Origin of the sequence: Shewanella profunda (genome assembly GCF_023283765.1) — a bacterium.
Taxonomy (GTDB): Bacteria; Pseudomonadota; Gammaproteobacteria; order Enterobacterales; family Shewanellaceae; genus Shewanella; species Shewanella profunda.
On sequence record NZ_JAKILG010000033.1, the window covers coordinates 1 to 52,711 of the forward strand.

Consider the following 52,711-nt stretch of genomic DNA (forward strand, 5'->3'; position numbering starts at 1 on the left):
TTGTGAGACATTGTTGGGTTGCAAAGCGTGGAAATTACTGTGGCTGAAAGTTGAACAATGCAAACCACCCAAGCAAGCACCCAGTGTGCATTGGGCTTACCTAAGTTTAGGAAAATTAGCGGGTTGGCACGATAGTAAAGGAACGGGTGTAGTAGGTTGGGAGCGGTTATGGGAAGGATGGTTCAAACTGCAAACCATCCTTGAAGGCTACGAATTGGCACTATCTCTTGAGCACGAGATGTGATCAAGAGATAGGCACTGGGCGCCTTTTGATAGCTTAGTTCAAGATTATTGTGCTAATTGATTTTCAAGTTTACGTAGCGCAATTTTGAGCTTACGGGTGTTTTCTGGCCCCATGCGGATCAGCAATTTTTGTGCACTGGGTAGTGCTTCTAAATTAGGGTCAACAAATTGGTAATTAACACTGATTGAGCTCAGTTCAATAGGATCTTCAACGATAGGTGCTGCGAGTAGTACTTTAATTGCCTGCAGCATTCTGTCATTAAATTTCGCATTACTGTAACCCAACTCATTAAATGCTTCTTCTAACAGGGGGGTCAGTTGCTTATAGGTGGTTATTAAGCTCTGTTCGTCCATTTTGGCTATCGAGTCAACATAGGCATCGTATCTGTGGTAACTATCTGGATTTAAATAGACTTTATTAGTGATCTCAGACACTGTGAACAGTTTTTCAGGCCCTTTAATTGGGCTGACTTTACGGGTTAATTCACCCTGAGCTAGGTTATCCACAAACACCACGAATTGACGCGCGAGATCTTGTTGCACTAAGGAAGAACTAAGCACATTGTTATTGATAATGGCGAGGGCTTTCTGCTGAACGAATGTATCACTTTCAGCCAGCGGAGGTACGGGTTCAGCGACCACTTCAGGCTCAGTCCCCGCAGGGGTTTCTGTGCTATTGGTGTTCGTTTCAGGGCTGGCTGGTGTCGTCTCTGTTGCTTCTGGCTCTGGCGTACTTTCGAGCGTCATTGGCTCAGATGGTGGTGTTTCAGGCAATACAATTGGGGCGTTAGGGATGAGTTTGGGTGAGTCTGAATCACTGCTGTAGTAATAATATCCTCCGGCAGAAAGTAGCACGACGAGCACTATCGCAAAAAGGGCAAAGCGATTGCTGCTAGAAGAAGTCTCTTGAGGGTTTATTCTATCGTCTTGATTAACTTGCATTTTACATCCTTCGCTTGAGTGTCAAGGTAACGTGGTGAATACATGCAGCTAACATTAAAGTGCAATAACGGACTTATTCGAGGGCCGCAGGTTTATTGTGCAAGTTTCCATGCGCTTGTCTATAGCACTGAGCTGAACATACATGATTTATTTTACTGTGAAGGGGTTAGCTCCACCATTTAAGCCTGCACATAGTGCTGCCTGTGCCCGAGCCAACGTAAGATAATCGCATCGACCTTTTCAGGTGCCTGCGTCATCACATGATTTGCCAGCTTCTGAATGTGTGGGATCAAAGCTTGATCGCGCACCAGATCGGCAATTTTGAGCTCAGCCAGTCCCGTTTGCTTAGTGCCAAGCACTTCACCCGGGCCACGAATTTCTAAATCCTTTTGCGCTATGATGAAACCATCATTGCTTTGTCTGAGTATACTCAGTCTTTGGGTGGCGGTATGGCTCAACGGCGCCTTGTAGAGTAACACACAATGGCTTGCGATGGCGCCTCGACCGACTCGTCCGCGTAGTTGATGTAGTTGCGCTAGACCTAAACGTTCGGGGTTTTCAATGATCATCAGGCTGGCATTGGGCACGTCGACACCCACTTCAATCACGGTCGTCGCCACCAGTAGATGAATAATGCCCGCCTTAAAGTCGGCCATAATTTGCTGTTTCTCTGCGCTCTTTAATCTGCCATGCACTAGGCCGATATTGAGTTCGGGTAGGGCGAGGCGCAGTTCCTCGGCTGTATCTTCCGCGGCTTGGCATTCGAGTACTTCGGATTCTTCAATCAGAGTACACACCCAATAGGCTTGACGTTGGTCGGTGATGACGGCGTTGCGCACCCGTTCAAGCACTTCGGTACGGCGGGAATCGGCAATTGCCACTGTGGTTACGGGTGTACGCCCCGGTGGGAGCTCATCAATAATGGAGGTGTCGAGATCCGCATAGGCTGTCATCGCCAATGTGCGTGGAATGGGGGTTGCAGTCATGATTAACTGATGTGGATGGAAGCCTTGGCTCATGCCTTTTTCCCGCAGACCTAAGCGTTGGTGAACACCGAATCTGTGTTGCTCATCGATAATAATTAACGCGAGTTTGCTAAAGACCACATGCTGCTGGAATATGGCATGGGTGCCAATTACCATCTGGGCTGCGCCAGATTCAATGTCCGCAAGGGATTGGGTTCTGGCCTTGCCTTTAAGTTTCCCCGCCAGCCAACCTACCTTAAGTCCGAGTGGTTCGAACCAAGCGGTAAAGTTAGTTGCATGTTGCTCGGCCAATAACTCGGTTGGTGCCATCATGGCAACTTGATAACCGTTTTCAATCGCTTGCAATGCCGCCATAGCCGCGACCAAGGTTTTGCCCGAGCCAACATCCCCTTGCACTAGGCGCATCATAGGGTGCGGTTTTTCTAAATCTTTTCCTATATCAGCCACGACTCTTTGCTGGGCGCCAGTCGGCTTAAAGGGTAAAGCGGCAAGGAAGGGATTGAGCAACTGCCCCGTGGCCTGCATGGTGACAGCGGCATCTAAATTACTGCGCTGCCGTAGGCGCAACATACTGAGATTGTGAGCGAGTAATTCTTCTTGCACGAGTCGTTGCTGGGCAGGGTGTTGACCTAGCTCTAAATCGAACTGAGAGATCCCCGCAGGAGGGCGATGTAGCGTCTGCAGCGCCTGTTTAAGGCTGATGTTGTTAGGTTGCAATTGCGGTGGCAGAAGCTCAGTTAAGCCACCATCTTCCAGCAGTACCAAAGCTTGCTCCGTCAGTTTTATCCAACTCGCCTGTTTTAAGCCCTCAGTCGTGGGGTAAATCGGCGTTAGGGTATCACTCAGGTGAACATCTTCACCGGGATACACCACTTTATATTCTGGATGTACTATCTCAGCTTGATGACTACCACGGCGCACTTCACCGTAGGCGCGGATTATCAAACCATTTTGCATGGCATTACGCTGAGCGACGGAAAAGTTAAAGAAGCGCAGGCTTAAGCTGCCAGTATCGTCGCGCACATTGCAGACCAGCATGCGCTTGCGGCCTTGGATGATTTGTGTCGATTGGATTTCGGCTTCTATAGTGCCGTAACCGCCTAGGCTTAGGGCGGCAATCGGATAGATTTGGGTTCTGTCTTCGTAGCGCAGGGGTAAGTGAAACAGTAGATCTTGTACTGTTGTGATGCCGAGCTTTGCGAGTTTCTCCGCGACCTTTTTGGCGACGCCTTTGAGGTCGGTGATCGGAACAAGATCCAATTGCTGCAAGTCGTTAGCACTCAATCACTGTGAATTTATACATATATTAACAGAGAATAAGCGTAAGGCAATCTTAGGGCGTAATACGATAAAAATGCAGGTGGATATCAGGCTATGAACTTTCAAGCGGTGGAGATGCCTAGGCCACAGCCCCAATAGCTTTTGCTATTTGCTAAAGATGATTGGCTTGTTTAGATTTTTTAAGATTAACATCTGATAACCAAACTCATTGAAATAGCGGTTATAACTACCAATTTCTTTATTGATATTCTGTAGCACGAGGACTTTGGTATATCCGACCATAGCGAGCAACTACTCCCTAATCAATTACTCATTACTACCCAACCTCCATGGATAAATAATGAAGGCTGCGGTAGTTAATTAAAGCTTTTAAGCAGTTAGTCGCCTAATGGAAACTATTCCACGTTCTGGATCTGCTCGCGCATTTGCTCGATGAGCACTTTAAGTTCCACTGCGGCTGAGGTGATTTCAGTGCTGATGGATTTAGAGGCGAGCGTGTTCGATTCGCGGTTGAATTCCTGCATCATAAAATCGAGACGGCGACCTTCGCTGCCGCCTTTTTTGAGGATGCGGCGAGCTTCGGCTACATGGGCTTCGAGGCGATCCATTTCTTCGGCGACATCTTGTTTCTGAGCCAGAAGCACCATTTCTTGCTCGATGCGGGCTGGGTCGAGTTCACCTTTGATTTCCGCAAGGCGGTTGGTGAGCTTTTCGCGTTGATACAGCATCACCGTTGGCATGTGCTCGCGTACCACGGCGATTTGCTCGCTGACTCCGTCTAAGCGGCTTAACAGCATGTCTTTGATGGCTTCGCCTTCGCGGCCACGGGCTTCGATGAATTGATCTATGGCAGAATCGAAGGCTGTCATTAAGTCTGCACCGATTGCATCCATATCTTGTTCACCGCTCGCTAGCACGCCCGGCCAGCGCAGGATGTCGGTCAGATTGACATCGCCTTGTCCCGCTTCTTGCTTGAGCCAAGTGGCGGCATCTAATAGCTGTTTTGCCAGTGCTTGATTCAATTGCAGTTCGTTGTTGCTGTTGTCGGCAAGTTCATAGCGCAGATTCACTTCCACTTTACCACGGCTTAAGCGTTTGCGTAGGCGGTCGCGAAGTACGGGTTCAAAGCTGCGAAATTGCTCGGGTAAACGTAGATAGGTTTCGAGATAACGTTGATTGACTGAGCGAATTTCCCAGGAGGCAGTGCCCCATTGTGCTTTGTGCTCGATGCGAGCGTAGGCTGTCATGCTTTGGATCATGGGTTGTCCTAATGGTGTAATCGTCATAATGAGAGGCGATTATAGAGTCAATGGCTTTAGGATTAAAGGCATACAGTAAATATACCCAAGCTACCTGAAGATACGAGTTTCAGAGCGCCTAGGGTGCTTCAATTCAAGGCGCAGCAATGACAGAATGTCGGCTACCTTTTGAATTGATGCAACACGGAAGTGAAGTGCCCTAGGCGTTCCGTCCCGGCGGGTTTTAACGCACTTTATGCTGCGTTGGTTATTTTTAACTTAGTCCACTAGGTCCGCAAATAACCGCCTTGCCTAAAGTGCGTTAAACTCCCGCTGAATTCTGCATCTTCAGGTTGTTTGGGTATAAGGACACGGATTAGGCGATTGAGTGTGATGAGTTTGCCAGAGAATCACCCTAAGCATGGCATCCTAAGGCACAAGCCCCTATAATATGCAGCCAAAATCGGTCAATGACTCAGAATACAGGAATCTCGCATGCGTCCAAGTAACAGAACGCCAGCACAAACGCGCCCCATCACTATCACTCGCCAGTTTACGGCCCATGCCGAAGGTTCTGTGTTAGTGGAATTTGGCGAAACGAAAGTGCTTTGTACCGCCAGTTTTACTGAAGGTGTGCCACGTTTCCTTAAAGGTCAGGGTCAAGGTTGGGTGACGGCGGAATACGGCATGTTGCCACGTTCGACCCATAGCCGTATGGATCGTGAAGCCGCTCGCGGTAAGCAATCTGGCCGTACTCAAGAAATTCAACGTCTTATCGGTCGTGCTCTGCGCGCCTGTGTGGATATGAAAGCCCTAGGCGAAAACACTATCGTTATCGATTGTGATGTGATCCAAGCCGATGGTGGCACGCGCACAGCCTCTATCACTGGTGCTTGTGTGGCCTTAGTGGATGCGCTGAACTGGGCCCGAGGTAAAGGCATCATTAAATCTAACCCTTTGAAATTCCTTATCGCTGCCGTTAGCGTAGGTATTTACAAGGGTGAAGCGATAAGCGATCTAGAATATATCGAAGACAGCGCCGCTGAAACTGACATGAATGTGGTGATGACAGAAACGGGCAAGATCATTGAAATTCAAGGCACTGCTGAAGGCGAGCCATTCAGCCATGAAGAACTGATTGAGCTTTTAGGCTTAGCGAAGAACAGCATTCGTGAAATTGTCGATGTGCAGAAAACTGCATTGAACTAATATTGTGGTGATGAAAAGGCCCCGTCATGTTATAGAGTGCGGGGCTTTTTATTAGCTGCAACTTTTTATCTGCAGCAAGATGCTAGTGTAAAGTAAGCCCTGTACCGAATAAAAAATTCCCCATAATAAAAGACCAATAAAATACAAAGTCGTTAAGGAGATATTGTGAAAGCCTATCAACGTGAGTTTATTGAATTTGCCTTAGAACGTCAGGTGTTGCGATTTGGCGAATTTACCCTTAAATCGGGCCGTATCAGTCCTTATTTCTTCAATGCGGGTTTGTTCAATACTGGCCGTGATTTAGCGCGTCTGGGCCGTTTCTATGCCGCTGCGTTAGTGGATTCTGGCATTGAGTACGACTTGCTGTTTGGCCCAGCTTACAAAGGCATTCCGATTGCGACGACTACGGCGGTTGCCCTGTGTGAACACCACGATATCGACATTCCTTACTGCTTTAACCGCAAAGAGAAAAAAGACCACGGCGAAGGTGGCAGTTTAGTCGGTAGCGAACTCAAAGGTCGTGTGATGTTGGTGGATGATGTGATCACCGCTGGTACGGCGATTCGTGAGTCGATGGAAATCATTGAGGCCCATAAAGCGCAATTAGCCGGCGTGTTGATTGCCTTAGACAGGCAAGAGAAAGGTAAGGGCGAGTTATCGGCTATCCAAGAGGTTGAGCGTGATTTTGGCTGCGGCATTGTGGCTATCATTAAATTAGCCGACTTAATTAGTTATCTGTCTGAAAAACCAGGGATGGAAGCGCAACTTGCCGCTGTGAGTCAGTATCGCGAGCAATACGGAATTTAAGCCTAGCGCTTGGCCGTTTGATTCATCAGGCGGACATCATTGCTTTGCGAAATCATTTAATCACTCGGTAATGAAATTGGTTAGGCTGAGAATGGTTTGATTTGGCAAGGTATGAAAACAAAAACGCTGCGTTTCTTTATAGAAGAAATCGCAGCGTTTTTATTGGTGTGCATGTGGGCAATGTTTATATGCTGGATTTACGGGCTGTGTTTATAAAGCTGTGCTTATAGTCTTAGCCGCTACAGCGCGGCTAAGCATTCACTCACAATGACGTAGCCGATCTACAAACCGAGGTTATTTAGATTGATGCAAAAACTCGGCGCGAGTTGCTGGGTTAGATTTAAAAATACCGCCCAGTGCTGTGGTGGTGGTTGAACTAGTGGAGTCCATCACGCCGCGGGATTTTACGCAGTAATGCACCGCATCCATTTTTACCGCAACATCTTTAGTTTCAAGCAAGGTTTGCAACGCGACTAACACTTGTTGAGTCAAACGCTCTTGCACCTGTGGACGTTGGGCAAAAAAACGCACGATACGATTAATCTTTGATAAACCGATGATTTTTTTTCGTGGCAGATAAGCAATTGTTGCAGTGCCATCAATCGTCACTAAATGATGCTCGCAGGTGCTGGTAAGGCTTATGTCTTGCACGCGCACCATTTCATCGAAGCCCATCTTATTATCGATCACCGTGATTTTAGGGAAGTTTTCATAGTCTAAGCCTGAGAATATTTCATCGACGTACATTTTAGCGATACGGCGCGGTGTATCGGCAAGGCTATCATCTGAAAGATCCAATGACATTAATGTCAGAATTTCTTTCATATGATGTTCAATCTTGTCTTTACGTTCTTCACTACTGTAAACGCTTGGGAGCATTGGGGTTTCAAGTCCACGTTCTAATAACGCGGCTTGCACTTTTACTGCTGCTTCACTTAATGCCATCTTATCCTCCACTACGTCGTAGCGGCTATAACAGAAAATCTATGCTGATCGTTGAGTGGTACTTTGGCTGTTCAGCATCAGATACAAATTATTGTTATTCTCGCTCGGGCAAGAATAGGGGGAGGAGGATAGCGCGAATTGCGGATAATTCATACCGAAAAACGCTCATCGGCCACATGAAAAAGCCGATAGTCCTTATCGGATATCGGCTTTAAACCAGATACTGCTAATCGAGTTTAGACCCGCAGTATCGGCAAGTTTGAGTAAATTCTAAAGTTTTAGGTTGGTTTTTAAGAAACCGAGCATTTGTTCATAGTATTTCGCCCTATGCTCATCGTTATAAAAACCGTGGCCTTCATTATCCATCACCAGTTTTTGGTAAGGATACTTGTGCGCTTTTAAAGCTTTCTCGAGGGATTCGAGTTGCTCAATTGGTGCACGCTCATCTTCTCCCCCATGTGCTAATAGTATGTTTGCTTTGAGTTTATCGACGTTTTCAGAGGGAGACATTGCTTTGAGCACGGCTTTATCTTGGCCTAGTACTTCCTTGAGGTAGCTAGTTCCTGAATTTCTGCGGGCAACGTCGCCTTTATCAAACATCAACTCGAGATTGTATACCCCCGCCATACCTATGGCGCATTTAAACATATCCGGTGCAAGCACTGCACTCTGTAGGGCGCTGTAACCACCGAAGCTACCACCAGAGATACAGATGCGTTCTTTATCGGCAACACCTTGGTCAATGACATATTGAGTTGCATCTATAATGTCATGTTGGATGTCGGAACCCCATTTTTGGTAGCCAGCACGTTCAAATTGATCACCATAGCCACCAGAGCCTCGAAAGTTGACCTGTAAAACCGCAATACCTTGGCTTGCCAAATATTGGTTTTGTGAATCAAACCCCCACCAGTCACGGACACCATGCGGACCGCCGTGGGGGTTGACTACTAGAGGCAGGTTTTTAGCTTCTTTACCAAAGGGTAGCGTTAAGTAACCATGGAGTGTTTTACCGTCGCGACTCGTAAAACTGATGGGTTTAACTTCAGCCATTTGCTCTGGGTCGAGCCATTTTTTAGCTGCAGCAAGGTATTCAAGTTTAAGCTTTTTGGTATCAAACACATAGTAATCGCCAGGGTTGCGATCATTAAATGCAAGCACAACTAACTTTTCCGCATCACGGGTTTCACTGACAATGCGCACTTGATGGCCGGGTAGGGCACCTATGAGATCTTTTAGTAATTTTGCATGGGAATCTTCACTATCGACGAAGGCATAGCTAGGATAGCCATTTTCAAATTCAACGGCATAGAGCTGTTTATTGGTACCGTTAATCCAAAAGTTGCTGGGATCGACATTTTCATCCTGAATAATCTCTTTTTTATCACCCGTTTCAATGTTGATTTTATAGACGCATAAGGTTTCACCTTGGGAGCGACCAGCGGCATAAATAGTATTTTTATCATCGGCGAAGGAGAGTGGTTGAAAGTCGGTTAGGCCTATGTTGAGCTTGTCGGTATTTATCCAGTCACCGTCCTTGCGATAAAATACTTTGGTAGTATTTTTACCATCTTCACCCGTGGCAAAACGAACCTCCCCATCATGATCTGTCATAAAGCGGGCTTGACCTATTGGGGCTCCTGTTATGCGCTTACGAACTCCAGTAAACAGGTCCACTCGATAGACATCTTGCTTTAACTCAATATTTAGGCTGCTCTCATTATTCCAAGGAATAGCGTTAACCAGCATATAGCGCTCATCATCGGGTAGAGGGTCGAGAATAAATGCTGTGGCATTTATTGCTGTGTTTTTCTTAATATTTGAACCCGTTTGTTGTTCGCCACTGTTATAACCAAATAGATAAGCAGGACGCGAGCCGTCGGCATTGACTGCCATTAACTCTCCGTAATATTGAGGAACATCAGTCCAGCCTTTCAGATATTCTTTTGCCAATACAATCCGCTCACTATTGGCCCACTCATAATCGCCGACTTGAGCATTGCTCGGGAAGCGTATGGCATTAAGGAGTTTTTTAGTTTGTGCATCTAATACAAGGAGTACTTTTTTGCCATCAACACTGGTAATAGCACTTAAGTATTTGCCTGTTGGAGATATCTTTACGTTTGAGTATTCACTACCTTTACTAAACAATTGTGCCTGTGACAAGGCGTTAGGGTTTGCAATATCTGCGGCAAATGTTGAGATTGGCAGCATTGGTAAGCAAAGCGCAGCCAAAGTCGCTAATTGGACGAGTTTCATTAGACATCCTTGTAAAAACATTGTGATTTTTGGGTTTTTAAAATGTTTTTCGAGGATAAAACAAAAGTGCTAGTGAGACAAGAAGGGAACGCTAAATATAAAGGACGGTGTTACCGTCCTTTATATTGAAAAATCATTAGCTTTGGAGTAATTGGTGCTGGATAAAGCACCATTGCTCATCGAAGTGTGTAGTCGGTTTGAGTTTGAATTCACTTCGCACAAATTGGGCGATTCTGCCTTCGGCAAAGGCTAATAGTAAATTGGCCAATATGGCTTCATCTAGGTTAAAGCCTTTACCTTCCCGTAGGGTTTTTTCCCGTAATATTTGCTTTAGTTGAGTTTCAATTTTGGCAAATAAGCTGCTGACACGGCTGCGCAGACGTTCATTTTCCCCTAACAGAGCATCGCCATTGAGGACGCGGGAAATGCCTGGGTTACGTTCAGCAAAAATGAGTAGCAGTTGTAGCATGAGCTGGCAGCGCTTCATGGTGTCTTTCTCATCATCCATGATGATGTTGATGCGTGAGAGTAACGACTCTTCGATAAACTCGATTAGTCCCTCAAACATCCGCGCCTTACTTGGAAAGTGGCGATAAAGCGCGGCCTCCGAAACACCTACTTCCGAGGCAAGTTTTGCTGTGGTGATCCTTTGTCCTGGACTGGTTTCTAGCATTTGCGCTAGGCATTGCAAGATATGTTCACGACGATTAATTTTTGGGCTTACAGCCATTGCAGTATCCTTCGCTCAATAACGACTGGGTAGTTATTTCGTGCCTGAATGGCCAAATCCACCGTCACCCCGATCTGAGCTGTCAAACTCATCAACGAGTTTGAATTGTGCTTGTACCACAGGGACAAACACCAGTTGTGCGAGACGATCGCCAATTTCTAACGTGAATGGATTATTGCTTCTATTCCAGCAAGATACCATCAATGGCCCTTGGTAGTCGGAATCGATAAGCCCGACTAAATTCCCAAGTACAATACCGTGCTTATGACCTAGGCCTGAGCGCGGTAAAATCACAGCAGCGAGTCCGGGGTCGGCAACATGGATGGCAATACCCGTAGGGATAAGCTGGGTTTCACCGGGTGCTATCGTCATTGTGGTATCTATCATGGCGCGTAAATCCATGCCTGCACTGCCAGTGGTGGCATAGGCGGGCAAGGGAAATTCAGAACCAATACGAGAATCGAGGATCTTTAATTCAATGGGCGTTTTCATGTATTTGTTTTTTCTTTCACTATCAACGAAAGTAATTGCCGAGCCAAAGAGAGTTTGTCAGTCGCTGGCAAATCTTGATTGCCTTGCGGCCAGAATACGCGCAGGGCATTGGCATCGGCATTAAAGCCTAGACCAGCAACGGAAACGTCATTTGCAGCGATCATATTCAAGTTTTTACGCTTGAGTTTATCGCGGGCATAGGTTTCAACATCATGGGTTTCGGCGGCAAATCCTACCACAAAAGGACGATTAGGTAAGCTTGCAACCGTGGCTAAGATATCAGGATTCCTTACCAGCGCAAGTTGCATTTCTTCAGTCGATTTTTTGATCTTACAGGTGGCAACATCATTAATTCGATAGTCAGCAACGGCAGCACAGCCGATAAAAATATCTTTATTATCAACATTATTCATTACTGCATCGAGCATATTTTGCGCTGATTCAACATCGATACGTACCACTCCTTTAGGAGTGCTTAAACTCACCGGGCCAGAGACTAAAGTCACTGTTGCGCCCATCTCTGCCGCGGCTTTGGCGAGCGCAAAGCCCATTTTCCCTGAGCTGTGATTCGAAATGTATCTAACGGGGTCGATCGCTTCACGGGTCGGCCCTGCGGTGATCAGTATCGACTGTCCTGCGAGAGGCTTAAGTTGAACGGCATCACTACTCGCAAAAAATTGAATTGCCAGCTCGGCGATGTCTACTGGTTCTAACATGCGACCAAGGCCCACTTCTCCACAGGCTTGACTACCGCTTGCAGGGCCCCACAGTGTATAACCCCGTGAAGCTAGGCTAGTCAAATTAGCTTGAGTTGCCAGATTACGGTACATCTGTTGGTTCATTGCGGGACACAGAGCGATTGGCGCTTCAGTAGCAAGGCAGGTGGTGGTGATTAGCTCGTCGGCCATACCCGCATTGATGCGTGCCAATAAATTTGCCGTTGCAGGGGCGATAATGACTAAATCCGCCCAACGAGCGAGCTCTATGTGGCCCATGGCGGCTTCTGCTGCTGGGTCGAGTAAGCTCGATGCGACGGGATGTCCAGATAACGCTTGCAGCGTAAGCGGCGTGATAAACTCCATCGCACTTTGGCTCATCACGACGCGCACATCAAAACCACGCTCTTTTAAGCGCCGCACTAAATCTGCACTTTTATAGGCGGCAATGCCACCACCAATGCCCAGTAGGACGTTTTTATTTGTCAGACTCACAGACATCATCCGAGATTGAAATAATGCCGCCAACGATACCACAACGCGGTGAATTTTAGTGACTATCCCAGTTCAAAAAATCTCGTCCATACTCAGTAAAGTGAAAATATGTGAGATGACAAGGAGGTCGTATGGGGATTAAGGATTGGCCAGAGGGAGAAGGCCCTAGAGATAAATTACTACAAAAAGGGGCGGCGCATTTATCTGACGCAGAATTACTGGCGGTATTGCTGCGCAATGGCCTAGTGGGGCTCAACGCAGTTGACCTCGCCAGATCGCTTATCAGTGAGTTTGGTGGGTTAAGAAACCTGCTTTGTGCCCCTAAAAGTCAGGTGTGTCGACTTCCAGGCGTAGGGCCTGTAAAATACGCTCAGCTTCAGGCCGCGGCTGAATTAGCGAGGCGTGTAGCACAAGAAAATCTGCAAAGGGGTCAGGTTTTGACAAATCCCGATTTAACTCGGGACTATTTAATGAGACAATTAGCTGACCGCTCCTATGAAGTGTTCGCAATTTTGCTGCTAGATAGCCAGCATAGAGTGATTCAGTTTGTCGAATTATTCCGCGGAACAATAGATTCAGCCTCAGTGTATCCACGTGAAGTGGTGAGCTTAGTGCTTGAAAAAAAGGCAGCTGCCGTTATAGTGTGTCACAATCATCCGTCTGGTATTGCCGAGCCCAGTCAGGCTGACAGACGAATAACTGAGCGATTAAAAAATGCGTTAGCAACCATAGATGTATCCTTATTGGATCATATGGTTGTAGGTGATCGAGAGATAGTTTCTTTTGCGGAACGAGGCTGGATTAATTAATCTAACACTTGATCTTCACTCTGTGATCGTGTATAAAATGCGCCCTCTTTGTGCCTCGGGCGACGGCCATACGAGGCACATTAATGCTCGAGCGTTAAAATTGTTTTTGGAGAAGATTGACATGTCAAGAGTATGCCAAGTTACTGGCAAGAAGCCGATGGTTGGTAACAACCGTTCGCACGCAAAAAACGCGACCCGTCGTCGTTTTTTACCTAACCTACAAAACCACCGTTTTTGGTTAGAAGAAGAAAAGCGTTTCGTACAGTTACGTGTATCTACTAAAGGTATCCGTCTGATCGATAAGAAAGGTATTGAAGTTGTTGTTGCTGAACTTCGTGCCCGTGGCGAGAAGGTATAATAGATCATGGCTAAAGCTAAAGGTAATCGTGAGAAGATCAAATTAGTTTCAAGCGCTAAGACTGGTCACTTCTACACAACTGAAAAAAACAAGCGTAACATGCCTGAAAAAATGGAAATCAAAAAATTTGATCCAGTTATTCGCCAGCACGTTATCTACAAAGAAGCCAAAATCAAGTAATCCTTGGTTAGTGTTTCGAGAAAAGCCCCTTATTTAAGGGGCTTTTTTTTTGCTTACTTTTACAAATAATCAGCAAATTTAGTGCATTGAATTTTATCTATATGAGTTAAAAAAATGTGAATGTTTGCTGAAAGTGCAATATTTTGCAGATATAAGCACTTTAATGTATTAAAACTGCATTTTAGTGAGAATAAATTCTTTATATGTGAATTAAAATGCAATACTATACGCGGGTTTTAGTTATTCATTCCTGGTGTGTCCTACAGACATTGCCAGCTCAAAAATGAGGTGTAAATAACGCGTGCGTACCACTGAACTGGTTGATGGATTTCGTCACTCTGCCCCCTATGTTAATGCTCACAGAGGTAAAACTTTTGTGGTCATGCTTGGCGGTGAAGCTTTGGCTCAAAATCAATTCCGCGCCATCTTAAATGATGTCGCCCTGTTGCACAGTTTAGGGATCAAAGTGGTGTTGGTATATGGCGCTAGGCCGCAGATTGATGCTGCGTTAGCCGCCAATGGTATTGCGCCTGCCTACCACGAAGGCGTGCGTATTACGGATGAAGATTCACTTAAAGTGATCAAGCAAGTGGCGGGTGCGCTGCAATTTGATATCACTGCGCGTTTATCCATGAGTTTAAGCAATACACCGATGCAAGGTGCGCAAATTAACTTAGTGAGTGGCAACTTTGTGATTGCCCAACCACTGGGTGTGGATAATGGTATCGATTTTTGCCTGAGTGGCAGAGTGCGTCGTATCGATGTGCAAGGCTTAAAGCGCCAGCTCGATAATCATTGTATCGTCTTGATGGGGCCGATAGCAGCTTCTGTAACAGGCGAAAGTTTTAATTTAACCGCAGAAGAAATTGCGACGCAGGTAGCGATAAAACTTAAAGCGGACAAGATGATCGGATTTAGTTCGCAGAACGGTATTCTCGATCGCAATGGCGATGTGATTGCTGAGTTGATGCCGAATGACGCGCAAAACATCATGAATAAGCTGGCCGAACAGGGTTCTGCCTGTATTGGTACTATGGCGTTTCTCAAGGCAAGTATCGACGCCTGTCGTAATGGTGTGCCACGTTGTCATTTAGTGAGTTACCTTGAAGATGGCGCCTTACTGCAAGAGTTGTTCTCCCGTGAAGGGATTGGCACGCAGATAGTGACTGAGAGTGCCGAGCGTCTGCGCCGAGCCTCGATTGCCGATATTGGTGGTGTATTGAACCTTATTCGCCCATTGGAAGAGCAAGGCATTCTGGTGCGTCGTAGCCGTGAACAGCTCGAGATTGAAATCGAACAGTTTATGTTGATTGAGCGTGATGGTTTAGTGATTGGTTGCGCTGCGCTCTATCCTTTTGAAGAGGATAATGCGGGTGAGTTTGCCTGTTTGGTGGTACATCCCGATTACCGCGATGCCGACAGAGGTAGCTTACTGCTGAAGAACATTATCAATCAGGCCAGAAACCGCGGTTATTCACGTTTGTTTGCGCTGACGACTCGGAGCATTCACTGGTTCTTAGAGCATGGTTTTGTGATTGAAGATGTTGAAGCGCTGCCACAGAAGAAGAAGCAGTTGTATAACTATCAACGCCGCTCAAAAATTCTTGCCCTCGATCTGTAATAGAGGGCTTGGGGATAAAGAATGCCAGCCAAGTGCTGGCATTTTTGTCTTTATCTTTAACGATGTAGCTAGAGTGTGTCGCCTAAAGTCTCACATTCTTTTACGCCTGTACCTTCTTGCGTTTATAGGCCATATCTAAGGTAAAGACTAACAGCGCACTCCAGATAAAGCCGAAGGTCACGCCTTTTTCTGCGTCAAAGGGCTCATTAAACAGACTCACCGCTAAGATAAACATAATACTCGGGCCGATATATTGGAAAAAACCGAGCATAGACAGTGGAATACGCACCGCGGCCCCCGCAAAACACAACAAGGGAATGGTGGTCACTATACCCGCAGCCATCAGCATCAGATTTAATTGCCAATCGTTAGTCAGCATGCTCGCTGTGGCTGTATCTAAGGTTGCGACGAGGTAAATCAGCGCAACCGGTAGCAGTACCGCTGTTTCGACCAATAAGCCAGCTTTGGCATCTACATTGACCTTTTTTCGCAGCAGTGCATAGAAGCCAAAGGTGCCCGCGAGTGCCAGTGAGACGATGGGAATGGAGCCGAAGGAAACTAATTGGATCAACACGCCAGCGCTTGCGAGTGCGACCGCAAACCATTGCAGCTTACGCAACCTTTCGCCTAGAAATAACATACCGAGTAAGACGTTAAGCAAAGGATTGATAAAGTAGCCTAAGCTGGCATCGAGCATATGATCGTTATTCACCGCCCAAATAAATAATAGCCAGTTTCCGGCGATCAGAATGGAGGTGATGATGAGTACTATAAGCTGCTTAGGCTGTTTAAACAGTAAACGTAAGCGAGAGAATCCGCCAATAAACTGCATGATGATCAACATAAATACAAATGACCAAATCACACGGTGGAGCAAAATTTCGGTTGCGGAAACCTGGTTAAGTAATTTGAAATATAAAGGCGCAAAACCCCACATACAGTAAGCACTGATGGCGAGTAGGATCCCTTTACGGTATTCACGATCGGACATAGGAAATCTTAGAAGGACAACAGGACGGCCGATTGTAGGCGCGTCCGTGAATGGACTCAAGTTACGGTGGGGATTTTTTGGTTACAGAATGTCTCAACGATAGGAGTTGAGAAACAACATATAAATCAATTAATTTGTAATTTTTAGTCGATGTGCTTGCTCTAGCCAACCATATAAGTCCCTGTTCCAAAAGCAATATGTGTACCTTGCTCGTTATGTAATTCCATGCGGCATACTGAAACACGGTTACCAGCTCGGATAACGCTGCCCGTGCCAGTGAAGGTGAGGCCGCGGCCCGGACGTAGATAATCGACGCGCATATCAATCGTCCCCAGAGTTTGCAGGCGTTGTTGTAATTCTTCGATAGTCCAATCTTCTCGGCTGGCAACGAGTCCTGCAAAGGCGGTGAGCCCGCCGACCACATCCAGTACCGTCGCCGTGACACCACCGTGGAGGATCTGTTGATGGATATTGCCAATAAGTTCAGGTTTCATATTAATCACCACTTCGACGCCGTCGATATCGTAGCGTTTAATATCGAGCCCGAGCAGATTATGAAAAGGAACATGTTGATCAAATACTTCTGCAACTCGGCTTAATATTTCGGCTTGGATTGGGTTTGTCATGGTTTCTCGTCCTTGTCACTGAGTGACTGCATTAGGCGTAATTGGCGTTGTTATCAACACTTAGATTCGGAAAGTGCGGCTTAGAGCAATTAATCTACAGTGAAGCTAACGGCGAATGCAACTCTGCCATTCAAACGAAGTAACTTTGCCTAAGTGGCTCTTGTTAAAAGACTCGGACAGATGATCTCACATTGGCGCAAGACAGGAGCGATACAGTCCTTTAGAATAGGCCCCCTCACTTTTGACATAGAAGATCCATGGAAAAGCTCGTACTCGATACGCATGATGATCCGCTCTCGCAATGCCTAGCGCAGGTGTTTGGTTACCGCGACTTTAGGGACGGTCAGCGGGAGGTGATAGAACGCGCCTGCGGCGGGCAAGATTGCCTAGTGATCATGCCGACGGGTGGGGGTAAGAGTCTGTGTTATCAGTTACCCGCCCTGATGATGAACGGCATCACCATTGTCGTTTCTCCATTGATTTCTTTGATGAAAGATCAAGTTGATAGCTTATTGCAAACCGGTGTTGCCGCGGCTTATCTCAATTCTTCTTTGCCGCGCGAGCAGAGTGCTGAAGTATTAAGGCAGTTGCGCCACGGTGAGTTAAAACTGCTTTATGTGTCGCCTGAGCGCTTATTAACCACAGATTTTATTGAGCGCATGCAGTCGCTCCAGCTGGCGATGTTTGCCATCGATGAGGCGCACTGTATCAGTCAATGGGGCCATGATTTTCGCCCTGAATATGCGGCGCTCGGCCAGTTAAAACAACTCTTCCCCTATGTGCCCATGATGGCTTTAACCGCTACTGCGGATCAGGCGACTCGTCAGAGTATTTGTGAGCGACTCGGCATTGACCCATTCCGTTTACTTTCAAGTTTCGACCGGCCCAATATTCGCTATACAGTGGCCGAAAAACTCAATGCAGCTAATCAGTTACGACACTTTTTAACGCAGCAGAATGGTACTAACGGCATTATTTATTGCAGCAGTCGCCGTCGTGTCGATGAAGTGGCAGACCGTTTATGCCTGCAGGGTTTTAATGCCAAGGCCTATCATGCGGGAATGACGCAGGAAGACCGTGGTGCAGTGCAGGATAGTTTCCTTAAAGATCAAATCGATATCGTGGTCGCCACTGTGGCCTTCGGTATGGGGATCAATAAGTCGAATGTGCGTTTTGTGGTGCATTACGATATCCCGAAAAGTATCGAAGCCTATTATCAGGAAACCGGCCGAGCTGGGCGTGATGGGCTCGATGCTGAAGCTTTTATGCTATTCGATCCCGCCGATATTGGCCGGGTGCGACACTTGATTGAACAGTCCGAGCCTGGGCCACAGCAACAGGTCGAATTCCATAAACTTAATACTATGGCCGCCTTTGCCGAGGCGCAAACCTGTCGCCGCCAAGTGCTGCTGCATTACTTTGATGAGAGTGCATTAGAGCCCTGTGGTAACTGTGATATTTGCCTCGATCCGCCTAAGCGTTATAACGGCACCGAAGATGCGCAGAAGGTGTTGTCATGTATTTTCCGTTTAGGGCAACGTTTTGGGATCAATCACTTAATTGAAGTGTTGCGTGGTTCTAAAGCAGCGCCGATAGTCGATCGAGGGCATGACAAACTCACGACCTGGGGAATTGGTAAAGATAAAAGCCATGAGTATTGGCTGAGTGTGATCCGCCAATTGATCCATCTGGGTTTAGCGAGTCAAGATGTGACTCGAGGCTCGTCTATTACTTTAAACCCTTCTGCACGACCCATTCTCAGAGGTGAAGTTGCTTTGATGTTAGCTGAACCTCGCATTCAGTTGACATCCACTAAGCGCAAAACGAGCCAGTCGAAGGTGCCACTCAATTACGATCGTAAGTTATTTGCGCGGCTTAAGTTATTGCGTAGAACCATTGCTGAGCAGCAGGACGTGCCACCGTATTTAGTCTTTAACGATGCGACCCTCGCGGAAATGGCGGCCATGATGCCAACGAGTCCAGGGGAAATGCTCGCCGTTAACGGTGTTGGCGAACGTAAACTCAGTCGTTTTGGCGGCGATTTCCTCGATGAGATTGCGGCTTATTTAGCTGGAGAGTGATAGGCCTGACTATTTTCATTGACCTTAATCTTACCTAACTGATTGATCCCCGCCCGCTTAATTAGAGATTCTAAGGTGTCAAATTGTTGCAGTGCTGCAATACCAATATTGACTCTGCTCGACCCCTGCCAAGGCTGAATCGCCGCCGTTAACTGATTGACAACACGCTGTGCTCCCGTGACAGAGGTGTGGGGTAAGACAATCACTATTTCATCCATGGAATAGCGGATTAGTTTATCGTGCTCGCGTAATTTATGTTGTAGCTCATCTTGTAGTGGCGGCAGATCAACTTGACGGATCTGGCTGGCATTAAAGAGCAATAATGCCAGAGGGTAGTTCCCTTGTTTAGCACTGTTTAGTACCGACTCCAATTGTTGTAAAGGGGATAATAGCTGGCTGTCATTGTCAGTTACTGGAGCAAGATTATTTTGTTTATCAATAAAATACCAAATAGTGCCACCTAGTATCGCCATCGCAAGCAAGAAAAGTGTGCTATATGCCCAATCAAGGTTGAGTTCATCAAGAATGGTAGGATCTTTTAGCGTGTTAGTCGCGTGTTCCTGTTGTAAATCTTGCTGATTGATGCGAGCTTTGAACTGCAAGATACGGGTATTGTTCATTGCCTGATTTGCAAATTCTGAAGCCTGATAGCGTTTCAGTAAAAAGTCATAGGCCTGTGTAAAATCTCCTTTATCTACGTAATAGTCACTTAAAATTCGGTAGAATTCTTTGAGATCTGAGTATTGCTTTAAACTTTCTCCCTGTTCAATAGCGGATCGCATTAGGGTTAATGCGGCCTCATCTTGAGATTGGGCGAAACGGATCTGTGCCAATAGTCGAGTCGAACGCATCATTGCGACTAGTTGGTTTTGCTTTTGAAAGCTATTGATACTAATTGAAATATATTCTTCAGCCGTATCTATGCGGCCTTTATCTAAGGAGATTGAGGCCAAAATTGCGTAGCTGTACGCGAGTTCTAAGGGGGAGCCTATTTCAGGAAGTAAGGCTTTTGCTTGTTTTTCGAGTTGGTCACTGTAGTCAAATTCTTGGTTATCAAACGCAATGCGAGAGGCGTTGCGAAGAATCACATGCTGTACTTTTCCCTTTGCATCCGAACTTTGCAGCGCTAAATTGGTGTAATACATGGCTTGGGGAAAGTCATGGGTTGCATAGAGCAAATTGCCCATAGCGGCATATATGTAAGCTTGCGGTGGCCAAATCCAGTTTTGTGCTTGAGTATGAATGTCAGGATAAATATCGATAGCAAGCCGTAAATCTTCGATGGCGGATGAGAAGTTATCTGTATCTGTATCGAGTTGCCCTCGTAATCTTAAGCTATCAATTAAGGATTGAGGCTGTTGGTAGCGTCTAGCGAGTGTAATGGCTGAGTCGAGTAACGGCAGAGCATTCTGGATATTATTGTTATTAAGATTTGCTTCGGCTTGGCAAGTCAAAAAATAGGGTCGTGCCTGATCGAGCTTGAGCCGCTTTGCTTTTGCCTCACCTAACTGGGCGAGATTAATCGCGGCTTTATTTTCTCCTAATTGCAACAGGTTTTGGCACTTCAAAATACTTAGACGAAGCTTATCAATATCTGATGTTTTTTCAGCTACTTGTTGTTTTTCACGTGTCGTTATTTGAGTAAGAGCTTTAGTGGGATATTGGTAGACGATTTCTGTCAGTTCATCGAGTTGATTGTTAGCACTGGCACTAAAAGAAAAGAGCCATAAGAGCATGCTCAGTGCCAAGATGCGAAAATCCATTTTTTGCTCCATAAAATGCGTTGATTCAATATCCGTAATAGCAGGGAAGGATTATAACTTTGTTAAATATTTTTTGCATAAAAACTATTTTTTCTAAGAAGGAATAAGTTAACACATCTCGATAATTTCCGAATCCAAACAGCGGCTTAATTTTGTGGTTTTGATCACTTATCTAATGATAAAACTTCGAGTCATTTGCCCTGTGGGCACCTTATATGTGATCAACATGAAAAAATTGGGGTTGACACTATCGGCTAGGCAAGTTAAATATTAACCGTCCTCAATAATTCAAACAGAATAAATATACAGATTAAATGAATATTATTAGCCGCAAACTCGACCTCCTCCTTCTCTCTCTCGCGGTTTATACGCGGAGGTCTTAGTGTTGCACGCTCGATAAAGAGGCAAAGCATTCACAAACCCCGCACCGATGTTGCGGGGTTTTTTGTATCTGAATACGGCAAAAATTAACTAACGAACGGTGACGTTCCATGGAGAAGCGAGATGTCTAACAGAGTCATAATATTTGATACTACCTTGCGTGATGGTGAGCAGGCGTTAGCCGCAAGTTTGTCGGTCAAAGAAAAGCTACAGATCGCCATGGCGCTGGAACGTCTCGGTGTGGATGTGATGGAAGTGGGTTTTCCGGTTTCTTCACCCGGTGATTTTGAGTCAGTGCAGACCATAGCACGCACCATCAAAAATAGCCGCGTTTGTGCCTTATCCCGTGCATTGGAAAAGGACATCGATGCCGCGGCACAGGCTTTGTCCGTTGCTGACCAATTCCGTATCCATACCTTTATATCGACCTCGACTATTCACGTTGAGAGCAAGTTGAAGCGTTCTTTCGATCAAGTGTTAGAGATGGCCGTAGGCGCGGTGAAGTATGCCCGCCGTTTTACCGACGATGTGGAATTTTCCTGTGAGGATGCGGGGCGTACGCCCATCGATAATCTATGCCGCATGGTGGAAGCCGCCATTCGTGCGGGCGCACGCACCATTAATATTCCCGATACGGTCGGTTACACAGTACCAAGCGAGTTTGGCAATATCATTCAGACTTTGTTTAATCGGGTGCCGAATATCGACCAAGCGGTGATCTCAGTGCATTGCCACGATGACTTAGGTTTATCTGTGGCTAACTCGATTACCGCTGTACAGCACGGTGCGCGTCAAATTGAATGTACGATTAATGGCATAGGTGAGCGTGCGGGTAACTGTTCACTGGAAGAGATCGCTATGATTTTAGCGACGCGTAAGGGGATGTTGGAATTAGAAACGGGCATTAATGCCAAGGAAATTCATCGTACTTCTAATTTAGTCAGCCAGTTATGCAATATGCCAGTGCAGGCGAACAAGGCGATTGTCGGTGCCAATGCCTTTACCCATTCGTCGGGCATCCATCAGGATGGCATGTTAAAAGCACAAAATACCTATGAAATCATGACGCCAGAAAGCATAGGTTTGAATCGCAACAACTTGAATATGACCTCGCGCTCGGGTCGCCATGTGATCAAGCATCGCATGGAGGAAATGGGCTATCGCGAGCACGATTACAATATGGATACTCTGTATGAAGAGTTTCTAAAATTGGCAGATAAAAAAGGCCAAGTATTTGATTATGATTTAGAAGCCTTAGCCTTTATGGAAGCACAGGCCGAAGAAGACAATCACTATCAATTGCAGCAATTAGTGGTGCAGTCCGACTCAACTGAAGGCGTTGCTACGGCGACTGTGCGTATCGAAGTGGGCGGCGAAATTAAAACCGAAGCCGCAACGGGTAATGGTCCGGTCGATGCTGCCTATAACGCGATTGCCCGCGCAACCGATCGTCGAATCGATATCATCAGCTATAAGTTGGGTGCTAAGGGCGTCGGTCAAAATGCCTTAGGCCAAGTGGATATTACCGCGGTTTACCACGAGCAAAACTTCCATGGCGTAGGTTTAGCGACCGATGTGGTCGAAGCCTCGGCGCGCGCTTTAGTGCATGTGATGAACTTAACGTGCCGCGCAGACAAGGTCGCCGATTACAAACAAAGCATGCAAAAAAATCGAGAGCTAGGCGGCGTCTAGTCGCTAAAAGCATCCAAAGAATAGCAAGGTCGAGCATAAAGCATTCACATTTAAAGGAGTTGGCTGGCGTATGAGTTATCAAATAGCAGTATTAGCAGGGGATGGGATCGGTCCTGAAGTGATGGCAGAGGCGCGTAAAGTGCTGCGTGAGGTTGAAGCGCGTTTCGATTTGAATATCGAATACACTGAATTCGATGTTGGCGGTATTGCCATTGATAACCACGGTTGCCCACTACCCGATCCCACGCTAAAGGGCTGTGAAGCGGCCGATGCGATCCTATTTGGCTCGGTAGGCGGTCCTAAGTGGGAAAAGTTACCGCCAAATGAGCAACCTGAGCGCGGCGCGCTACTACCTCTGCGTGGTCACTTCGAATTGTTTTGCAATCTGCGCCCAGCAAAATTGCATGATGGCTTAGAACATATGTCACCGCTGCGTAGCGATATTTCCGCCCGTGGATTTGATGTCTTATGTGTACGCGAGTTAACCGGCGGCATTTATTTTGGTAAGCCAAAGGGTCGTCAAGGCGAAGGCGAAAATGAAGAAGCCTTCGATACCATGCGTTATAGCCGCCGCGAAATTAGCCGTATCGCCCGCATCGCCTTCGAAGCCGCCCGTGGTCGTCGTAAAAAAGTGACCTCAGTGGATAAAGCCAATGTGCTCGCCTGTTCAGTGTTATGGCGCCAAGTGGTTGAAGAAGTGGCGGTGGATTTCCCTGATGTCGAGCTTGAACACATCTATATCGATAATGCGACCATGCAACTGCTGCGTCGCCCCGATGAGTTCGATGTGATGCTATGTTCTAACCTGTTCGGCGACATTTTATCCGACGAAATTGCTATGTTAACGGGCTCTATGGGCTTGTTGTCATCGGCGAGCATGAACAGCACTGGCTTTGGTTTATTCGAACCTGCGGGTGGCAGTGCGCCAGATATCGCGGGCAAAGGCATTGCAAATCCTATCGCCCAAATTCTGTCGGCGGCATTAATGTTGCGCCACAGCTTAAAGCAAGAAGAAGCCGCCTGTGCGATTGAGCGCGCCGTCAGTAAAGCGTTAAATTCTGGCTATTTAACCGGTGAACTATTAAGCAGCGACAAGCGTAGCCAAGCTAAATCCACTCGCGAGATGGGTGACTTTATCGCCAATGCTATAAAGGAAGGTGTGTAATGACGACTGTGCCAAAAAACGCGGTGGCAAAAACGCTGTATCAAAAAGTATGGGATGCGCATATTGTTGCCTCTCCTGAGGGCGAAGCGCCGATCATTTATGTCGACAGACATTTAGTCCATGAAGTGACTTCTCCTCAAGCATTCAGTGGTTTAAAGGTAGCGGGCCGCAAACTGCGTGCGCCGGGAAAAACCTTTGCCACTATGGATCATAATACTTCGACCCGTAGCGCCAGCTTAGATGCCTTAAGCCCGATGGCACGCACTCAGGTTGAAACCCTAGCGCAAAACTGTAAAGACTTTGGCGTGCGTTTATACGACATTCACCATCCTAATCAAGGGATTGTGCATGTAATGGGCCCTGAATTGGGTATCACCTTGCCGGGCACTGTGATTGTCTGTGGTGATTCCCATACCGCGACCCATGGCGCCTTTGGGGCGCTGGCGTTTGGTATTGGTACTTCCGAGGTTGAGCACGTTTTAGCGACGCAAACTCTGCGTCAGCTAAAAGCTAAGACCATGAAGATTGAAGTGCGTGGTCATGTCACCGATGGCGTGACCGCCAAAGATATCGTACTCGCTATTATTGGTAAAATCGGCATGGATGGCGGCACGGGTTATGTGGTGGAGTTCTGTGGTGAGGCGATTGAAGCCCTGTCGATGGAAGGCCGCATGACAGTGTGCAATATGGCGATTGAGATGGGTGCTAAGGCGGGCATGGTCGCGCCGGATCAAACCACTTTTGACTATTTAGCAGGTCGCGAGTTTGCGCCTAAGGGCGAAGATTGGGCAGAGGCTGTCGCTTACTGGCAAGCCATAAAGACCGATGATGGCGCCGTGTTTGATGCTGTAGTTGAGTTAGATGCCGCCGATATTGCGCCGCAATTGACTTGGGGCACTAACCCAGGCCAAGTCGTAGCGATCGATGGCAAAGTGCCTAATCCTCTTGATGAAGCCAACCCAAGTACCCGAGCTAGTATGGAAAAGGCCCTAGAATATATTGGCCTGAGTGCGGGTACGCCTATGACAGACATCAGTATCAACAAAGTATTTATCGGCTCTTGCACTAACTCACGTATTGAAGATTTACGTAGCGCTGCCGTACATGCCAAAGGCCGTAAAGTCGCGAGTGGCGTCACCGCGATTGTTGTACCTGGTTCTGGCCAAGTGAAAGCCCAAGCCGAAGCCGAAGGTTTAGATAAAATCTTTATCGAAGCCGGGTTTGAGTGGCGTTTACCGGGTTGCTCTATGTGTTTAGCGATGAACGATGACAGATTAGAGGCGGGCGATCGCTGTGCCTCGACCAGTAACCGTAACTTTGAAGGTCGCCAAGGCCGTGGCAGTCGCACCCATTTAGTGAGCCCGGCAATGGCCGCCGCTGCTGCGGTGGCTGGGCATTTTGTCGATATTCGTAAACCTTACTAATTACCGTAAACCCAAGAGGAGAAGTTAATGCAACCTTTTACTACCCATACCGGGCTTGCGGTCATGATCGACAGCACCAATATCGATACGGATCAGATCATTCCGAAGCAGTTTTTATCTAAGGTGACGCGCGATGGTTTTGGGGTGCACTTATTCCATGACTGGCGTTATTTAGATGAGGCGGGCGATGTGCCCAATCCTGAGTTTTCATTGAACCAGCCTCGTTATAAAGGCGCTTCAATTCTTTTGTCGCAGGAAAACTTTGGTTGTGGTTCAAGCCGCGAGCATGCGCCTTGGGCGCTGGCAGACTTCGGTTTGCGCGCCATTATAGCACCGAGTTTTGCCGACATTTTTTACGGCAACTCAATCAATAACGGCCTATTGCCTGTGGCGTTAACCCACGCTGAGGTACGTCAGTTGATGGACGAAGTGGCGGCGCAAGAAGGCGCGCAAATCACGGTTGATCTCACCGCCTGTAAAGTGATTTCACCGTCCGGCGCCGAGTTTAGTTTTACGCTGGCAGAGTCGGCGAAACATAAGCTACTCAATGGTTTAGATGCTATTGGGCTGACCTTGTCCCATGAGGCACAAATCAGTCAGTACGAGTTGCAGATCTCTGGTTGGCGTTGTTAGTTTTTCAGCGAACACTTGTACCTGTGATGATGTAATAACAAAACGCCTTGACGAAAGTCTAGGCGTTTTTGTTAGGTGTACTCATGCCGTTTATTTTTAATTTATTGTATTTAAAGTATATTTTTTGTGTTGTCAGTAGCGACTGTCAAATTCTTTGAACTGGTAGTGATTTATGCTGCTGTTGGCAGCGATAAAACATAAACACTTGTATGGTTGTTATTTTTGTTTAACTTATTATTTATATTGTGTTTTACTGTCTAAATTTCATTTTTTTAGATGTATTAAGCGAATCTTGTTGGCGGATTTTCTAGTTTGTTTTGATATGAAAAGTGATTTAAATCACTAAACACCTTTAAAATGTCTATTTTTCTAGTTCTTTTATCTGTTTTATCTCCTTTGGTTGCAAACATCTTCTGCATCAGTAAACTGCCCCCGCATTCAATGTGGAGTGTTTACTCTATTTTGTGTGAACCCTGAGTACTGAGCTGAATAGTACAGAGAGCAATAATATTTTAGAGAATCACAATGGAAAAACGTCTTTTGACTTTGGCTGTTACTGCGGCCTTATTAAACATAACAACTCAAGTTCATGCCGCGGGTTTTCAACTTGCTGAATACTCTTCTACTGGGTTAGGTCGCGCCTTTGCGGGTGAAGCTGCCATGGCGGATAACGCATCTGCCCAAGGCCGAAATCCTGCAATGCTCACTTATTTAGAAGGTCGCCAGTTATCTGCGGGTGGCATTTATGTGATGCCAAATGTCGATGTGACGGGTGAAGTTAGCTTAAGCTCGTCACTCATTGGTCCAGACCCTGTAGTGATGCAAGGTGGTGATGCGCTGGATGTCGCCGATGATGCACTAGTGCCTAATTTTTATTATTCAAATCAACTAAATGAACAATGGACTTGGGGCCTAGCGATTAACTCTAACTATGGTCTAGCTACTGAGTTACCTGCGACCCACGCAGCGGCTATTTTTGGTAACAATACATCGGTGACAATCGTTGAATTTAACCCCAATATCGCCTATCGCATCAGTGATGCAGTCAGCGTCGGTGGTGGCGTTCGCATCGTTTATGGTGAGGGCGAAATTGGTGCCTCATTACCGGGGTGGGTTGATGGTATAAAGCCGGCCCTTCCAGAACAAGTCGCGAGTAAGTTGCCTGTGGGTGGCACTGAGCTTAAGAGCTTGAAGGGGGATGATATTGGCTATGGCTGGCAGTTGGGTGCGAGCTGGCAGATTAATCCTGCGCACCGTTTGGGTTTTGCTTACCATAGCGGTGTTAAGCTAGATCTTGATGGTCATGCTTCAGGGGTAATTTATACGGGTGGGGAAGATGTATCTATCGAAGGTTATATACCATTAGAGCTACCAGCTTTTGCTGAATTGGCATCACACCATCAACTGACCGATAACTGGGCCATACATTCTAGTGTAAATTGGACAGATTGGAGTGTGTTTGACCAGTTAGTGACATACTTCCCTGGGGAAGTTAAACCAAAGGGTGACTTAGAGTCAGACCTAGTGAAAGAAGAACACTTCAAAGATAACTGGCGTTTTGCACTGGGCACCACTTACCAACTCAATAATGACTGGTTAGTGCGCACTGGTATTGCTTTAGATAAAACAGCTGCGAATGATGAGTGGCGTACGACCACTATTCCGGATACAGACCGTTTGTGGTTCTCTTTGGGCGCAGGTTATCAAGCAACTAAAAACCTCAATGTCGATTTTGCGGTGACTTATATTAAAGCCACTGGTGATGCACCCATTAACGAACAGCAAAACCTACAGGGTATCGCGACAGTTAATTTTAATGGTGAAGCGACCGGTAATGTGTGGCTTGCGGGTATTCAAATGAGCTATAGGATGTAAGCTCTTCGTAGATTTTAAAAAGCCCTGAATTTTCAGGGCTTTTTTGTTGGTGTTCTGCTATTTTTCTATACTTCCACAATGCAAGCTTACTGGTCAAGGGGACAAAATCTGAATATATTCAGATTATAATCTCTGAGTCTGGTAGATGTTTTTCACATGCAGAATGGCGATCAGAGCATAAAGGCAGGATAGCAACGTGCAGAAAAAATACGTAGTGGCTTTAGATCAGGGCACGACAAGCTCAAGGGCAATAGTGTTCGATCACGACGCAAACATTGTCAGCGTGTCCCAGCGAGAATTTACCCAGTTGTACCCTAATCCCGGTTGGGTCGAGCATGATCCCATGGAGATTTGGGCAACTCAGAGCTCGGTATTGGTTGAAGTGCTGGCCAGAGCCGGTATTCACAGTGATGAAGTGGCCGCGATTGGGATTACCAATCAGCGGGAAACCACCGTTATTTGGGAGAAGGCCACTGGTAAACCTATCTACAACGCGATTGTATGGCAGTGTCGTCGTAGCGTTGAGATTTGTGAGCAACTCAAAGCTCAATGGTTAGAAGAATATGTGCGTGAGAATACCGGTTTATTACTCGACCCTTATTTTTCAGGCACTAAGATCAAATGGATTCTAGATAATGTGCCCAACGCCCGTGCGCAAGCTGAGCGTGGCGAGTTGTTATTCGGCACTATCGATACTTGGCTCGTGTGGAAATTAACCGAGGGCAAAGTGCATGTCACCGATCCCACTAATGCTGCCCGTACACTGTTATTTAATATCCACAGTTTGACTTGGGATACTAAGTTACTCCAAGCCTTAGATATTCCGGCGTCTATGCTGCCCGAAGTCAAACCGTCCTGCAGCGTCTATGGCAGCACACGGATTGCGGGCGAAGGCAGTGAGATTCAAGTTGCGGGAATGGCGGGCGATCAGCAGGCGGCCCTTTTCGGTCAATTATGTGTCGAGCCAGGTATGGCGAAGAATACCTATGGCACAGGCTGTTTCTTGTTGATGAATACGGGGACAAAGGCGGTGCGTTCCCGCCATGGTTTACTGACCACAGTTGCCGTGGGGCCAAAGGGGGAGGTGAATTACGCCCTCGAAGGCTCAGTATTTATGGGCGGTGCGACCATTCAATGGTTGCGGGATGAGCTCGGGCTCATTCGTGATGCTAGCGATACCGAGTATTTTGCTTCTAAGGTCGCCGATACCAATGGCGTGTATTTGGTGCCCGCCTTTGTGGGACTCGGTGCGCCATATTGGGACCCGAATGCCCGCGGTGCACTATTTGGATTGACCCGTGGTGCGAACCGTAATCACATTATCCGTGCGGCGCTGGAGTCGGTCGCTTACCAGAGTAAAGATTTACTCGATGCCATGATCAAAGACAGTGGTGTAAGCCTTAAGCGTTTAAAGGTGGATGGCGGCGCGGTCGCTAATGATTTCCTCATGCAGTTTCAAGCCGATATTACCGATGTAGAAGTGTTAAGGCCGAGTGTCTGTGAGACTACGGCTTTAGGTGCGGCATTTTTAGCGGGTCTTGCGGTCGGTTTTTGGATCAGCGTGACGGAACTTGAGCACAAGGCTGGTATTGATAAACACTTTTTACCCAATATTGATACCAATACTCGTATGCAATTGTATGCGGGATGGCAGGATGCCGTCGCAAGAACCCGTTCTTAAACTATAGGAATAAAAACAGCAAAGGCATTTATCCGTTAGGAAAAGTGCCTTTGTTATTACACTTAAACGCATATCTGTAAATTATTTATACTTCAACATCAATAATATGTCGACTCGGTGGTTTTTTGATTTCTGCACTATCGTCAGTCACCTCAAGCACTGCGCCTTCTTTTAACTCTTCAGCTTGATCTGATGCACGACGTTTTTTATTCCGGCTGGTTTCTGATTCTTTACGCCTATCTCTCACTTTTGCATCACGGCGTTCCAGCGTTGGGGGTAATTGCGACTGTGGTGCTTCATGGCTGTCAGGGGCATTTGCTGTGGGACTATGCACTTGGTCGACGACCCGCTTGGGGTGCAATACGGCTTTTACTGGTTGTGCCAGCATGGCATAAATACTATCTAGTCCACTCATAACGCCTCCTTAGTTTTATCCATCTTAACCTTATATCGGCAGAAGTTGGTTAATATTTAGACTATATGTGATTTTGTGCTCCGGAGCGACATTGATTGGTTTCAGTATTTACTCCAAGTTTATCCTCCCTAGGAGATAACGATTTGTTGTTTTTAGTGATTGGAGCTCATTTTATCATCGGTTATTTTTGGTCTTTACCTTAGCCATAAAATTAATATTCAACAAATGAATAGAAATGATCGTCTTTAGTTTGAGTGAAATGAAAGTATTCATGCTAAGTTTCACTCTTTTTTAGCCCTCAAACAGGGTTAGATCCCGGCATAATTCTGTTGAATTTTTAATATTCAGTGTTATTTATCACCCGATTGCCTTATCAAAAAATAGAAATTATTACTCAATTTTGTCTTTCAACTACCTGAAAGCTAAAGGTTGCTGCTTTTTTCAACTCTATTTATCCCTATGCTTTCCATCGTTTAGCTGATTCTAGGCTGATATTTTGTCAAAACTTTGTCACTAAGCCATAGGCCTGACATGCTGCTAACCCGCTTGCTGACTGGCTTTATAAAAGGATTCCATCCCTTGACAATGCTTGTCTACTGTCCCTAAACTTAGCAGTTGTGGGAAATAGTGGATATTTGTGGATCAAAAATCACAGGATGGGATGAATTAGCGTGTTTCGTGGAGCCAGTGCTATCAACTTAGATACAAAGGGACGGATCGCTATTCCAGTGCGATACCGCGAACCTTTGCAGCTTGAGCACCAAGGCCGCATCGTGATTACCGTTGATATTCAATCCGCCTGTTTACTCTTGTATCCAATCCATGAATGGGAATTGATTGAAGCTAAGTTATTGAAGCTTTCCGATACCGATAAGACCCAAAGATCCTTAAAACGTATGTTGCTGGGTTACGCCCACGAAGTGGAGCTTGACGGCAACGGGCGAATATTACTGCCACCACCACTGAGGCAATACGCCAATTTAGATAAGCGCATTATGCTGGTGGGACAACTGAATAAGTTTGAGCTGTGGGATGAGCAAGCTTGGCTGCAGCAAATTGATGAATGTCAGGAAACTATTCGAAGTGAGGAGCTTGCTAATAACGAGCGCCTGGCAGATTTTTCACTCTAACGAGTCGCAATAATTATATTAAGAAGAGAGTATGAGTCAGGAATTTGCCCATTTATCCGTTCTGTTAGCAGAAACGGTTGGCGGTTTAAACATCAAAGACGATGGCATCTATATCGATGGCACGTTTGGCCGCGGTGGTCATTCAAGACAGATATTGCAACGACTCGGTGACAATGGTCGATTGATTGCAATTGATCGCGATCCCCAAGCGATTGAGGCGGCAAAACAATTTAGTGATGATCCGCGTTTTCAAATTGTTCACGGTGGTTTTGGTCAATTAGCTGATTATGTTGAAGAACTTGGACTAGTTGGCAAAATCGATGGCGTGTTACTCGATTTAGGTGTGTCTTCACCTCAACTTGATGATGCCGAGCGCGGTTTTAGTTTTCTACGTGATGGCCCACTCGATATGCGTATGGACAACAGCCAAGGCCAAACAGCCGCACAATGGTTGGCCCGCGCCGAAATTGAAGATATGGCGTGGGTATTTAAAACCTATGGCGAAGAGAAAAATGCCCGCCATATTGCGCGTTGTATTGTGGCAGATCGTGAGAAAACACCATTCTTACGCACTAAGGATTTAGCCGACTTAATTGCGCGTATTACTAAGCATAAAGAACGCAATAAGCATCCCGCGACTCGGGTGTTTCAGGCAATTCGCATTTATATCAATAGTGAATTAGATCAAATTGATCAGGCGCTTGAAGGCTCGTTAGCCGTGCTTGCCCCCCAAGGGCGATTATCGATAATCAGCTTCCATTCCTTAGAAGACCGAATTGTTAAGCGCTTTATTCGCCGCCATAGTCAAGGCGAAAGTGTGCCTCACGGTTTTCCGGTCACTGAAGACCAAATTAATAAGTCGCGTAAGCTACGAGCTATTGGTAAGGCGATTATGCCGTCCGATGAGGAAATTGAACGCAATGCCAGAGCCCGTAGCTCAGTGTTACGCATTGCCGAGCGTTTAGATTACTAAGGGGCGTACTGTGAGTAAGCCCTCATTAAATTTACCACGAGTGGTACTGCATGACCTGTGGTCACACAAATGGATTTTGCTACTGGCTTTACTCGTGCTCAGTAACGCGGTTGTTGTTGTCTATATCAGCCACGCTAGCCGTAATCTCACAACACAGTGGGATCAGCTGTTGCAGGAACGGGATAGGCTAGATATTGAATGGCGCAATTTATTGTTGGAAGAACAAACGCAAACAGAGCATAGCCGTATTACGCGCATTGCATCGAAAGAACTCAACATGAGTCGCCCGTTACCCAGCGAAGAGATTGTGGTAAAGGTGCCGTGAGTATAGGGAAGATATGATTAGGCAAGCAAAAACCAAACAGGCGAGCAAAAAGCAAAAACCGCAACTTATCCATTGGCGTTTATACGTGGTGGTTGGGTTTGTGTTTGCGCTATTTTCGAGCTTAGTGGGGCGAGCTGCTTATATTCAAATTATCGAGCCCGATAAATTACGCCATGAAAGCGATATGCGTACTTTGCGTACCACGAGCCGTGAAGTTCAGCGGGGTCTAATCACAGATCGAAATGGTGACATGCTAGCTGTGAGTGTTCCTGTTCGTGCAGTTTGGGCTGATCCAAAGCAAGTTAATGATAACAATGGTTTTGCCGATATGCGTCGCTGGCAAGCCTTAGCCGATGTGTTACATGAACCAATTGAAGATGTGTTAGATAGGGTTCGTAGTAACCCAACTAAACGCTTTACCTATCTTAAACGCCAAATCACTCCCGCAGTGGCCGATTACATTACTCAGTTGAAGTTACCTGGGGTGTTTTTAAAATCAGAATCCCGCCGTTACTATCCTGGCGGTGAAATTACCGCTCAGCTTATCGGCATCACTAACATAGATGATGTTGGTATTGAAGGCGTTGAAAATGCTTACAATAGCTGGTTGACAGGGACACCATCCAAACAAAAAGTGCGTAAGTCGCGCGACGGCCATGTAGTCGAGCACCTAGATATAGTACAAGAAGGCGAGAGTCCAAATGATCTTGTACTGAGTATTGATCATCGTATTCAGCAGCTAGCCTACCGTGAGCTTAAACGTACTACAGAGATGAACCAAGCCACCTCGGGCTCGATTGTGGTACTTGATATTCATACGGGTGAAGTGCTTGCCATGGTAAACACCCCTTCTTACAACCCAAATTCCCGCGATAATCTGCAAACCTTCAGAATGCGCAATCGCGCTATGACAGATACTTTCGAACCGGGTTCGACCATTAAACCTTTTGTGGTGGCGGCGGCACTTGAGGCTGGCACAGTTAAATCGACCGATATTATTGCTACATCTCCAGGCTGGATGCGTTTAGGTGGCCGCCAAGTTCGTGATCCCAATAATTATGGTGATATGAGCCTTGCACGCATTTTGGCTAAATCTAGCAACGTTGGGATCAGTAAGTTAGCGCTGTCTATTCCGGTACAACAACTGCTTGGTACTTATCAATCCATGGGACTAGGCAGTTTTTCGGGGATTAATCTCACGGGTGAAAGCGCTGGCGTGATTCAGGATCGTCACCGTTGGTCTGACTTTGAGCGTGCAACGCTATCTTTTGGTTATGGTTTAACGGCAACGACGCTACAACTTGCGCGTATGTACGCCACTTTAGGTAATGGTGGCACTCTGTATCCAGTTTCGATTTTAAAATTGAAAAAGCCACCCGAAGGTGAGCGTGTTATTTCAGCTAATGTTGCCCGCGATGTATTACAGATGATGGTGACTGTCACAGAAAAAGGCGGCACAGGCACTCTAGCCCATATCGATGGTTATCCTGTTGCGGGTAAATCAGGCACGAGTCGTAAAGCCGTTGCTGGTGGCTATGGTGATGATTATGTTGCTTTATTTGCTGGCGTTGCGCCAGCGAATAATCCTAAGTTAGCCATAGTCGTTGTGGTCAACGAGCCTAAGGGTGATCTCTATTATGGTGGTTCAGTGGCAGGGCCGGCATTTGCTAAGGTCATGTCTGGCGCACTGCAAATGTTAAATGTTGAACCTATTTCCGATAAAGAACAGGTGCAATTGGCGGGAATTGCCGGGAGAGCAGAATAATGTTGTTACGGGATCTGTTAGCGCCTTGGTTCAACTATTCGGGTAATCAGTCCTTCAATGAGTTGACCTTAGATAGCCGCGCAATACGTCGCGGCGATGTGTTTTTGGCGTTGCCAGGACACAAGGTAGATGGCAGACAGTTTATTGAAAAAGCGTTGGCCTTAGGTGCCGCAGCCGTATTAGTCCACACGGATGATACTGAGCAACATGGTAAAGTGTTGTTGGACGATAATGCCGAACACGGCGTGCAGATTTATTTCTTCCAACTAAGTCGTCAGGTATCTGCGATAGCCGCTCAGCGTTATCCCTTAGTGCATAAGTCCGCCGCCGTTACGCCCTCCCTTGGCGTTATCGGTATTACCGGCACCAATGGCAAAACCTCGACCAGTCAATTGATTGCACAGCTGATGACTTCACTGGGGCGAAAAGCTGCAGTCATGGGCACGTTGGGAAATGGCCTGTGGGGTGAGTTAGTTGATAGCGGTAATACCACTGCCGATGCGATTACCCTAATGCGTCAGTTGCATGAATTTGAAGCCCAAGGCGCGAGCATTTGTGCTATGGAAGTGTCGAGCCACGGGCTAGTGCAAGGTCGCGTCGATGCAGTGCCATTCGATGTCGCCGTGTTCACTAACCTGACGCGGGATCACCTCGATTACCACGGGGACATGGAAAACTATGCTGCCGCTAAGCAGAGCATATTTCGTTTCAGTACCTTAGGTCACGGTCTATTGAATCTCGACGACCCTGTTGGCGAAGCTTGGTTGATTGAGCTTAAAGGCACACTGGCACAGATCTGGGGCTTTAGTATCGAAGGTCATCAAGCCGCGGCTTTTTATACCCAAGATGCTAAGTTTGACGATCAAGGCGTAAGTGCAACATTAGTGTGGCCCGAGGGCAAAACTCATATCCACTCGCCACTTCTTGGTGCTTTTAACCTATCAAATTTGCTTGCGGCGTTATCGGCCTTGTATCTGCAAGGTTTTGATATGAAAGCCTTAGCCGAGCAGGTGCAATATTTAACGCCCGTCGCAGGTCGTATGGAGCGTTTCACCACTGCAGATAACATCACCTTAGTGGTCGATTATGCCCACACGCCCGATGCAATTGAGCAGGCCTTAAACGCGCTGCGTCGCCATTGTGCGGGTGACTTATGGTGCGTGTTTGGCTGTGGTGGCGACCGCGATAAGGGTAAGCGCCCTTTAATGGGCCAAGCTGCAGAGCAGTTTGCCGACCGTATTATGGTGACTAGCGACAATGCGCGTAGTGAAGATCCCGCACAAATTATTACCGATATTATCCAAGGACTCGCAACCCCAGAGCGCGCATTGACTCAGGTTGACCGTATCACAGCGATTAAAGAGGTTGTGGCATTGGCTAAAGCTGGCGATCTGATCTTACTTGCGGGCAAAGGCCACGAAACTTACCAAGAGGCGGCAGGTGTGCGTCATGACTATGATGAACGCGCCTTGGCACGCCAGTTATCGGAGCAATCAAAATGATCCCTCTTTCTCGTCAACACTATGATGAACGCGCCTTAGCACGCCGATTATTGGAGCAGTCAAAATGATCCCTCTTTCACTCGAGGTGCTAAGTCAACACTTAGGCGCGCATCGAGTCGGTGGCGACGTCACCATCCAAGATTTAAGCAGTGATAGCCGTAAAGTCGGTGCTGCAACCCTGTTTGTTGCCTTAAAGGGTGAGCGTTTCGACGGCCATGATTTCGCTGCTACAGCCATTGAGAACGGCGCCGCGGCGTTAATGGTTGAGCGTGAGTTAGCCTTCGATATTCCCCAGCTGATAGTGTCAGATTGTCAAAAGGCCATGGGGGCTATAGGTGCCTATGTTCGAGACCAAATCAATCCTATTTGTGTGGCTTTAACTGGCTCAAACGGCAAAACCAGTGTAAAGGAAATGATCGCGACGATTCTGTCGGCAAAGCATCAAGTTTTGTACACCGCTGGCAACTTCAACAATGAAATCGGCGTACCACTCACTTTATTGCGGTTAACACCAGAGGATGAATTTGGGGTGTTTGAGCTTGGCGCTAACCATAAAGGTGAGATTGATTACACCTCTGGGCTGGTGCGTCCGAATGTGGCATTAGTTAACAACGTCGGCAGTGCGCATTTAGAAGGATTTGGATCGCAAGCCGGTGTCGCCCAGGCTAAATCGGAAATATTTAACCATCTGCAGGCCGATGGTACTGCCATCATCAACGCCGATGATGCCTTCGCCGATGTGATGAGTGTTAAAGCAAGACCTTACAAACAATTGCGTTTCTCCCAACAAGAGGGCGCGGCAAAACGCCATATTGACGTGATCGCAACGGGCCATAAAGCCAATGCAGATGGCTGTTATCGTTTTATCCTTAACTACTTAGGTGAGTCTTGCAAAGTCAAGTTACCGCTTGCAGGGCGCCATCAGGTCAGTAACGCTTTAGCCGCAGCAAGCGTATGTATTGCATTGGGATTAAGTTTGACTGACATCGCCCACGGCTTAAGCCAATTAACGCCAGTAAAGGGACGTATGCAGCCGAGTCAATTAGGGCGAATTCGTCTAATCGACGACAGCTATAATGCAAATCCTGTATCCGTTGGGGCTGCAATCACTTGGTTAAAGGAAATTTCTGAAAATCGTTGTTTGGTACTGGGAGATTTGGGCGAATTAGGCGACAATGCGCCCCTTTTACACGCCGAACTCGGACAACTGGCAAAACAGCAGGGGATTGATGCGCTGTTTTGTACCGGAACGTTGAGTCAGCATACGAGCCAAGCTTTCGGGGCGGAGCACCATGAGAGCGTGGGCATATTAGTCGAAAAACTTATAAAGCATATTAACCAGTTGCCGGGACAGGTGACGGTTTTAGTCAAAGGTTCACGTAGCGCCGCCATGGAGCGGGTCGTGGATGGCCTAACAGTAGCCTTCGGGCGTGGGGAGTTAGTGTAAATGCTGGTATATCTGGCTGAGTATTTAACCCGTTTTTATACTGGGTTTAACGTGTTTTCCTATGTGACATTTCGAGCCATTTTAGGCTTATTAACCGCATTGATTTTTAGTTTATGGTGGGGACCAAAACTGATTGAACGTTTGCAATTGCTGCAAATTGGTCAAGTTGTGCGCAACGATGGCCCAGAGTCGCATTTTAGTAAACGTGGCACACCGACTATGGGTGGCTTGCTGATATTGGCGGCTATCTTTATTAGCGTATTGCTGTGGGGTGACCTCGGTAGCCGCTATGTTTGGGTGATGTTGTTTGTGCTTGGCAGTTTCGGTTTGATCGGTTTTATCGACGATTATCGCAAAGTGGTGCGTAAAGATACTAAGGGTTTGATTGCCCGCTGGAAGTACATTCTCCAATCCTTGGCTGCGCTGTTAATCGCCTTCTTTTTATATGCAACAGCATCCAATCCTGGTGAAACTCAGCTAGTGGTGCCTTTCTTTAAAGACGTGATGCCACAGCTTGGCGGCGTATTTATTGTGCTGGCGTACTTCACCATTGTGGGTTCGAGCAACGCAGTAAACTTAACCGATGGGTTGGATGGTTTGGCGATTATGCCGACTGTGATGGTGGCTGCGGCATTTGCGCTGATTGCTTACCTATCGGGTCACGCTCAGTTTGCCAATTATTTGCACATTCCACATCTGCCGGGTTCGGGTGAGCTAGTGATTGTGTGTACTGCCATTGTTGGCGCTGGCTTAGGGTTTCTGTGGTTTAACACTTACCCTGCACAAGTCTTTATGGGCGATGTTGGCTCATTATCGCTAGGTGCTGCCTTAGGTGCTATCGCAGTGCTTGTGCGCCAAGAGATCCTGCTTGTGATTATGGGCGGCGTGTTTGTGATGGAGACTGTGTCTGTGATCCTACAGGTTGGTTCCTATAAATTACGCGGTCAACGGATCTTCCGTATGGCACCTATCCATCACCATTATGAATTGAAAGGCTGGCCTGAACCTCGAGTAATAGTACGCTTTTGGATTATCTCGATATTCTTGGTCTTACTCGGCTTAGCCACATTGAAGTTAAGGTAATAGGTTATGCAAAATCAGTATTCACACATAGTGTTAGGTTTGGGGGCAACAGGTTTGTCCGTAGTGCGCTATTTGTGTGGAAAGGGCATTACGCCACTGGTGATGGATAGCCGTAGACAACCTCCGGGGAAAGATACACTCGCAGCATCTTTCCCCGAAGTGCAGTTAATTGCGGGTGGATTTGATTGTCGTTATTTAGTACAAGCCACCCAAATTATTATTAGCCCAGGTATTGCCATCGACACGCCAGAAGTGCGCGCGGCGGTAGATATGGGGATTGAGGTCATTGGTGACGTTGAACTCTTTGCCCGTGAAATAGCTGACCGTAAACCCTGCGTGATTGGCATTACTGGCTCAAATGGTAAATCGACCGTTACGACCCTAGTGGGCGAAATGGCAAAAGAAGCAGGTATTGCCGTAGCTGTGGGTGGCAATATTGGCGTTCCAGCTTTGGATTTGCTGATTGAAAATGCCGACTTGTTTGTGCTTGAACTCTCTAGTTTTCAGCTAGAAACAACCCATAGCCTGAATTGTGTCGTTGCCACCTGTTTAAACGTAACTGAAGACCATATGGACAGATATAGCGATCTCGATGCCTATCGCAACGCCAAATTGCGTCTGTATCATCAGAGCCGCGCAGTACTGTTTAATCGTGACGACGCATTAACTAAGCCCAATGAACCTATGAACCAAAACAGTTTTGGTTTAGCGCCACCAGAGGGTGATGAATGGGGCATTGGCGATAGTAAGATTTATCACGGTCGCAGTGAAATTATGCCTATCACCGAAGTGTCGCTGATAGGCAGCCACAACCATGCCAACTTACTGGCCGCAATGGCACTTGTCGATGCTGTGGGCGTGGATAAATATGCCATGGCAAAAGTTGCGCGTACTTTTACTGGCCTGTCCCATCGCTGTGAAGTTGTTGGTGTCAAAGCGGGCGTGACCTATGTAAACGACTCTAAGGCGACTAACGTAGGTGCCACAGTTGCGGCACTTGATGGATTAAGTGATCACTTAGGTGACATTATTTTAATTGCTGGTGGTGATGGTAAAGGCGCCGATTTTTCCCCTCTAGCGGTGGCTTTAACCAAGGTGACACACCTTATCACCCTAGGTCGCGATGGCAAAAAGATCGCTGCGTTAAAAGAGGGGGCGATTAGAGTCGACACTATGGCGGCGGCAGTGGCGAAAGCTGCTGAATTGGCAACCTCCGGCGATATCGTTTTATTATCACCCGCCTGTGCGAGTTTAGATATGTACAGTAACTTTATGGCGCGGGGTGACGATTTCCGCAACCTTGTGGGGCAACTCGATGGCGAGTGATGCAAGACAACTCAGCCTGTTTGGTCGCTTGCTATCAGCAATGCCAAACTGGCAACGTGATACTGAAGTGCCGGGCGTGCAATTGTACGACCGCGCTTTGTTCACTGCTGTGTTGTCTTTAATCGGTTTTGGTTTTGTGATGGTGATGTCGGCATCTATGCCTGAGGCTCAGACACTAACCGGAAACCCGTTTCATTTTATGACCCGCCATATGGGTTATTTGATTGGTTGTTTTGTCATTGCGGCTTTCGTGCTACGGGTTGATATGCAAACTTGGCAGCGTTTAAGTCCAATCATGTTGTTAGTTGTTGGTTTGATGTTGGTTGCAGTACTGCTGGTAGGAACAACGGTCAATGGTGCCACGCGTTGGTTATCTATCGGCCCTATTCGCATTCAAGTCGCAGAGCTGGCTAAGTTTGCTTTCTCTGTGTATATGGCGGGTTATCTTGTGCGTCGGCATCAAGAGGTTCGTGAAAACTCCAAGGGCTTCTACAAGCCGATTGCAGTATTTGCGATTTACGCCATTTTGATTTTAATGCAGCCAGACTTAGGTACAGTTGTGGTGTTATTCGTTGGAACTGTGGGGTTATTGTTCCTTGCCGGTGCGCGGTTACTCGATTTCTTTGCACTGATTTTTACTGGGATTTTAGCCTTTGTAGCGTTGGTATTGCTAGAACCTTACCGTATGCGCCGGGTCACTTCATTTATGGACCCTTGGCAGGATCCCTTTGGTAGTGGCTATCAGCTAACTCAATCTTTAATGGCCTATGGGCGTGGTGATTGGTTTGGTCAAGGTCTAGGTAATAGTATTCAAAAATTGGAATATTTACCCGAAGCCCATACCGACTTTATCTTCGCCGTTATTGGTGAAGAGTTAGGTTTTATCGGCATTATAGCTGTGTTGGCCGTATTACTGTTTGTCGCATTGCGAGCGATTCGTTTAGGTAACCTTTGCCTTGTTATGGATAAAGCTTTTGAAGGTTATCTAGCCTATGCCATTGGCATTTGGATCTGCTTCCAAACCGTCGTGAATGTCGGGGCAAGTATTGGCATGTTGCCAACAAAAGGGTTAACACTGCCTTTTGTTAGCTACGGTGGCAGTAGCTTATGGGTCATGACAGCGGCGGCAATGACATTGTTACGCATCGATTACGAACGGCGCATGAGTTTAGTTCAGGCCGTGCAAGGGAGATTGAAGTAATGACCCAAGAGGGTAAACGTATTTTAGTCATGGCGGGCGGTACGGGTGGACATGTGTTCCCGGCGCTAGCGGTGGCCAAGTATTTAGCGCAACAGGGTTGGCAAGTGCGTTGGTTAGGCACGGCTGATCGTATGGAGGCGCGTTTGGTACCTCAATATGGATTTGATATTGATTTTATCGATATCAAAGGCGTTCGTGGTAATGGTTTGGTTCGTAAATTGGCGGCGCCCTTTAAAGTGATCCGCTCTATCTTGCAGGCCAAGGCTGTGATTGCGGAATTTAAACCAGATGTCGTACTCGGCATGGGTGGTTTTGCCAGTGGTCCTGGCGGTGTGGCTGCAAGACTTGCGGGTATTCCGTTAGTGCTGCATGAGCAAAATGCTATTCCGGGAATGACTAATAAGCTGCTATCTCGAATTGCAACTCAAGTGTTATGTGCTTTTAAAAACACCTTTACCACAGTGAAAGCCAAGGTAGTGGGTAATCCAATTCGGCGTGAGCTAATAGCGCTAGGCGCTGAGCCAAAACCCCTTGCCGATGATGCTTTAAAAGTGCTTGTGGTGGGTGGAAGTCTTGGCGCCAAAATATTTAACGATTTAATGCCCGCAGTGGTCGCAGCTTTAAGTAAACAGCAATCCATTACAGTTTGGCATCAGGTTGGTAAAGATAATTTAGCAGGTGTAAAAGCGGCATATCAGCAGCAAGGCCAAGACGGCGGTGTAAACATTGCCGAATTTATTGATGATATGGAAGCCGCCTACCGTTGGGCAGATGTGGTGCTGTGTCGAGCAGGTGCACTAACAGTATCAGAGTTAGCCGCAGTGGGGCTTCCAAGTATTTTGGTGCCCTATCCCCATGCGGTGGATGATCACCAAACACGTAACGGTCAAGTATTGGTTGAGGCTGGCGCTGCTTTCCTATTGCCGCAAGCCATCTTGGACGTAGATAAACTGGTGAGTAAATTACAATTGCTCGCCAATGACAGAGCAGAATTAGCCCGTATGGGCCAAAGAGCAAGGGACGTTGCCGTATTGGATGCGACCGAGCAGGTTGCCCAAGTGTGTAACACTCTTGCTAAGAAAGGATAAGCATGACTAAGACAGAAAGATACATACAGCTAAGAAGCATGATCCCCGAAATGCGCCGTATTAAGCGTATTCACTTCGTCGGCATTGGCGGCGCGGGCATGGGCGGGATAGCTGAAGTGTTAGTAAACGAAGGCTATCAGGTGAGTGGTTCGGATATCGCGCAGAATGCTGTGACCGATAGATTGTGTTTACTCGGTGCCAAGATCCAAATTGGTCATGCCGCCGACAACGTACAGCAAGTTGATGTGGTGGTGGTTTCGACCGCGATAAACCCTGAAAATCCTGAAATTATCGCCGCCAAAGAGTTACGTGTTCCTATTGTTCGTCGCGCCGAAATGCTGGCTGAGTTAATGCGTTATCGCCATGGTGTTGCTATTGCTGGTACCCATGGTAAAACCACGACAACCAGCCTTATCGCTAGTGTTTATGGGCAAGCAGGGCGAGATCCCACCTTTGTAATTGGTGGCTTACTTAATAGCGCAGGTACTAATGCAAGATTGGGCACAAGTCGTTACTTGATTGCCGAAGCTGATGAAAGTGATGCGAGCTTCCTGCATCTGCAGCCTATGGTCAGCGTTGTAACCAATATTGAAGCCGATCATATGGATACCTATGGCGGTGACTTTGAAAAACTGAAATCGACCTTTGTGGATTTTCTGCATAATTTGCCATTCTATGGTGTGGCAGTCGTGTGTATTGATGATCCCGTTGTACGTGAAATTATGCCGCGTATTGGTCGTCACTTAGTCACTTACGGCTTTAGTGATGACGCCGATGTTCAAGCATTGAACTTTAGCCAGCAGGGCCATCAATGCCGCTTCACTGTCAGACGCAAAGGCAAGGAAGATTTAGATCTACTGCTGAATTTACCGGGCCAGCACAATGTGCTTAATGCACTCGCCGCGATTGCAGTTGCGACCGAAGATGAAATTGATGATAGCGCTGTTATTCAAGCATTGGCTGAGTTCCAAGGTATAGGCCGCCGCTTCCAGCACTTAGGTAAGTTTGCCACACCTAAGGGTGAAGTGATGTTAGTCGATGACTATGGTCACCACCCAAGTGAAGTGGCAGCGACCATTAAAGCTGCGCGTGCAGGTTGGCCTGAAAAACGTTTAGTCATGGCCTACCAGCCACATAGATACACTCGTACGCGTGATTTGTATGAAGACTTCATCGACGTATTATCCCAAGTTGATTGCCTACTGTTGCTTGATGTGTATAGCGCGGGGGAAGCTCCTATTACTGGCGCCGATGGGCGCGCACTGTGTCGTTCAATCCGCCTGCGCGGCCAATTGGATCCTATCTTCATCGCTAGCCCAGAACAGTTAGCTGAAGTACTACCCGATGTGTTACAGGAGGGGGATTTATTATTAACCCAAGGTGCGGGTAATATAGGCGCCCTATCGCGTCAATTAGCCACATCGGAATTGGGCTTTGCAACGGTAGAGGCAACAAAGGTACAACCTTGATGCATAGTGCTTGAACTGTGGTTAAAAGGAAATTTTGACCAAAAGGTTTAGCTCTATATAATGGCCGGTTTTCTGTGGTTTTTGGTAAGTGTCGTTAAAGGTGGGATCAAACGTGTCTTGGAGTGATAAGAGGCGACACTGGTGGGCGAGAATGTCACGGGTCAATTGGTACCTGTGGAGTGGGATTGGCTTTTTAAGTTTAGTGATTGGTAGTTTTGTGTTTGCCGGTTACCAACTGCATAAGTTTTTGAATGATGCCAGTACGCTACCGATTGAAGCGGTTGCCATCAAAGGTGAACGCACTTACACCACAGATAGAGATATACAGATAGCACTACAGGATTTAATGCAGCGGAGTTTTTTTAGTGCTGACATCTCCTTAGTACAGCAAGCATTAGAAGCCTTGCCTTGGGTATATCGTGCGTCAGTAAGGCGTGAGTGGCCAGCGAAACTCAGGGTGTATTTGCAAGAACAACAACCGGTCGCCCATTGGAATGGAGCATCATGGTTAAATGTGCATGGCGAAGTGTTTGAAGCGCCAGCGCGCCCAGAGCTTGAGCATCTGCCGCAGTTATCAGGGCCAGATGATTTGGGAGCCGAGGTATTAACCGCTTATGCGCAGGTTAATTCGTTGTTGAAGATTAATGATTTTACCTTAGCCAGCTTGAATTTAACGCCGCGTCATGCGTGGCATGCGACCCTAGGAAATGGCATAGTTTTAGACCTAGGGCGAGAAGATAAAATTGCTCGGATACAAAGATTTATTACTGTTTATCCTCTTTTGGCGAAACAAGATAAACCGATTGCCAGAGTGGATTTGCGCTACGACACAGGGTTGGCCGTAGGCTGGGGCGATGCACAAACAAGAGAACTGATAATTAATGACCAAAAACCAAGATAGAAATCTGATCGTCGGATTGGACATAGGAACCTCTAAGGTCGCAGTGATCATAGGCGAAGTTCTGCCCGATGGCGAAATCAGCATAGTCGGACTTGGCAATCATCCTTCAAGGGGCATGGATAAAGGTGGCGTTAACGATTTAGACTCCATCGTTCGTAGTGTGCAACGTGCGCTCGACCAAGCAGAATTAATGGCAGATTGCCAAGTGTCATCGGTTTACCTGAGTATTTCAGGTAAACACATCGCCTGCCAAAATGAAAATGGCATGGTCTCGATCAACGATGAAGAAGTGACCCAGGAAGATGTGGACAACGTGATCCACACGGCTCGCTCGGTGAAGATCCCGACTGAACGTCGGATCCTGCACGTGCTGCCACAGGAATATGCCATTGACGTCCAAGACGGTATTCGCAGCCCAATCGGCATGTCAGGCATGCGGATGGAAGCCAAGGTACATATAGTAACCTGTGCCAATGATATGGCGAAGAACATCACTAAAAGCGTTGAGCGCTGCGGTTTAAAAGTCGATGACTTGGTGTTTTCGGGCATTGCTTCGGCGGATGCCGTGCTGACCTTCGACGAAAAAGACTTAGGTGTGTGTATCGTCGATATCGGCGGTGGCACCACAGATATTGCAGTGTATACCAATGGTGCCCTGCGTCACTGCGCGGTTGTGCCAGTGGCTGGCAACCAAGTGACGAACGATATTGCGAAGATATTCCGCACACCATCATCGCATGCAGAACAGATTAAAGTGCAGTTCGCCTGTGCGCGAAGCTCCATGGTGAGCCGCGAAGACAGTATCGAAGTGCCGTCGGTAGGTGGCCGTCCATCGCGGAGCATGTCACGCCACACGCTAGCCGAAGTGGTAGAACCAAGATATCAAGAGCTGTTTGAGCTAGTACTCAAAGAGTTGAAAGACAGTGGTTTAGAAGATCAAATCGCCGCAGGTATTGTGCTCACAGGTGGCACAGCGTCGATTCAAGGTGTGGTGGATATTGCGGAAGCGACCTTCGGCATGCCAGTTCGTGTAGCGTCACCGTTACCGATCAAAGGTTTATATGAATACGTGGATCAGTCCATTTACTCCACAGGAGTCGGGCTGCTTCATTACGGTGCAAGAAGGGTGCTTGAGCGTCAGTTCGAGCGTCCTGAGCGCCAAGGGGTAACTAGCGCTTGGAATCGGGTCCAAAGCTGGTTTAAGGGCGAATTTTAATTTTCATAACGCAGGCAACACGGAGATCAGACAATGTTTGAGATCATGGACACTCACTCAGACGACGCGGTGATTAAAGTCATCGGCGTTGGCGGCGGCGGCGGTAATGCTGTCGAACATATGGTCAAACACAACATTGAAGGTGTTGAGTTTGTCGTTACTAACACAGACGCGCAGGCGCTACGCAAATCAAGTGCCGGCTCAACGATTCAATTAGGCCGAGATGTCACTAAAGGTCTTGGAGCAGGGGCAAACCCAGATGTGGGTCGCGCTGCAGCCGAAGAAGACCGTGAAAACATTCGCGCCGCGATCAAAGGTTCAGATATGATCTTTATCGCCGCGGGTATGGGCGGTGGTACGGGTACTGGTGCAGCACCAGTCGTAGCACAAATCGCTCGCGAAGAAGGTATTCTTACCGTTGCGGTTGTGACTAAGCCTTTTCCATTTGAAGGCAAAAAACGTATGGCTTATGCCGAGCAAGGTATTGCAGAGCTGGCTAAGCACGTGGATTCATTAATCACGATTCCAAACGAAAAATTATTAAAAGTACTCGGCCGTGGCACTTCTCTACTCGATGCGTTCGCCGCAGCGAATAACGTGTTACTTGGTGCGGTACAAGGTATTGCCGAACTTATCACGCGTCCTGGTCTGATTAACGTCGACTTCGCCGACGTGAAAACTGTGATGTCCGAAATGGGTAACGCCATGATGGGTACGGGTGTTGCTCGCGGGGAAGACCGAGCTGAAGAAGCAGCAGAAGCTGCTGTTGCCAGCCCATTATTAGAAGATATCGACTTAGCTGGTGCGCGTGGGGTGTTAGTCAACATTACCGCGGGTATGGACATGAGTATCGAAGAATTCGAAACCGTGGGTAATCACGTTAAGGCTTACGCTTCTGACAACGCGACAGTGGTTGTCGGTGCGGTCATCGACCCTGAAATGAGCGATGAACTGCGTGTTACGGTTGTCGCTACTGGTATTGGCGCTGAAAAGCGTCCCGATATTCAACTGGTTTCTAAACCCGCTCCGCGTCCAGAGCCAGTGATTGTGGAACCAAAAGTAGAAGCCTATGTCGAAGAAGTTGTGCATGTAAACTATGCTGCACCTAAAGGTAACGTGTTACCAACGGCCGCACAGTCCGCACCGGCTCCAGCACCTTCGACAAAGCATGAACTGGACTATCTTGATATTCCAGCATTTTTGCGTAAACAAGCTGATTAAAGACAGTATTTGAGTCCAGCGTGTATGCGGTGATGTTGTTCGGTTGAGCAATACCACAACATAGCTGCATTTGTGTGACATGGATAAGTTATGTTACCATGTCCTACCAGTGCGGCCGTTTTGCCCACGCTGAGTGTCTAAATATTAAGCTCTATACTAGAAATTTAAACGGGTAACTGAATGATATTTCAAAGAACTGTTCAAAAAATGGTGAAAACTACCGGAGTCGGATTACACTCCGGCAATAAGGTCACCTTGAGCATTATGCCCGCGCCAGTTAATACAGGGATCGTACTTGTGCGTACCGACTTGAGTCCTGCTGTTGCTATTCCAGCAAAGGCAGAACAAGTTCGCGAAACCACGATGTGCACGGCTCTTGTCAATGACGAAGGTATTCGAATTTCGACTATTGAGCATTTATTTGCAGCACTCGCGGGTTTAGGCATAGATAACGCCGTAATCGAAGTGGATGCGCCTGAAATTCCAATTATGGATGGCAGCGCGAGCCCATTTGTCTTCTTATTACAGTCTGCTGGAATTAAAGAGCAAGCTGCACCTAAGAAGTACTTAAAGATTAAACGCCCTGTGCGGGTTGAAGACGGTGATAAATGGGCCGAGCTTAAGCCATTTAAAGGCTTTAGAGTCAATTTTAAAATTGACTTTGCTCACCCTGAGATCGCTCGTAGTCAGCAGCATGTGGTGATGGACTTCTCAACCTCTGCATTCGTGAAAGAGATCAGCCGAGCCCGTACTTTTGGTTTTATGCGTGATATTGAGTATCTACGTGCGAACAACCTTGCTTTAGGTGGCAGCATGGAAAATGCGGTTGTGCTTGATGAATATCGTGTCCTCAACCCCGACGGCCTGCGTTATGAGGATGAGTTTGTTAAGCACAAAATTTTAGATGCATTTGGTGATCTCTATGTCGCAGGACACGCTATTTTAGGTGAATTCACTGCGTATAAAACCGGACATGCGCTGAACAACCAATTAGTGCGTGCTTTACTAGCGCAACAGGACGCGTGGGAATTGGTCAGCTTTGAGAAAGAAGCCGATGTTCCCGTCAGTTTTACGGTGCCTGGTGGCGCTGTATTTGCCTAAAAATGGTTTATCTATTTATTACGGCTGGCCAATGCGGCCAGCCGTTTTAGTTTTTCACCCAGTGTTCCGCTAATATTTTCCGCAAGAGCAGCAATGTGTTCTGCGGCAGCAGGGCTCAGTTCTTTGTGCGCTTGTTTAGGCTTTGCATCATACAATGCTAATCTCGGGTTGACTTTAACTTCAATTGCGGTAAGGATTGGGAGCGTTTCTGCTTGAAGCTGTGCTAATAGCTTCGGCTTTTGGAAATTAATTCGAGCGGCCCAAGCTGCCGAAGTGGTTTCAATCACAAGAACACCTTGGCGGAAATTAGCGACTTTTAGTTGTTCCGCAACAGGACCTGCGACAATTTGCTTCACATGCTGATCCAGGTATAAAAGTAGTTCCGCTTTCTCAGCGATGTCAGGTAATTTACCTGATTGATGTAGTAATTGGCTGAGATCTTGAGGGGGCTTTTTCATATGATAATAAGATGGCTGAATTAGGCTATGAGTGTAACAGTATTTATTCAAGGTCGGAATGGCGTCACGCGTTGGCAACCCAGTAAACGCTGGTTGCTACTTCCCATATTATTGTTGGCCACGGGGACCAGTATTTATCAACATAACTCTGCTCGATTTGAAAATCAGCAAGCTAGTGTCGATAACGATCGTCTAGTACGTGAACAACAAAAGAAACAAGTCTTAGAGCTAAAAAGTGCCACAGAGTCTCAACTAGCTATGCTAGCGACTCATGTTGCGCGCATGCAAGCCAAAATCACCCGTCTCGAAGCTTTAGGTCAACAGGTCGCTCAACAAAACAAACTGGCTGAGGATTTTGATTTCTCCTCCGAAGTCGGTGTGGGCGGGTTAAGTGAGTTAGGCACTAACATCGAGCTTGGCCAGCTTATCGATGATATGGATAAGCTAGCGTCACGAATTGACAATAATAATGTTCAATTGTCACTACTTGAAACAGTGTCATCTAACCACCATATAGATGATGAACGTTATATATCAGGTATCCCGCTCGATAAAGGTTGGTTATCGTCGCCCTATGGACTGCGTAATGATCCTTTCAATGGTCGCAGATCTGTGCATAAAGGCATTGATTTTACTGGTCGAGAAGGGGCTAAAGTGGTTGCGACCGCTGCTGGCGTGGTGACTTGGGCTGGGAATATGTTTGGTTATGGTGAGTTGGTCGAAATTGATCACGGTAACGGTTTACGTACTCGCTATGGCCATAATAAAGCTTTGTCAGTAACTGTAGGTGATGTGGTCGCAAAGGGCGATACCATCGGCAGTATGGGAAGTACTGGGCGCTCAACTGGGGCCCATGTGCATTATGAAGTGTTGCGTGGCGGACAGCAGATAGATCCACAGAAGTTTGTCTACCGCAAAGCAAGTTAATTGAAACATTGGCTTCTAGTTTCCATCATGGACTTGGCCCACAGAGAATAAGTGATTCAGATGTTTGGTAAATTACTGACAAAAGTATTTGGTAGCCGTAACGACCGTACCCTTAAAGGGCTGCAAAAGGTTGTTATTAAGATTAATTCGTTCGAAGCTGATTATGAAAAGTTAACCGATGAAGAGTTAAAGGCAAAAACTGCCGAATTCCGCGAACGGTTAGCTGCGGGTGAAACACTCGATGACATCATGGCTGAAGCGTTTGCTACAGTTCGTGAAGCGTCAAAGCGCGTGTTTGAAATGCGCCACTTCGATGTGCAATTACTCGGTGGTATGGTGCTTGATAGCAATCGTATTGCAGAAATGCGTACGGGTGAAGGTAAAACCTTAACCGCGACCCTACCTGCTTATCTTAATGCTCTGACTGGCAAAGGTGTTCACGTGATTACTGTGAACGACTACTTAGCACGTCGTGATGCCGAGAATAACCGCCCACTGTTTGAGTTTCTTGGTTTAACCGTTGGAATTAACGTCGCAGGCATTGGTCAGCAAGAAAAGAAAGCTGCCTATAACGCTGATATTACCTATGGTACCAACAATGAATTTGGTTTCGATTACCTGCGCGATAACATGGCATTTTCGCCACAGGACCGCGTGCAGCGTCCATTGCACTATGCCCTTATCGACGAAGTGGATTCAATCTTAATTGACGAAGCACGTACACCACTGATCATTTCAGGTGCCGCCGAAGATAGCTCTGAGCTATATACCAAGATTAATACCCTTATCCCAAATCTTATCCGTCAAGAGAAAGAAGACACGGAAGAATTTGTGGGTGAAGGTGACTACAGTATTGATGAAAAAGCCAGACAAGTTCATTTCACTGAGCGTGGTCAAGAAAGAGTAGAAAACCTGCTGATTGAACGTGGCATGCTAGCCGAAGGTGACTCTCTCTATTCTGCGGCCAATATTTCTCTGTTACACCATGTGAACGCAGCCCTGCGCGCGCATACTTTGTTCGAGCGTGATGTTGACTATATCGTCCAAGATGGTGAAGTTATTATCGTCGATGAGCACACGGGTCGTACAATGCCAGGTCGTCGCTGGTCAGAGGGCTTACATCAAGCCGTTGAAGCCAAAGAAGGCGTACATATTCAGAACGAAAACCAGACATTAGCCTCGATCACCTTCCAGAACTACTTCCGCCAATACGAGAAGCTGGCAGGTATGACTGGGACAGCTGATACTGAAGCGTTCGAATTCCAACATATTTACGGATTAGATACTGTCGTCGTACCGACTAACCGTCCAATGGTGCGTAAAGATATGGCCGACTTGGTTTACCTTACGGCCAATGAAAAGTATCAAGCTATCATTAAAGATATTAAAGATTGCCGTGAACGTGGTCAGCCAGTATTGGTGGGTACAGTATCAATCGAACAGTCTGAGTTGTTAGCACGCTTAATGGTGCAGGAAAAGATCCCGCACCAAGTATTGAACGCTAAGTTCCATGAGAAAGAAGCTGAAATTGTCGCGCAAGCTGGTCGTACAGGTGCTGTGACGATTGCCACAAACATGGCCGGTCGCGGTACCGATATCGTACTTGGTGGCAACTGGAATATGGAAATCGATGCCCTCGAAAATCCGACGCCAGAGCAAAAAGCCAAGATCAAAGCCGATTGGCAAGTGCGCCATGATGCTGTAGTCGCTGCGGGCGGTTTACATATTTTAGGCACTGAACGTCACGAATCTCGCCGTATCGATAACCAATTACGTGGTCGTGCAGGTCGTCAAGGTGACGCGGGGTCTTCACGTTTCTATCTGTCAATGGAAGATAGTTTAATGCGTATCTTCGCCTCAGATCGTGTCTCTGGCATGATGAAGAAACTGGGGATGGAAGAAGGCGAAGCGATTGAGCATCCATGGGTGTCCCGTGCTATCGAAAACGCACAGCGTAAAGTTGAAGCACGCAACTTTGATATCCGTAAGCAATTATTGGAGTTTGATGACGTTGCTAACGATCAACGGCAAGTGGTTTACGCCCAACGTAATGAGCTAATGGATGCTGAAAGTATTGAAGAAACCATCCAAAACATCCAAGACGATGTGATTGGTGCCGTGATCGAACAGTATATTCCACAGCAATCTGTCGAAGAACTATGGGATATTCCAGGTTTAGAGCAACGTTTAAACCAAGAGTTTATGCTCAAGTTACCTATCCAGGAATGGTTAGATAAAGAAGACGATCTACACGAAGAAACTCTGCGTGAACGGATTATTACTTCATGGGCCGATGCTTATAAGGCGAAAGAAGAAATGGTGGGTGCGCAAGTGCTACGCCAGTTCGAAAAAGCCGTTATGTTACAAACCCTCGATGGCCTGTGGAAAGAGCACTTAGCGGCGATGGATCATTTGCGTCAAGGTATTCACTTACGTGGTTACGCACAGAAGAATCCAAAGCAAGAATATAAGCGTGAATCTTTTGAGCTATTTCAACAGCTACTCAATACATTGAAACACGACGTCATAAGCGTATTGTCGAAAGTGCAAGTACAAGCGCAATCAGATGTAGAAGAGATGGAGGCGCGTCGCCGTGAAGAAGACGCCAAGATCCAACGCGACTATCAACATGCGGCCGCTGAATCATTAGTTGGGACGGACGAATCTGAAGCCGTCACAGCTCAAACACCAATGATCCGTGATGGTGATAAAGTGGGCCGTAACGATCCATGTCCTTGTGGCTCTGGCCGTAAGTATAAACAATGTCACGGCAAGTTAAATTAATCTGCTCCATCACAGATTAAGTCTACTGAACAAGTAGAATAGAACGAACGCTAAAGGCAACTTATCTAAGTTGCCTTTTTATATCTACCAAGTCCTAGCCACATATGACTGCATTCGCTCAGAGGATTACCGTTCACTCTATACAGAAGCACAATCAGCAGCGCATAAACATTTATATAGAAGAGCAAAATTTATTCATTACATCTAGTTTTGTGGATAACTCTGAGGATAAATGGTGGGTATTGTGTGACTAACTGAAAGTATTGAAAAAAGATCATAAATTCTCAAAAAAGCCCTTGCAGAAAAAGTTTCGCTGCCTATAATGCGCATCCACTGACACGGCAGACAGCGAAACGCAAGTTAAGCAAAGAAAGCCAATCAGTTCATCGGTTAGCAAGCTAAACGGTGTGTGTTGAGAAAGTTGAAAAAACTACTTGACGCAAAAATGGGAATGCGTAGAATACGCAGCCCTGACCCGCTGAAAACACTGAGTGTGTAAGTGAATGGTCAACGCTCTTTAACAATTTATCAAGCAAATCTGTGTGGACACTCACAGGTGTTGAGTTAATCGAAACTGCTCGCTCTTAGTATTAGCTTCGGGTTGGCAGTCAAAAATTTAAATCAATATTTTCTGTATCACGAAAGTGATGAGTGTTCATAGTAATATGTACAGTTTGTTGCTGTGAAAGCAGTAACAAAAAATCAGAATTCATTGAGCCGAAACCTTCGGGTTTCAACAAAACTTTAATTGAAGAG

At 46.8% G+C, this 52,711-nt stretch carries 43 protein-coding genes and 1 pseudogene; 31 read left to right on the forward strand and 13 right to left on the reverse strand.

Annotated features, from left to right (window positions below; translation table 11 throughout):
- A pseudogene (locus tag L2744_RS14795) lies at positions 1 to 244 on the forward strand (IS4 family transposase); the annotation flags it as partial.
- A gap of 44 nt (positions 245 to 288) precedes the next feature.
- Here the strand turns inward: L2744_RS14795 and L2744_RS14800 are convergent.
- The 3 genes from L2744_RS14800 to L2744_RS14810 form a co-directional block, all read right to left on the reverse strand.
- Positions 289 to 1,185, reverse strand: coding sequence for a DUF3014 domain-containing protein (locus L2744_RS14800; protein WP_248992642.1), 897 nt, complete (start codon positions 1,183 to 1,185; stop codon positions 289 to 291).
- Between the two features lie 179 nt (positions 1,186 to 1,364).
- Entirely contained in the window at positions 1,365 to 3,440 is a 2,076-nt protein-coding gene (gene recG / locus L2744_RS14805) for an ATP-dependent DNA helicase RecG (RefSeq protein WP_248992643.1), read from the reverse strand.
- A 407-nt stretch (positions 3,441 to 3,847) separates the two neighbouring features.
- Positions 3,848 to 4,711: a YicC/YloC family endoribonuclease gene (locus L2744_RS14810; protein WP_248992644.1), complete on the reverse strand. Its 864-nt coding sequence runs from the start codon at positions 4,709 to 4,711 to the stop codon at positions 3,848 to 3,850.
- 474 nt (positions 4,712 to 5,185) lie between these two features.
- On the opposite strand from L2744_RS14810, the gene rph reads away from it, so the two are divergent.
- Together rph and pyrE are read left to right on the forward strand one after the other, a co-directional pair.
- Positions 5,186 to 5,899, forward strand: a complete 714-nt coding sequence (gene rph, locus L2744_RS14815; RefSeq protein WP_248992645.1) for a ribonuclease PH — start codon at positions 5,186 to 5,188, stop codon at positions 5,897 to 5,899.
- Positions 5,900 to 6,064: 165 nt separating this feature from the next.
- Positions 6,065 to 6,706, forward strand: coding sequence for an orotate phosphoribosyltransferase (pyrE, locus tag L2744_RS14820; RefSeq protein ID WP_248992646.1), 642 nt, complete (start codon positions 6,065 to 6,067; stop codon positions 6,704 to 6,706).
- Positions 6,707 to 7,000: 294 nt separating this feature from the next.
- On the opposite strand, the gene folE is transcribed toward pyrE, so the two are convergent.
- The 5 genes from folE to coaBC form a co-directional block, all read right to left on the reverse strand.
- Positions 7,001 to 7,651, reverse strand: coding sequence for a GTP cyclohydrolase I FolE (gene folE / locus L2744_RS14825; protein WP_115016468.1), 651 nt, complete (start codon positions 7,649 to 7,651; stop codon positions 7,001 to 7,003).
- A gap of 270 nt (positions 7,652 to 7,921) precedes the next feature.
- Positions 7,922 to 9,910: an alpha/beta hydrolase family protein gene (locus tag L2744_RS14830; protein ID WP_248992647.1), complete on the reverse strand. Its 1,989-nt coding sequence runs from the start codon at positions 9,908 to 9,910 to the stop codon at positions 7,922 to 7,924.
- 136 nt (positions 9,911 to 10,046) lie between these two features.
- Complete coding sequence (gene slmA / locus L2744_RS14835) at positions 10,047 to 10,640, reverse strand: nucleoid occlusion factor SlmA (RefSeq protein ID WP_248992648.1); 594 nt, start codon at positions 10,638 to 10,640, stop codon at positions 10,047 to 10,049.
- 33 nt (positions 10,641 to 10,673) lie between these two features.
- On the reverse strand, positions 10,674 to 11,132 hold the full coding sequence (gene dut, locus L2744_RS14840) for a dUTP diphosphatase (protein ID WP_248992649.1): 459 nt from the start codon (positions 11,130 to 11,132) through the stop codon (positions 10,674 to 10,676).
- Complete coding sequence (coaBC, locus tag L2744_RS14845; protein WP_248992675.1) at positions 11,129 to 12,352, reverse strand: bifunctional phosphopantothenoylcysteine decarboxylase/phosphopantothenate--cysteine ligase CoaBC; 1,224 nt, start codon at positions 12,350 to 12,352, stop codon at positions 11,129 to 11,131. Before coaBC ends, dut begins: the two co-directional genes overlap by 4 nt.
- A gap of 122 nt (positions 12,353 to 12,474) precedes the next feature.
- On the opposite strand from coaBC, the gene radC reads away from it, so the two are divergent.
- The 4 genes from radC (at position 12,475) to argA (ending at position 15,311) form a co-directional block, all read left to right on the forward strand.
- Positions 12,475 to 13,152, forward strand: a complete 678-nt coding sequence (radC, locus tag L2744_RS14850) for a RadC family protein (RefSeq protein WP_248992650.1) — start codon at positions 12,475 to 12,477, stop codon at positions 13,150 to 13,152.
- A gap of 121 nt (positions 13,153 to 13,273) precedes the next feature.
- Complete coding sequence (gene rpmB / locus L2744_RS14855) at positions 13,274 to 13,510, forward strand: 50S ribosomal protein L28 (protein WP_006079870.1); 237 nt, start codon at positions 13,274 to 13,276, stop codon at positions 13,508 to 13,510.
- Between the two features lie 6 nt (positions 13,511 to 13,516).
- Positions 13,517 to 13,690 carry a 50S ribosomal protein L33 gene (gene rpmG / locus L2744_RS14860; RefSeq protein WP_007651290.1) on the forward strand — a complete coding sequence of 58 codons (174 nt, stop codon included), beginning with the start codon at positions 13,517 to 13,519 and terminating at the stop codon, positions 13,688 to 13,690.
- A gap of 301 nt (positions 13,691 to 13,991) precedes the next feature.
- The gene (argA, locus tag L2744_RS14865) at positions 13,992 to 15,311 is read left to right on the forward strand and encodes an amino-acid N-acetyltransferase (protein ID WP_248992651.1); all 1,320 of its coding nucleotides are present in this window, start codon (positions 13,992 to 13,994) and stop codon (positions 15,309 to 15,311) included.
- Positions 15,312 to 15,411: 100 nt separating this feature from the next.
- Here argA and rarD read toward each other — a convergent pair whose 3' ends face one another.
- Both rarD and L2744_RS14875 read right to left on the reverse strand, forming a co-directional pair.
- Entirely contained in the window at positions 15,412 to 16,302 is an 891-nt protein-coding gene (gene rarD, locus L2744_RS14870) for an EamA family transporter RarD (RefSeq protein ID WP_248992652.1), read from the reverse strand.
- A 161-nt stretch (positions 16,303 to 16,463) separates the two neighbouring features.
- The gene (locus tag L2744_RS14875; RefSeq protein ID WP_248992653.1) at positions 16,464 to 16,928 is read right to left on the reverse strand and encodes a thioesterase family protein; all 465 of its coding nucleotides are present in this window, start codon (positions 16,926 to 16,928) and stop codon (positions 16,464 to 16,466) included.
- A gap of 257 nt (positions 16,929 to 17,185) precedes the next feature.
- Here L2744_RS14875 and recQ point away from each other — a divergent pair, with 257 nt between their 5' ends.
- Positions 17,186 to 19,009 carry a DNA helicase RecQ gene (gene recQ / locus L2744_RS14880; RefSeq protein WP_248992654.1) on the forward strand — a complete coding sequence of 608 codons (1,824 nt, stop codon included), beginning with the start codon at positions 17,186 to 17,188 and terminating at the stop codon, positions 19,007 to 19,009.
- Here recQ and L2744_RS14885 read toward each other — a convergent pair.
- On the reverse strand, positions 18,991 to 20,772 hold the full coding sequence (locus L2744_RS14885; protein ID WP_248992655.1) for a diguanylate cyclase domain-containing protein: 1,782 nt from the start codon (positions 20,770 to 20,772) through the stop codon (positions 18,991 to 18,993). The genes recQ and L2744_RS14885 overlap by 19 nt on opposite strands.
- Before the next feature lie 504 nt (positions 20,773 to 21,276).
- Between L2744_RS14885 and leuA the strand changes: the two genes are divergently transcribed.
- The 6 genes from leuA to glpK all read left to right on the forward strand — a co-directional run bounded on the left by leuA (position 21,277) and on the right by glpK (position 29,623).
- Positions 21,277 to 22,845: a 2-isopropylmalate synthase gene (leuA, locus tag L2744_RS14890; protein ID WP_248992656.1), complete on the forward strand. Its 1,569-nt coding sequence runs from the start codon at positions 21,277 to 21,279 to the stop codon at positions 22,843 to 22,845.
- A 70-nt stretch (positions 22,846 to 22,915) separates the two neighbouring features.
- Positions 22,916 to 24,010 carry a 3-isopropylmalate dehydrogenase gene (leuB, locus tag L2744_RS14895; protein WP_248992657.1) on the forward strand — a complete coding sequence of 365 codons (1,095 nt, stop codon included), beginning with the start codon at positions 22,916 to 22,918 and terminating at the stop codon, positions 24,008 to 24,010.
- Positions 24,011 to 24,033: 23 nt separating this feature from the next.
- Positions 24,034 to 25,434, forward strand: a complete 1,401-nt coding sequence (gene leuC / locus L2744_RS14900; RefSeq protein WP_248992676.1) for a 3-isopropylmalate dehydratase large subunit — start codon at positions 24,034 to 24,036, stop codon at positions 25,432 to 25,434.
- Between the two features lie 27 nt (positions 25,435 to 25,461).
- Positions 25,462 to 26,067, forward strand: a complete 606-nt coding sequence (leuD, locus tag L2744_RS14905; RefSeq protein ID WP_248992658.1) for a 3-isopropylmalate dehydratase small subunit — start codon at positions 25,462 to 25,464, stop codon at positions 26,065 to 26,067.
- Positions 26,068 to 26,592: 525 nt separating this feature from the next.
- Positions 26,593 to 27,942: an outer membrane protein transport protein gene (locus L2744_RS14910; protein WP_248992659.1), complete on the forward strand. Its 1,350-nt coding sequence runs from the start codon at positions 26,593 to 26,595 to the stop codon at positions 27,940 to 27,942.
- Positions 27,943 to 28,138: 196 nt separating this feature from the next.
- Positions 28,139 to 29,623 (forward strand): glycerol kinase GlpK, encoded by a 1,485-nt coding sequence (gene glpK, locus L2744_RS14915; RefSeq protein WP_248992660.1) that lies wholly within the window; start codon positions 28,139 to 28,141, stop codon positions 29,621 to 29,623.
- A gap of 85 nt (positions 29,624 to 29,708) precedes the next feature.
- Here glpK and L2744_RS14920 read toward each other — a convergent pair whose 3' ends face one another.
- Positions 29,709 to 30,038: a hypothetical protein gene (locus L2744_RS14920; RefSeq protein ID WP_248992661.1), complete on the reverse strand. Its 330-nt coding sequence runs from the start codon at positions 30,036 to 30,038 to the stop codon at positions 29,709 to 29,711.
- A gap of 671 nt (positions 30,039 to 30,709) precedes the next feature.
- On the opposite strand from L2744_RS14920, the gene mraZ reads away from it, so the two are divergent.
- The 15 genes from mraZ to lpxC all read left to right on the forward strand — a co-directional run bounded on the left by mraZ (position 30,710) and on the right by lpxC (position 47,786).
- The gene (gene mraZ, locus L2744_RS14925) at positions 30,710 to 31,168 is read left to right on the forward strand and encodes a division/cell wall cluster transcriptional repressor MraZ (protein ID WP_011624306.1); all 459 of its coding nucleotides are present in this window, start codon (positions 30,710 to 30,712) and stop codon (positions 31,166 to 31,168) included.
- Positions 31,169 to 31,199: 31 nt separating this feature from the next.
- Complete coding sequence (rsmH, locus tag L2744_RS14930) at positions 31,200 to 32,141, forward strand: 16S rRNA (cytosine(1402)-N(4))-methyltransferase RsmH (RefSeq protein WP_248992662.1); 942 nt, start codon at positions 31,200 to 31,202, stop codon at positions 32,139 to 32,141.
- A gap of 10 nt (positions 32,142 to 32,151) precedes the next feature.
- Positions 32,152 to 32,466: a cell division protein FtsL gene (gene ftsL / locus L2744_RS14935; protein WP_248992663.1), complete on the forward strand. Its 315-nt coding sequence runs from the start codon at positions 32,152 to 32,154 to the stop codon at positions 32,464 to 32,466.
- 13 nt (positions 32,467 to 32,479) lie between these two features.
- Positions 32,480 to 34,231 carry a peptidoglycan D,D-transpeptidase FtsI family protein gene (locus L2744_RS14940; RefSeq protein ID WP_248992664.1) on the forward strand — a complete coding sequence of 584 codons (1,752 nt, stop codon included), beginning with the start codon at positions 32,480 to 32,482 and terminating at the stop codon, positions 34,229 to 34,231.
- Positions 34,228 to 35,733 carry a UDP-N-acetylmuramoyl-L-alanyl-D-glutamate--2,6-diaminopimelate ligase gene (murE, locus tag L2744_RS14945; RefSeq protein ID WP_248992677.1) on the forward strand — a complete coding sequence of 502 codons (1,506 nt, stop codon included), beginning with the start codon at positions 34,228 to 34,230 and terminating at the stop codon, positions 35,731 to 35,733. The genes L2744_RS14940 and murE overlap by 4 nt, the downstream gene beginning before the upstream one ends.
- Before the next feature lie 64 nt (positions 35,734 to 35,797).
- Complete coding sequence (locus L2744_RS14950; RefSeq protein ID WP_248992665.1) at positions 35,798 to 37,180, forward strand: UDP-N-acetylmuramoyl-tripeptide--D-alanyl-D-alanine ligase; 1,383 nt, start codon at positions 35,798 to 35,800, stop codon at positions 37,178 to 37,180.
- Positions 37,181 to 38,263, forward strand: a complete 1,083-nt coding sequence (gene mraY / locus L2744_RS14955; protein WP_248992666.1) for a phospho-N-acetylmuramoyl-pentapeptide-transferase — start codon at positions 37,181 to 37,183, stop codon at positions 38,261 to 38,263.
- Positions 38,264 to 38,269: 6 nt separating this feature from the next.
- Positions 38,270 to 39,589: a UDP-N-acetylmuramoyl-L-alanine--D-glutamate ligase gene (murD, locus tag L2744_RS14960; protein WP_248992667.1), complete on the forward strand. Its 1,320-nt coding sequence runs from the start codon at positions 38,270 to 38,272 to the stop codon at positions 39,587 to 39,589.
- Positions 39,579 to 40,790: a cell division protein FtsW gene (gene ftsW, locus L2744_RS14965; protein ID WP_248992678.1), complete on the forward strand. Its 1,212-nt coding sequence runs from the start codon at positions 39,579 to 39,581 to the stop codon at positions 40,788 to 40,790. Before murD ends, ftsW begins: the two co-directional genes overlap by 11 nt.
- Positions 40,790 to 41,878 (forward strand): undecaprenyldiphospho-muramoylpentapeptide beta-N-acetylglucosaminyltransferase, encoded by a 1,089-nt coding sequence (gene murG, locus L2744_RS14970; RefSeq protein WP_248992668.1) that lies wholly within the window; start codon positions 40,790 to 40,792, stop codon positions 41,876 to 41,878. Before ftsW ends, murG begins: the two co-directional genes overlap by 1 nt.
- Positions 41,879 to 41,880: 2 nt before the next feature.
- A complete protein-coding gene (murC, locus tag L2744_RS14975) occupies positions 41,881 to 43,347 on the forward strand; it encodes a UDP-N-acetylmuramate--L-alanine ligase (protein WP_248992669.1) in 1,467 nt (488 codons plus the stop codon).
- A gap of 151 nt (positions 43,348 to 43,498) precedes the next feature.
- Positions 43,499 to 44,248, forward strand: a complete 750-nt coding sequence (locus L2744_RS14980) for a cell division protein FtsQ/DivIB (RefSeq protein ID WP_248992670.1) — start codon at positions 43,499 to 43,501, stop codon at positions 44,246 to 44,248.
- Positions 44,229 to 45,464, forward strand: coding sequence for a cell division protein FtsA (gene ftsA, locus L2744_RS14985; RefSeq protein ID WP_011718494.1), 1,236 nt, complete (start codon positions 44,229 to 44,231; stop codon positions 45,462 to 45,464). The genes L2744_RS14980 and ftsA overlap by 20 nt, the downstream gene beginning before the upstream one ends.
- A 33-nt stretch (positions 45,465 to 45,497) precedes the next feature.
- The gene (gene ftsZ, locus L2744_RS14990) at positions 45,498 to 46,685 is read left to right on the forward strand and encodes a cell division protein FtsZ (protein ID WP_248992671.1); all 1,188 of its coding nucleotides are present in this window, start codon (positions 45,498 to 45,500) and stop codon (positions 46,683 to 46,685) included.
- A gap of 180 nt (positions 46,686 to 46,865) precedes the next feature.
- Positions 46,866 to 47,786, forward strand: coding sequence for a UDP-3-O-acyl-N-acetylglucosamine deacetylase (gene lpxC, locus L2744_RS14995; protein ID WP_248992672.1), 921 nt, complete (start codon positions 46,866 to 46,868; stop codon positions 47,784 to 47,786).
- 11 nt (positions 47,787 to 47,797) lie between these two features.
- On the opposite strand, the gene L2744_RS15000 is transcribed toward lpxC, so the two are convergent.
- Positions 47,798 to 48,244: a DUF721 domain-containing protein gene (locus tag L2744_RS15000; protein ID WP_248992673.1), complete on the reverse strand. Its 447-nt coding sequence runs from the start codon at positions 48,242 to 48,244 to the stop codon at positions 47,798 to 47,800.
- Positions 48,245 to 48,271: 27 nt separating this feature from the next.
- Between L2744_RS15000 and L2744_RS15005 the strand changes: the two genes are divergently transcribed.
- Both L2744_RS15005 and secA read left to right on the forward strand, forming a co-directional pair.
- A complete protein-coding gene (locus L2744_RS15005; protein ID WP_248992674.1) occupies positions 48,272 to 49,171 on the forward strand; it encodes a M23 family metallopeptidase in 900 nt (299 codons plus the stop codon).
- A gap of 60 nt (positions 49,172 to 49,231) precedes the next feature.
- Positions 49,232 to 51,955 carry a preprotein translocase subunit SecA gene (gene secA, locus L2744_RS15010; protein ID WP_248992679.1) on the forward strand — a complete coding sequence of 908 codons (2,724 nt, stop codon included), beginning with the start codon at positions 49,232 to 49,234 and terminating at the stop codon, positions 51,953 to 51,955.
- Positions 51,956 to 52,711 lie beyond the last annotated feature (756 nt).

Coding starts and splice junctions, on each gene's coding strand:
- L2744_RS14800 (WP_248992642.1), bottom strand. CDS start 1,185: ATGCAAGTTAATCAAGACGATAGAATAAACCCTCAAGAGACTTCTTCT.
- L2744_RS14810 (WP_248992644.1), bottom strand. CDS start 4,711: ATGATCCAAAGCATGACAGCCTACGCTCGCATCGAGCACAAAGCACAA.
- rph (WP_248992645.1), top strand. CDS start 5,186: ATGCGTCCAAGTAACAGAACGCCAGCACAAACGCGCCCCATCACTATC.
- folE (WP_115016468.1), bottom strand. CDS start 7,651: ATGGCATTAAGTGAAGCAGCAGTAAAAGTGCAAGCCGCGTTATTAGAA.
- L2744_RS14830 (WP_248992647.1), bottom strand. CDS start 9,910: ATGAAACTCGTCCAATTAGCGACTTTGGCTGCGCTTTGCTTACCAATG.
- slmA (WP_248992648.1), bottom strand. CDS start 10,640: ATGGCTGTAAGCCCAAAAATTAATCGTCGTGAACATATCTTGCAATGC.
- dut (WP_248992649.1), bottom strand. CDS start 11,132: ATGAAAACGCCCATTGAATTAAAGATCCTCGATTCTCGTATTGGTTCT.
- coaBC (WP_248992675.1), bottom strand. CDS start 12,352: ATGATGTCTGTGAGTCTGACAAATAAAAACGTCCTACTGGGCATTGGT.
- radC (WP_248992650.1), top strand. CDS start 12,475: ATGGGGATTAAGGATTGGCCAGAGGGAGAAGGCCCTAGAGATAAATTA.
- rpmB (WP_006079870.1), top strand. CDS start 13,274: ATGTCAAGAGTATGCCAAGTTACTGGCAAGAAGCCGATGGTTGGTAAC.
- rpmG (WP_007651290.1), top strand. CDS start 13,517: ATGGCTAAAGCTAAAGGTAATCGTGAGAAGATCAAATTAGTTTCAAGC.
- rarD (WP_248992652.1), bottom strand. CDS start 16,302: ATGTCCGATCGTGAATACCGTAAAGGGATCCTACTCGCCATCAGTGCT.
- L2744_RS14875 (WP_248992653.1), bottom strand. CDS start 16,928: ATGACAAACCCAATCCAAGCCGAAATATTAAGCCGAGTTGCAGAAGTA.
- recQ (WP_248992654.1), top strand. CDS start 17,186: ATGGAAAAGCTCGTACTCGATACGCATGATGATCCGCTCTCGCAATGC.
- L2744_RS14885 (WP_248992655.1), bottom strand. CDS start 20,772: ATGGATTTTCGCATCTTGGCACTGAGCATGCTCTTATGGCTCTTTTCT.
- leuA (WP_248992656.1), top strand. CDS start 21,277: ATGTCTAACAGAGTCATAATATTTGATACTACCTTGCGTGATGGTGAG.
- leuB (WP_248992657.1), top strand. CDS start 22,916: ATGAGTTATCAAATAGCAGTATTAGCAGGGGATGGGATCGGTCCTGAA.
- leuD (WP_248992658.1), top strand. CDS start 25,462: ATGCAACCTTTTACTACCCATACCGGGCTTGCGGTCATGATCGACAGC.
- L2744_RS14910 (WP_248992659.1), top strand. CDS start 26,593: ATGGAAAAACGTCTTTTGACTTTGGCTGTTACTGCGGCCTTATTAAAC.
- L2744_RS14920 (WP_248992661.1), bottom strand. CDS start 30,038: ATGAGTGGACTAGATAGTATTTATGCCATGCTGGCACAACCAGTAAAA.
- rsmH (WP_248992662.1), top strand. CDS start 31,200: ATGAGTCAGGAATTTGCCCATTTATCCGTTCTGTTAGCAGAAACGGTT.
- L2744_RS14940 (WP_248992664.1), top strand. CDS start 32,480: ATGATTAGGCAAGCAAAAACCAAACAGGCGAGCAAAAAGCAAAAACCG.
- L2744_RS14950 (WP_248992665.1), top strand. CDS start 35,798: ATGATCCCTCTTTCACTCGAGGTGCTAAGTCAACACTTAGGCGCGCAT.
- mraY (WP_248992666.1), top strand. CDS start 37,181: ATGCTGGTATATCTGGCTGAGTATTTAACCCGTTTTTATACTGGGTTT.
- murD (WP_248992667.1), top strand. CDS start 38,270: ATGCAAAATCAGTATTCACACATAGTGTTAGGTTTGGGGGCAACAGGT.
- ftsW (WP_248992678.1), top strand. CDS start 39,579: ATGGCGAGTGATGCAAGACAACTCAGCCTGTTTGGTCGCTTGCTATCA.
- murG (WP_248992668.1), top strand. CDS start 40,790: ATGACCCAAGAGGGTAAACGTATTTTAGTCATGGCGGGCGGTACGGGT.
- murC (WP_248992669.1), top strand. CDS start 41,881: ATGACTAAGACAGAAAGATACATACAGCTAAGAAGCATGATCCCCGAA.
- L2744_RS14980 (WP_248992670.1), top strand. CDS start 43,499: ATGTCACGGGTCAATTGGTACCTGTGGAGTGGGATTGGCTTTTTAAGT.
- ftsA (WP_011718494.1), top strand. CDS start 44,229: ATGACCAAAAACCAAGATAGAAATCTGATCGTCGGATTGGACATAGGA.
- ftsZ (WP_248992671.1), top strand. CDS start 45,498: ATGTTTGAGATCATGGACACTCACTCAGACGACGCGGTGATTAAAGTC.
- lpxC (WP_248992672.1), top strand. CDS start 46,866: ATGATATTTCAAAGAACTGTTCAAAAAATGGTGAAAACTACCGGAGTC.
- L2744_RS15000 (WP_248992673.1), bottom strand. CDS start 48,244: ATGAAAAAGCCCCCTCAAGATCTCAGCCAATTACTACATCAATCAGGT.
- L2744_RS15005 (WP_248992674.1), top strand. CDS start 48,272: ATGAGTGTAACAGTATTTATTCAAGGTCGGAATGGCGTCACGCGTTGG.
- secA (WP_248992679.1), top strand. CDS start 49,232: ATGTTTGGTAAATTACTGACAAAAGTATTTGGTAGCCGTAACGACCGT.